The 57,671-nt window shown below is 62.0% G+C and carries 50 protein-coding genes and 1 pseudogene (2 of these 51 only partly in view); 32 read left to right on the top strand and 19 right to left on the bottom strand.

Annotated elements, in window-relative coordinates; translation table 11 throughout:
• From wag31 to HMPREF1219_RS04555, 5 genes are all read left to right on the top strand, one after another.
• Positions 1–292: the final stretch of a DivIVA-like cell division protein Wag31 gene (wag31, locus tag HMPREF1219_RS04575; RefSeq protein ID WP_016459338.1), read on the top strand. Its footprint begins 611 nt before the window's first position; only the last 292 of its 903 coding nucleotides appear in the window; its start codon lies off the left edge, out of view; its stop codon occupies positions 290–292.
• A gap of 449 nt (positions 293–741) precedes the next feature.
• Complete coding sequence (gene ileS / locus HMPREF1219_RS04570) at positions 742–3,918, top strand: isoleucine--tRNA ligase (protein WP_016459337.1); 3,177 nt, start codon at positions 742–744, stop codon at positions 3,916–3,918.
• A gap of 252 nt (positions 3,919–4,170) precedes the next feature.
• Positions 4,171–4,998, top strand: coding sequence for an EamA family transporter (locus HMPREF1219_RS04565; RefSeq protein ID WP_016459336.1), 828 nt, complete (start codon positions 4,171–4,173; stop codon positions 4,996–4,998).
• A gap of 35 nt (positions 4,999–5,033) precedes the next feature.
• Positions 5,034–6,431 carry an amino acid permease gene (locus HMPREF1219_RS04560; protein ID WP_016459335.1) on the top strand — a complete coding sequence of 466 codons (1,398 nt, stop codon included), beginning with the start codon at positions 5,034–5,036 and terminating at the stop codon, positions 6,429–6,431.
• Between the two features lie 136 nt (positions 6,432–6,567).
• Positions 6,568–7,935: a DNA polymerase IV gene (locus tag HMPREF1219_RS04555; RefSeq protein ID WP_016459334.1), complete on the top strand. Its 1,368-nt coding sequence runs from the start codon at positions 6,568–6,570 to the stop codon at positions 7,933–7,935.
• Between the two features lie 207 nt (positions 7,936–8,142).
• On the opposite strand, the gene HMPREF1219_RS04550 is transcribed toward HMPREF1219_RS04555, so the two are convergent.
• On the bottom strand, positions 8,143–9,081 hold the full coding sequence (locus HMPREF1219_RS04550) for an asparaginase (protein ID WP_016459333.1): 939 nt from the start codon (positions 9,079–9,081) through the stop codon (positions 8,143–8,145).
• Positions 9,082–9,563: 482 nt separating this feature from the next.
• Here HMPREF1219_RS04550 and HMPREF1219_RS04545 point away from each other — a divergent pair, with 482 nt between their 5' ends.
• Positions 9,564–10,190: a WKL family lipoprotein gene (locus HMPREF1219_RS04545; protein ID WP_425387087.1), complete on the top strand. Its 627-nt coding sequence runs from the start codon at positions 9,564–9,566 to the stop codon at positions 10,188–10,190.
• 109 nt (positions 10,191–10,299) lie between these two features.
• On the opposite strand, the gene HMPREF1219_RS04540 is transcribed toward HMPREF1219_RS04545, so the two are convergent.
• Together HMPREF1219_RS04540 and HMPREF1219_RS04535 are read right to left on the bottom strand one after the other, a co-directional pair.
• Complete coding sequence (locus tag HMPREF1219_RS04540) at positions 10,300–11,967, bottom strand: ABC-F family ATP-binding cassette domain-containing protein (protein WP_016459331.1); 1,668 nt, start codon at positions 11,965–11,967, stop codon at positions 10,300–10,302.
• Positions 11,968–12,387: 420 nt separating this feature from the next.
• Complete coding sequence (locus tag HMPREF1219_RS04535) at positions 12,388–13,341, bottom strand: hypothetical protein (protein ID WP_245554391.1); 954 nt, start codon at positions 13,339–13,341, stop codon at positions 12,388–12,390.
• A gap of 247 nt (positions 13,342–13,588) precedes the next feature.
• On the opposite strand from HMPREF1219_RS04535, the gene lspA reads away from it, so the two are divergent.
• Genes lspA through HMPREF1219_RS04520 form a run of 3 tightly spaced genes read left to right on the top strand, consistent with a single transcriptional unit; the run spans position 13,589 to position 15,535 of the window.
• Positions 13,589–14,095: a signal peptidase II gene (gene lspA / locus HMPREF1219_RS04530; RefSeq protein WP_016459329.1), complete on the top strand. Its 507-nt coding sequence runs from the start codon at positions 13,589–13,591 to the stop codon at positions 14,093–14,095.
• Positions 14,092–15,012: an RluA family pseudouridine synthase gene (locus HMPREF1219_RS04525; protein WP_016459328.1), complete on the top strand. Its 921-nt coding sequence runs from the start codon at positions 14,092–14,094 to the stop codon at positions 15,010–15,012. The genes lspA and HMPREF1219_RS04525 overlap by 4 nt, the downstream gene beginning before the upstream one ends.
• Positions 14,984–15,535, top strand: coding sequence for a hypothetical protein (locus HMPREF1219_RS04520; protein WP_016459327.1), 552 nt, complete (start codon positions 14,984–14,986; stop codon positions 15,533–15,535). The genes HMPREF1219_RS04525 and HMPREF1219_RS04520 overlap by 29 nt, the downstream gene beginning before the upstream one ends.
• 113 nt (positions 15,536–15,648) lie before the next feature.
• Here the strand turns inward: HMPREF1219_RS04520 and rarD are convergent, their stop codons facing one another.
• The gene (rarD, locus tag HMPREF1219_RS04515) at positions 15,649–16,548 is read right to left on the bottom strand and encodes an EamA family transporter RarD (protein WP_016459326.1); all 900 of its coding nucleotides are present in this window, start codon (positions 16,546–16,548) and stop codon (positions 15,649–15,651) included.
• 196 nt (positions 16,549–16,744) lie between these two features.
• Here rarD and dnaE point away from each other — a divergent pair, with 196 nt between their 5' ends.
• Together dnaE and HMPREF1219_RS04505 are read left to right on the top strand one after the other, a co-directional pair.
• Positions 16,745–20,311 carry a DNA polymerase III subunit alpha gene (gene dnaE / locus HMPREF1219_RS04510; protein WP_211212630.1) on the top strand — a complete coding sequence of 1,189 codons (3,567 nt, stop codon included), beginning with the start codon at positions 16,745–16,747 and terminating at the stop codon, positions 20,309–20,311.
• Between the two features lie 307 nt (positions 20,312–20,618).
• Positions 20,619–21,818 (top strand): cobalamin-independent methionine synthase II family protein, encoded by a 1,200-nt coding sequence (locus HMPREF1219_RS04505; protein ID WP_016459324.1) that lies wholly within the window; start codon positions 20,619–20,621, stop codon positions 21,816–21,818.
• A 61-nt stretch (positions 21,819–21,879) separates the two neighbouring features.
• Here the strand turns inward: HMPREF1219_RS04505 and HMPREF1219_RS04500 are convergent, their stop codons facing one another.
• The 3 genes from HMPREF1219_RS04500 to HMPREF1219_RS04490 all read right to left on the bottom strand — a co-directional run bounded on the left by HMPREF1219_RS04500 (position 21,880) and on the right by HMPREF1219_RS04490 (position 25,083).
• Positions 21,880–22,191, bottom strand: coding sequence for a hypothetical protein (locus tag HMPREF1219_RS04500; RefSeq protein ID WP_051120480.1), 312 nt, complete (start codon positions 22,189–22,191; stop codon positions 21,880–21,882).
• Between the two features lie 19 nt (positions 22,192–22,210).
• A complete protein-coding gene (locus HMPREF1219_RS04495; RefSeq protein ID WP_016459322.1) occupies positions 22,211–22,684 on the bottom strand; it encodes a hypothetical protein in 474 nt (157 codons plus the stop codon).
• A gap of 545 nt (positions 22,685–23,229) precedes the next feature.
• Complete coding sequence (locus tag HMPREF1219_RS04490) at positions 23,230–25,083, bottom strand: choice-of-anchor I family protein (protein ID WP_016459321.1); 1,854 nt, start codon at positions 25,081–25,083, stop codon at positions 23,230–23,232.
• 209 nt (positions 25,084–25,292) lie between these two features.
• Between HMPREF1219_RS04490 and ilvA the strand changes: the two genes are divergently transcribed.
• Positions 25,293–26,576, top strand: a complete 1,284-nt coding sequence (gene ilvA, locus HMPREF1219_RS04485; protein WP_040426908.1) for a threonine ammonia-lyase IlvA — start codon at positions 25,293–25,295, stop codon at positions 26,574–26,576.
• A 7-nt stretch (positions 26,577–26,583) separates the two neighbouring features.
• Here the strand turns inward: ilvA and HMPREF1219_RS04480 are convergent, their stop codons facing one another.
• Positions 26,584–26,916 (bottom strand): MGMT family protein, encoded by a 333-nt coding sequence (locus HMPREF1219_RS04480; protein WP_016459319.1) that lies wholly within the window; start codon positions 26,914–26,916, stop codon positions 26,584–26,586.
• Positions 26,900–28,648, bottom strand: coding sequence for a malto-oligosyltrehalose trehalohydrolase (gene treZ / locus HMPREF1219_RS04475; RefSeq protein ID WP_040426906.1), 1,749 nt, complete (start codon positions 28,646–28,648; stop codon positions 26,900–26,902). The genes HMPREF1219_RS04480 and treZ overlap by 17 nt, the downstream gene beginning before the upstream one ends.
• 58 nt (positions 28,649–28,706) lie before the next feature.
• On the opposite strand from treZ, the gene HMPREF1219_RS04470 reads away from it, so the two are divergent.
• The 3 genes from HMPREF1219_RS04470 to HMPREF1219_RS04460 are packed head-to-tail and all read left to right on the top strand — an operon-like array spanning position 28,707 to position 30,019.
• Positions 28,707–29,357 carry a YigZ family protein gene (locus HMPREF1219_RS04470; RefSeq protein ID WP_016459317.1) on the top strand — a complete coding sequence of 217 codons (651 nt, stop codon included), beginning with the start codon at positions 28,707–28,709 and terminating at the stop codon, positions 29,355–29,357.
• A gap of 21 nt (positions 29,358–29,378) precedes the next feature.
• Positions 29,379–29,612, top strand: a complete 234-nt coding sequence (locus HMPREF1219_RS04465) for a hypothetical protein (protein WP_016459316.1) — start codon at positions 29,379–29,381, stop codon at positions 29,610–29,612.
• An 8-nt stretch (positions 29,613–29,620) separates the two neighbouring features.
• Positions 29,621–30,019, top strand: a complete 399-nt coding sequence (locus HMPREF1219_RS04460; RefSeq protein WP_016459315.1) for an RNA-binding S4 domain-containing protein — start codon at positions 29,621–29,623, stop codon at positions 30,017–30,019.
• 123 nt (positions 30,020–30,142) lie between these two features.
• Here the strand turns inward: HMPREF1219_RS04460 and HMPREF1219_RS13360 are convergent, their stop codons facing one another.
• The 7 genes from HMPREF1219_RS13360 to HMPREF1219_RS04425 form a co-directional block, all read right to left on the bottom strand.
• Positions 30,143–30,277 (bottom strand): hypothetical protein, encoded by a 135-nt coding sequence (locus HMPREF1219_RS13360; RefSeq protein WP_016459314.1) that lies wholly within the window; start codon positions 30,275–30,277, stop codon positions 30,143–30,145.
• A gap of 58 nt (positions 30,278–30,335) precedes the next feature.
• Positions 30,336–31,346, bottom strand: coding sequence for a GTP pyrophosphokinase (locus HMPREF1219_RS04450; RefSeq protein WP_016459313.1), 1,011 nt, complete (start codon positions 31,344–31,346; stop codon positions 30,336–30,338).
• Positions 31,339–33,843 (bottom strand): malto-oligosyltrehalose synthase, encoded by a 2,505-nt coding sequence (gene treY, locus HMPREF1219_RS04445; RefSeq protein WP_016459312.1) that lies wholly within the window; start codon positions 33,841–33,843, stop codon positions 31,339–31,341. The genes HMPREF1219_RS04450 and treY overlap by 8 nt, the downstream gene beginning before the upstream one ends.
• A gap of 84 nt (positions 33,844–33,927) precedes the next feature.
• Complete coding sequence (locus tag HMPREF1219_RS04440) at positions 33,928–34,533, bottom strand: hypothetical protein (protein WP_040426902.1); 606 nt, start codon at positions 34,531–34,533, stop codon at positions 33,928–33,930.
• 240 nt (positions 34,534–34,773) lie between these two features.
• Positions 34,774–36,105, bottom strand: a complete 1,332-nt coding sequence (locus HMPREF1219_RS04435) for a 3'-5' exonuclease (protein WP_016459310.1) — start codon at positions 36,103–36,105, stop codon at positions 34,774–34,776.
• 167 nt (positions 36,106–36,272) lie between these two features.
• Entirely contained in the window at positions 36,273–38,528 is a 2,256-nt protein-coding gene (gene glgX, locus HMPREF1219_RS04430) for a glycogen debranching protein GlgX (RefSeq protein ID WP_016459309.1), read from the bottom strand.
• 312 nt (positions 38,529–38,840) lie between these two features.
• The gene (locus HMPREF1219_RS04425) at positions 38,841–39,443 is read right to left on the bottom strand and encodes a TetR/AcrR family transcriptional regulator C-terminal domain-containing protein (protein ID WP_016459308.1); all 603 of its coding nucleotides are present in this window, start codon (positions 39,441–39,443) and stop codon (positions 38,841–38,843) included.
• Between the two features lie 397 nt (positions 39,444–39,840).
• On the opposite strand from HMPREF1219_RS04425, the gene HMPREF1219_RS04420 reads away from it, so the two are divergent.
• From HMPREF1219_RS04420 to pyk, 17 genes and pseudogenes are all read left to right on the top strand, one after another.
• Positions 39,841–40,491 (top strand): Rv0361 family membrane protein, encoded by a 651-nt coding sequence (locus HMPREF1219_RS04420; RefSeq protein WP_016459307.1) that lies wholly within the window; start codon positions 39,841–39,843, stop codon positions 40,489–40,491.
• A gap of 18 nt (positions 40,492–40,509) precedes the next feature.
• Positions 40,510–41,025, top strand: a complete 516-nt coding sequence (locus HMPREF1219_RS04415) for a hypothetical protein (protein WP_016459306.1) — start codon at positions 40,510–40,512, stop codon at positions 41,023–41,025.
• A 238-nt stretch (positions 41,026–41,263) separates the two neighbouring features.
• Positions 41,264–42,568 carry a histidinol dehydrogenase gene (gene hisD, locus HMPREF1219_RS04410; RefSeq protein WP_016459305.1) on the top strand — a complete coding sequence of 435 codons (1,305 nt, stop codon included), beginning with the start codon at positions 41,264–41,266 and terminating at the stop codon, positions 42,566–42,568.
• The gene (locus HMPREF1219_RS04405; RefSeq protein WP_016459304.1) at positions 42,568–43,638 is read left to right on the top strand and encodes a histidinol-phosphate transaminase; all 1,071 of its coding nucleotides are present in this window, start codon (positions 42,568–42,570) and stop codon (positions 43,636–43,638) included. The genes hisD and HMPREF1219_RS04405 overlap by 1 nt, the downstream gene beginning before the upstream one ends.
• Positions 43,631–44,281, top strand: coding sequence for an imidazoleglycerol-phosphate dehydratase HisB (gene hisB, locus HMPREF1219_RS04400; RefSeq protein WP_016459303.1), 651 nt, complete (start codon positions 43,631–43,633; stop codon positions 44,279–44,281). Before HMPREF1219_RS04405 ends, hisB begins: the two co-directional genes overlap by 8 nt.
• A 3-nt stretch (positions 44,282–44,284) precedes the next feature.
• The gene (locus tag HMPREF1219_RS12765; RefSeq protein ID WP_016459302.1) at positions 44,285–44,446 is read left to right on the top strand and encodes a hypothetical protein; all 162 of its coding nucleotides are present in this window, start codon (positions 44,285–44,287) and stop codon (positions 44,444–44,446) included.
• Positions 44,447–44,553: 107 nt separating this feature from the next.
• Positions 44,554–45,747, top strand: a complete 1,194-nt coding sequence (locus HMPREF1219_RS04395; protein ID WP_016459301.1) for an HNH endonuclease signature motif containing protein — start codon at positions 44,554–44,556, stop codon at positions 45,745–45,747.
• A gap of 126 nt (positions 45,748–45,873) precedes the next feature.
• On the top strand, positions 45,874–47,187 hold the full coding sequence (locus tag HMPREF1219_RS04390; RefSeq protein WP_040426900.1) for an MFS transporter: 1,314 nt from the start codon (positions 45,874–45,876) through the stop codon (positions 47,185–47,187).
• A gap of 12 nt (positions 47,188–47,199) precedes the next feature.
• A complete protein-coding gene (hisH, locus tag HMPREF1219_RS04385) occupies positions 47,200–47,832 on the top strand; it encodes an imidazole glycerol phosphate synthase subunit HisH (RefSeq protein WP_016459299.1) in 633 nt (210 codons plus the stop codon).
• 14 nt (positions 47,833–47,846) lie between these two features.
• Entirely contained in the window at positions 47,847–48,581 is a 735-nt protein-coding gene (priA, locus tag HMPREF1219_RS04380; RefSeq protein WP_016459298.1) for a bifunctional 1-(5-phosphoribosyl)-5-((5-phosphoribosylamino)methylideneamino)imidazole-4-carboxamide isomerase/phosphoribosylanthranilate isomerase PriA, read from the top strand.
• Positions 48,582–48,586: 5 nt separating this feature from the next.
• Positions 48,587–49,414, top strand: coding sequence for an inositol monophosphatase family protein (locus HMPREF1219_RS04375; RefSeq protein ID WP_016459297.1), 828 nt, complete (start codon positions 48,587–48,589; stop codon positions 49,412–49,414).
• Positions 49,415–49,418: 4 nt separating this feature from the next.
• Positions 49,419–50,168, top strand: a pseudogene (gene hisF, locus HMPREF1219_RS04370) (imidazole glycerol phosphate synthase subunit HisF); the annotation flags it as partial.
• Positions 50,151–50,516: a phosphoribosyl-AMP cyclohydrolase gene (gene hisI / locus HMPREF1219_RS13195; protein ID WP_425387091.1), complete on the top strand. Its 366-nt coding sequence runs from the start codon at positions 50,151–50,153 to the stop codon at positions 50,514–50,516. The pseudogene hisF and the gene hisI, both read left to right, overlap by 18 nt.
• Before the next feature lie 6 nt (positions 50,517–50,522).
• Positions 50,523–51,164, top strand: coding sequence for a TIGR02234 family membrane protein (locus tag HMPREF1219_RS04365; RefSeq protein WP_016459295.1), 642 nt, complete (start codon positions 50,523–50,525; stop codon positions 51,162–51,164).
• Positions 51,165–51,284: 120 nt separating this feature from the next.
• Entirely contained in the window at positions 51,285–52,094 is an 810-nt protein-coding gene (locus tag HMPREF1219_RS04360; protein ID WP_016459294.1) for an indole-3-glycerol phosphate synthase TrpC, read from the top strand.
• A 46-nt stretch (positions 52,095–52,140) separates the two neighbouring features.
• The gene (lgt, locus tag HMPREF1219_RS04355; RefSeq protein WP_016459293.1) at positions 52,141–53,016 is read left to right on the top strand and encodes a prolipoprotein diacylglyceryl transferase; all 876 of its coding nucleotides are present in this window, start codon (positions 52,141–52,143) and stop codon (positions 53,014–53,016) included.
• Positions 53,017–53,149: 133 nt separating this feature from the next.
• Positions 53,150–54,568: a pyruvate kinase gene (pyk, locus tag HMPREF1219_RS04350; protein WP_051120479.1), complete on the top strand. Its 1,419-nt coding sequence runs from the start codon at positions 53,150–53,152 to the stop codon at positions 54,566–54,568.
• A 54-nt stretch (positions 54,569–54,622) separates the two neighbouring features.
• Here the strand turns inward: pyk and HMPREF1219_RS04345 are convergent, their stop codons facing one another.
• The 3 genes from HMPREF1219_RS04345 to HMPREF1219_RS04335 all read right to left on the bottom strand — a co-directional run.
• Positions 54,623–54,838, bottom strand: a complete 216-nt coding sequence (locus HMPREF1219_RS04345) for a hypothetical protein (protein WP_156823203.1) — start codon at positions 54,836–54,838, stop codon at positions 54,623–54,625.
• Positions 54,839–55,176: 338 nt separating this feature from the next.
• The gene (locus tag HMPREF1219_RS04340; protein WP_016459290.1) at positions 55,177–56,394 is read right to left on the bottom strand and encodes an amidohydrolase; all 1,218 of its coding nucleotides are present in this window, start codon (positions 56,392–56,394) and stop codon (positions 55,177–55,179) included.
• 6 nt (positions 56,395–56,400) lie between these two features.
• Positions 56,401–57,671 carry the 3' portion of a DUF4921 family protein gene (locus tag HMPREF1219_RS04335; RefSeq protein ID WP_016459289.1) on the bottom strand. It continues 52 nt past the right edge of the window, so the window shows 1,271 of its 1,323 coding nt (coding positions 53–1,323); its start codon lies off the right edge, out of view — the gene reads right to left on this strand; its stop codon occupies positions 56,401–56,403.

The raw sequence follows: 57,671 nt of genomic DNA, 5'->3' as shown, positions 1-57,671 counted from the left end.
GGCGGAGGAGAAGGCCGAGCGTCTCATCGCAGATGCAAACACCAAGTCCCAGCAGCAGTTGCAGCAGGCCCAAGACAAGGCAAACGCCCTGCAGGCGGATGCCGAGCGCAAGCACACCGAGATCATGGCCACCGTCAAGAGCCAGCAGGCCGCCTTGGAGAACCGTATCGAGGAGCTGCGCACCTTCGAGCGCGAGTACCGTACACGCCTCAAGACCCTGCTGGAGTCCCAGCTGGAAGAGCTGAACAGCCGCGGTTCCTCCGCTCCGCGTAACCCGCAGGGCACCAAGTAACCCGGACCCCCGTCGCGGTCGTGGATGCGCGAGCTACGGGGCATCTGCCCGGTAGCTCTGCTCGCATTCAAGCATCCCGGTGGCAGGTTGTGCCCACGCAGTCACTGCGGTTAACCAGGTAGATTGGTTCCGCCGCAGTGGGCGTAGCAGTACATGAGATATCCCTTCCCGTATAGCGGGAGGGGATATTTTGCTATGTGGAACGGCATCGGTGGTATAGTTCTTTGCAAGGCTATGACCCGGCTATCACCGGCGAGCTCCCGGAAGAACAGCGTCGCGGCTGCACACCGCAGCGTGGCGCCTAGTAGAACCGGGCGGATATCAGATCGCCGATACAGATCCTTAAAAACTCGAGCGGAAGTGCTAGGCGCTTCAAGCAGGGTGGTACCGCGCAACTCTTGCGTCCCTGCGTTAACAAAAAATGAGAAGTTTTTAAGGAGTGATCCACTATGACGGCGAAAAGCAACGTAGGTAATGTTTACCCGCGCGTCGACCTGTCCGGCGGCACGAGCAATTTCCCCACGATGGAAGAAAACGTGCTGGAGTACTGGGATAAGGACGACACTTTTCAGGCTAGTCTCAAGCAACGCGAAGACTCTCCCGAGTACGTCTTCTACGATGGCCCGCCTTTTGCAAACGGCCTTCCTCACTACGGACACCTCCTCACCGGCTACGTCAAGGACATCGTTCCCCGCTTCGAGACGATGAAGGGCAAGCTCGTCCGCCGCGTCTTCGGCTGGGATTGCCACGGCCTGCCGGCGGAGCTGGAGGCGGAAAAGCAGCTTGGCATCAAGGACAAGGGTGAGATCGAAGATATGGGCCTCGCCGCCTTTAACAAGTACTGCGCCGAGTCCGTGCTCCGCTACACCGAGGAGTGGAAAGATTACGTCACCCGCCAGGCACGCTGGGTGGACTTTGATAATGGCTACAAAACGATGGACCTCCCGTTCATGGAGTCCGTCATGTGGGCATTCAAGACGCTGTACGATAAGGGCCTCATCTACCAGGGCTTCCGCGTCCTGCCGTACTCGTGGGCTGAGCACACGCCGCTGTCCAACCAGGAGACCCGCTTGGACGATGCCTACAAGGATCGCCAGGATCCCACGCTGACCGTGACGTTTCCCATCACCGGTGCGGACGAAGGCAGCGCCGGCGAGAAGGTCCTCTCGAGGCTTTCCGAGGTCTCCTTCCTCGCCTGGACGACCACGCCTTGGACCCTGCCGTCCAACCTGGCTCTCGCGGTGAACCCGTCCGTGAAGTACGTCGTCGTCACGGTGGGCGAGGATGGCCTCAAGGAGTTCGCCGGCCGCAAGTTCCTGCTTGCCGAGGCGCTCGTGGGCGAGTACAAGAAGGAGCTCGGTTCCGCCGAGGTAGTTGATAGCTTTGAGGGGCGCGAGCTGGAGGGCCTGACCTACGAGCCGCTCTTCGATTTCTTCCTCGATACCCAAAACTCCTTCCACGTGCTGCTCGCCGATTACGTCACCACCGACGACGGCACCGGTGTCGTCCACCAGGCTCCCGCCTTTGGTGAAGACGATATGAACACGTGCAAGGAATACGGCGTGGGGCTCGTCATCCCCGTGGACGAGGACGGCAAGTTCACCTCCCAGGTTCCTCCCTACGAGGGCCAGCTCATCTTTGATGCCAACAAGAACATCATCAAGGATCTGAAGAAGGCCATGCGCGTGGTGCGTCACCAGACCATCGTGCACAGCTACCCGCACTCGTGGCGTTCCGGCGAGCCGCTCATCTACATGGCGCTGCCGTCCTGGTTCGTCTCCGTTACCAAGTTCCGTGACTGGATGGTGGAGCTCAACCACAACGAGGTGGAGTGGATCCCGGCGCACATCCGCGACGGCCAGTTTGGCAAGTGGCTGGAAGGTGCCCGCGATTGGAACATCTCCCGCAACCGCTACTGGGGTTCCCCGATCCCGGTGTGGGTCTCCGATAATGACGAGTACCCGCGTGTGGATGTTTACGGCTCCCTCGACGAGCTGGAGCGTGACTTCGGCGTGCGCCCGACGAGCCTGCACCGCCCGTACATTGACGAGCTCACCCGCCCGAACCCGGATGACCCGACGGGTAAATCCACCATGCGACGAGTGCCGGAGGTACTGGACTGCTGGTTCGAATCCGGTTCCATGCCGTTCGCGCAGAAGCACTATCCGTTTGAGAACCAGGAGTGGTTCGAGACCCACTCGCCGGCGGACTTCATTGTAGAGTACTCGGGCCAGTCCCGTGGCTGGTTCTACCTGCTGCACGTGCTGTCCACGGCGCTGTTTGATCGCCCCGCGTACAAGCGCGTGGTGGCACACGGCATCGTGTTGGGCAATGACGGCCTGAAGATGAGTAAATCCAAGGGAAACTACCCCAACGTGAAGGAAGTGTTCGACCGTGACGGCTCGGACGCCATGCGCTGGTTCCTCATGAGCTCACCGATTCTGCGCGGCGGAAACCTCATCGTCACCGAGGAAGGCATCCGCGAAGGCGTGCGTCAGGCGATGCTGCCGATGTGGAACGCCTACAGCTTCCTCCGCCTGTACTCCTCCAGGCCGGCTACGTGGTCGGTGGATTCCACCGACGTACTTGACAGGTTCATCCTGGCCAAGACGCACGATCTGGTGAACGATGTGGACGCTGCGCTGTCCGCCAGCGACATCTCCACTGCCTGTGACGAGGTGCGCGTGTTCTGCGACGTGCTCACGAACTGGTACGTGCGTCGTTCCCGTGACCGCTTCTGGGCGGGCGACGACGAGTACCCGGAGGCCTTCAACACCCTCTACACGGTGCTGGAGACCCTGTGCCGAGTGACGGCTCCGCTGCTCCCTATGACCACCGAGGTGATCTGGCGCGGCCTGACGGGCGAGCGCTCGGTCCACCTCACCGATTACCCGGTTGCCGCGGACTTCCCAGCCGACCCGAAGCTTGTTGCCACGATGGACCTTGTGCGCAACGTGTGCTCCTCGGCATCCTCCATCCGGAAGGCCGCGCAACTGCGCAACCGCCTGCCGCTTAACAAGCTCACGGTTGCTGTCCCGGAGGCCGATAGCCTGGAGGAGTTTGCGCCGGTTATTCGCGATGAGGTAAACGTGAAGAACGTCGAGCTCACCACCGATGTGGATGCGGTTGGCTCATTCAAGGTCAACGTGATCCCCAAGGTTGCAGCACCACGCCTGGGCAAGGACTTCCAGGCCACGCTCGTGGCGGTGAAGAAGGGCGACTACGAACGCGACGGCGATACCGTCAAGGCCGCCGGCCAGGTTCTCCAGCCCGGCGAGTACGAGGAAGTACTCGTTGCTGCCGACCCAGACTGCACTGCACGCATCAGCGGGCACAGTGGCCTCGTGGTTCTGGATAAGAACGTGACTGAGGAGCTAGAGGCTGAGGGCTGGGCCGCCGACGTCATCCGTGGCCTGCAGGATGCCCGTAAGGCCAAGGACTTCGAGGTTTCCGATCGCATCACGGTCCGCCTCCAGGTCCCCGCTGAGAAGCAGGAGTGGGCCGAGCGGTTCGCCGACCACATCGCCGAGGAAGTTCTCGCCACCGACTTCGCCTTCACACAGGAGAAGGGTGATCACGAGATCATCGACGGTGTAACCGCAACGCTGACGAGGAACGAGAAGTAGGCGCGGGCGAAAAGAAGATAACCGCCTAAGACTCAAGGGCTGACGATGACGTGTGTTGTCGTCAGCCCTTGACTTCTTGGTGTGGCGACATCTCAAAACCGACGAGGCTGGTCGCACAGCACGCACCGGGATTTCCTGTGCCACCAGCGGAGGTGCGTGGAATCCGCACATCCCGGGTCACCTTTGCCATGTGCGTTGATCTGCTCTAGCCTCGCGAATTGCGGGAAAGGGGGGAGCTTTAGGATAGTGAGAATGCAGAAACTTTATATCCCGCTGCTGATGATTCTCTCGGGAACCTCCAATTACCTGGGGGCAGCGCTCGCAGTGAACCTGTTTGGAATTGAAAACCCGTGGATTGTGGCGTGGATGAGGGTTGGGGCGGCAGGAATCATCATCGCTCTCGCGTTGCAGCCTTCCCTGACGCAGTGGCTGAGCTGGCAGGCGCTCATCTACGGAGTGGTCACGCTGGGTATGAACACTTCTTTCTATGAAGCGATCCAAACCATCCCGCTGGGCATGGCTGTGGCAATCGAATTCATCGGTCCGATCTGTGTCGCCGCGTGGGGGAGCAGGACGGTGCGGGATTGGATAGCTTTGTGTGCTGCTGCCACCGGTGTCGTGGTTCTCAGTGGAACCCAGTGGGGGGCGAACTTCACTGGCATTCTGTGGATCCTGGCTTCTGCGTTTTTGTGGGCTATGTACATTCTCGTGTCTAACCGGCTCGCTTCGAGCGATTCCACGTTCCACACGATGGGGGTGGGGTTGACCTATGCTTCGCTGCTTGTCATCCCGCTTGTTGCATGGCGGTGGGAGCCTATTCCTGCTACTGGGCCAAGCGTGTGGCTCCTTATAGCGATGGCGATAGGGCTCGGCCTGCTCAGTGCCGTCATCCCATTTGTGCTGGATCTCATCATGCTGAAATCGGCATCGCCGGATTATTACGCGGTGCTGCTCGCCCTTCTGCCCGTGACCGCCGCGGTGATCGGCATGATTGCCCTGGGGCAGATTCCCAGCGCGGTGGAAGTGCTCGGTATCCTGCTCATCGTCATCGCCGTCACCCTCCGTAAACAGACCGCTTAGTTCACTTTCTAGACCAAGCGGTATATAGTGAGTTTGTGGACGAAATCTCGACAAAAGAAACCGAAGGTTACAAAAAGGACCTCAAGCCGCGCCACATCCAGATGATCGCGCTGGGTGGCGCTCTGGGGACGGGGCTCTTCCTCGGCGCCGGTGGCAGGCTGGCCGTTGGCGGACCCGGGCTTGCACTTGTGTATGTGGTGTGCGGGCTCATCGGCTACCTCATGCTCCGCAGCCTGGGGGAGATGGTGGTACACCGCCCCACCTCGGGTTCTTTTGCGTCCTACTCCCGCGAGTTCCTCGGCGAGCGGGCCGCCTTCGTAGCCGGATGGATCTACTTCCTCGCATGGGTGACGGTGGGCACCACGGACCTGACGGCCGTGGCCATCTACCTCAAGTTCTGGCCACTGTTCCACGACGTTCCGCAGTGGGTACTCGTCGCCTGCGCCCTGGTCGTGGTCCTCTCCGTCAACCTGCTCGGCGTCAAGGTGTTCGGTGAGGCGGAGTACTGGTTCGCCGCGGTCAAGGTTAGTGCGCTCGTCATCTTCCTTGTCGTGGGTGTTGTTCTCCTCGTCACCGGCCACGCGCCCGGCGGCACCGTGAGCGCCACATCGGTGGCGGATTGGTTCCCGCACGGGGTGATGCCACTGGTCATCCTCACGCAAGGCGTGGTGTTTGCCTACGCCGGCATCGACATGATCGGCATCACCGCCGGGGAGACTGCCGACCCGGAGCACCAGATTCCGAAGGCCATCAATACTACGGTGTTCCGCATCGTGTTCTTCTACGTTGGCTCGATTCTGCTTCTCGGCTTCCTTCTCCCGTACACCGCCTACAGCGCCGGAGAATCACCCTTTGTCACCTTCATGAATTCCATCGGCGTTCCCTACGCGGGCGACATCATGAACCTCGTTGTTCTCACCGCGGCCCTGTCCAGCGTCAACGCCGGCCTGTACGCCACGAGCCGCATCCTGCGGCCACTCGCGCTGTCCGGCTCCGCACCCGGTTACCTGGGCAAACTCTCTGAGCATGGGGTTCCTAAGAATGGCATCCTCACCACGGCCACGCTCATGGTTGTGGGGATCGTGGCCAACTACTTCGTCCCGGAGCTTGCCTTCGAGGTGTTCCTCAACCTGGGGGCGATCGGAATCCTCGGTATGTGGGCCATGATTTGCCTGTCTCACCTAGGCTTTGTCCGCTCGGGTGCCCCGCGCCCTGCCTACCGCTCCTCTCCGCTTTTCGACGTCCTCGTACTCGCTTTCCTGTTCGGTGTCTTCATCCTTATGGCCTTTGACAAGCCGGTGGGCACCGCCACCGTCGTTGTCACCCTTGTGGGGCTCATCCCGGCGTTTGCGATCGGCTGGTATTTCGTCTCCAAGCACCAAAGAGAAAAGACAGTGGCCGTCCCAGATGTGGAGAAGGTTCCCGCTTCCTAATTACGTGCCGGTGCCCGCGTGTGGCACCAGAAGCGAGAAAGGCGCGATTGATGCGGAACTGCCCCACTGGCGGCTGCACCCCGTGCAGCTGGCAGCAGCACGGGGTGCAGGTGGCGTAGCACGTTAAGATGATCACATGCAGCGCTGGGTTCTTCACATCGACATGGACGCGTTCTTCGCCTCCTGTGAACAACTCACGCGCCCTACTCTGAGGGGCAAACCCGTGCTCGTTGGGGGAGTCAACGGCAGGGGAGTGGTCGCAGGCGCATCCTACGAAGCACGGGCCTTCGGCGCGCATTCCGCGATGCCCATGCACCAGGCTCGAGCCCTCGTGGGCTACACAGCGATCTCCGTCACCCCGCGCAAGGTGGTGTACTCGGCGGTTAGCCGGCGGGTAATGGAGCTGCTCCAGCGGGAGGCAGGGATTATCGAGCAGCTCTCGGTGGACGAGGCCTTTATGGAGCCCGCTGAGCTCCACGGAGCGTCCGTGGACGAGGTGAAAGCGTGGGCGAACCAGCTGCGGGAGAAAATCCGCACGGAAATTGGTATCCCTTCATCCGTGGGGGCGGGTGCCGGCAAACAGTACGCGAAAATCGGCTCGGGGTTGGCCAAGCCCGACGGCACGTTTGTCATCTCTAGGGGGGAACAGGAGGCGATCCTGGGGCACCTTCCCGTGCGCAAGCTGTGGGGTGTGGGCCCGGTTGCGGAGGCGAAACTGCGTGGCCTCGGCATCACCACCATCAGTGAGCTCGCCGCGATGAGCAGGAAAGAGGTGGAGGTCACCCTGGGCAAGGCGGTGGGGGCTACCCTGTGGGAACTTGCCCGGGGAATCGATGATCGTGTCGTCGCCCCGCGCGCGGTGGCCAAGCAGGTATCGGCGGAGCAAACGTATCCCCGCGATCTCATCACGGTGGACGAGGTGGATGACGCGGTCCGGCGCAATGCCGAGGATGCCCACGCCCGTTTGCTTAAGGACGGACGGGGTGCGCGAACGGTGACCGTAAAGCTTAAGATGGCGGATTTCCATATCGAATCCCGCAGTTACACGCTGCCGTACGCCACAGACGAGTTCGACACGTTGTTTGCAGCTGCCATGAGGATCACCCGCTACCCCTCGGAGTTGGGGGCGATCCGCCTGGTTGGGGTGAGCTTCTCGGGGCTGGAGGAGGCGCTGCAAGATGTCCTCTTTCCGGAGCTTGACCAGGAGATCAACCGTGAGGAGGTGGTGACCGAGTACGACGCTGGCGTGGATTTCCCGGAGGTCACCGTCAACGCCGAGGGTGAGGCGGTGGTGTCCCGCTGGCGGGCGACGCAGGATGTTTCGCACCCCGATTATGGACACGGCTGGGTGCAGGGAACCGGGGGCGGAATCGTCACCGTGCGGTTTGAAACTCGTACCACCGGCCCTGGTCGGATCCACACTTTTGATGTCGATGACGAGCAACTACAGCCCGCCGATCCACTCGATAGCTTGGATTGGGACGATCTCGGCAGCGCCGACTAGCCCCCACGACGGCCCCGGCGTTTTCCACGGCCCAACGCTATTTGGCGGGCCCCGACGTTTTCCACAGCCGGGTCGTATTTCGACGGCCCCCCGACGTTTTCTACGGCCCGTCGTATTTCGACGGGCCCCGGTTGATCGTGAGGCTCCCCCCCTCCATTCGTCCCTCGTCCATTCCTGGACGAGGGACGGCCTCACGTTAGGGTTCTCCTAGAAAAATGTTGCGGGGTTCCTGCCGGAAGCAATCGCGGCGGCGAGAAGGATGCGCGACTGGCCGGCGCGGAAGTAGCGAGACCCCAGTGCGCCCTTATCGAGGAGGGTTTTGCCACCGCCGACACCGCCGTAGGTGCCGGAAATCTCGCCACGGGGAACGCGGGTGGAGATGACCACAGGGATGCCCTTCTCCAGGGCGTCGCCAAGCCCCTCAGCGAACTCCGTGCCCACGTTTCCGTTGCCCATCGCCTCCACCACGATGCCCTGGCAACCGCAAGCTAGGACGCTATCGATGAGGTCGCGGGGCGCGCCGGGGTAGGCGTAGAGGACATCCACGCGAACATCGCCAAGCTTGACGGGCTCCACTGGATCGGCCCGCTCGGGCTCCTCGGGTGCGTTGGTGCCAAACGCCAGCTCGTCGGAGGTGTGGAACTTGAGCGCGCCACGGGCAGGAAGCACCGCGTGCCCGAACACAATGAGCGTGCCGATGTCGCGCGCGGAGGGCTCGCCCGCAGTGAGCACTGCCTCCAGGAGGTTCTGGGGGCCGTCCCCGTCGGGGTCATCGAACGGGTGCTGAGCGCCGGTGAACACGACGGGGCGGGGATCCCGCACCAGCGTGTCCACGGCGATAGCTGATTCCTCCATCGAGTCAGTGCCGTGAGTAACAACGATGCCGTCAACATTGTCGTCCTCAAAGACTTCCCGGACCCGCTCGACAATCCGGTCCAGGTCCTGCATCGTCAGCGATGAGGAATCCAGTTGGTCGAGGTGGTTGGGGGTGACGGTGATCCCGGACCCCTCCAGCTGGGGCTTGATCCGCTCGATGAGGTCTTCGCCGGAGACCGTCGGGATGAGCCCACCTTCGCAATGGGTGCAAGCGATTGTTCCACCTGTGGTGATAATGACAATCTGACGTGGGGAAACAGCTTCAGTCATACTATTTACTCTAACATCGCGAGGCTGCCCAGATTCGCTGTTTTACAGGCTGAGTGGAGTTCTGGGCTACGCGGAGGAGTAGTCCCGCCGGGTGGAGGCACCGGGGGAGTCGCGGTGCGCGCGTGGCGTACGGGGCTTGACGCCCTTCATTCATAGCTTTGACTTGGAACAGATAGTTGTGAATAATGGCACCCACGCACGTACCCAGACCCAACGTGGAACAGTGTGCTACTTTGCGCGAGGTAGGAACCACGAATGCTAGTAACGAGCGCGTTGTAACCGTATATAGACCGTATAACGGTGCACTAAGGTGAAACGATGCGGCCGCAGTGGTAATGCTATTTTGACGATGGCGGGACTGTTTATTACGTTTTTGTTACGACACTGACCCGTGTACGATGTAAACGACTGTGGCCTGAGGGTTCAAAGTGGCCAACGAGAAAGCCGAGATGGTGGCTGAAACCACCAGTAAAAGGAGAAACGTGAAAAGCTCGAAGATTGCACTCGCAGCGATGGCTGTAAGCCTGTCCGTTTTTGTCAGTGCCTGTGGCGGTAACTCTGAGGAATCAACCTCGTCGTCCGCATCTGCCTCTGCAGAGGCAACGACGTCGTCTGAGGCAGCCCCCACCACCGCAGCGCTGCCCACCGTCGCCGATCTCAACGCCGTGATCGCAACTGCCACCGATCCGGCTGCCACCGTGGAGCAGAAGATCCTCACCGTTCAGGGTGGCGAGACCGCACCTGAGCTGTTCGAGACGATGACCCAGTCCAAGGCTGAGTCCGGCGCCAACTTCACCGTCGTGGAGCCCGTCCTCCCGGGATACACCCCGGATTCGGTGCTCGCCACCGTCAACTTCACCCTTCCGGATATGGCCCCGCAGACCGCGGAGAACGTCGAGTTCGTATTCGAGGATGGGCACTGGAAGCTCTCCCAGCAGTGGGCGTGCACGCTCATCCAGAACACCGTCCAGCCTGAGCAGGTCCCGCCGATGTGCCTCGGCGGAGACGCAGCTGCAGTTCCGGCACCCGCCGAAGGTGCTGACCCTGCTGCGCCTGCACCCGCAGAAGCCCCTGCAGCAGATCCCGCAGATCAGGGAGCTGCGCAGTAATAGAATTCGGTGCTCGTAGCGGCATCGGATAAAGGGAAGAAAGAATCGTCGCAGGCCCAGGGCCTGCGACGATTTTCCTTTAGCCGAGCTGTGCTCAGCACACGGCTTGTTAGCTCTGCTCCTTTAGCTCCTGCACACCCGTCTCATGGTCCATGAGGAATTTTCTTCCCACCCACCGATCGCGCAGCCACCGGTCGTGGCTCGCGACAATGACGATACCTGGGAAGCTGGCGATCGCCCGCTCCAGATCTTCCGCGAGGGTTAAGGAAATGTGGTTCGTCGGTTCGTCGAGAAGCACAATGTCAGGAGGGCTGGCCAGCGTGATACCGATAGCAACGCGGCGGCGCTGGCCCAACGACAGCGCCCGCATCGGCAGGGCCGCGACATCGGGAGTCAACAGCCCCATTTCCTCCAGGCTGGGGGAACCTGCGGGCGTCGCCTGGTCAAAGGTGGCCGCCGCTGTAAGAGAGAGATCCTCCCATCGGGAGTCCTGCGCCAAGTAGCCCACGGAGAGGCCCTCGGCAATCGTCATGAACCCCTCGGTAAACGGGACCGTCCCCGCGATGACACCGAGCAGGGTGGACTTGCCCGCACCGTTGTCCCCCTGGATGAGGATGTGGTCACGATCAAGCACATCGAGGTCCACCGCGGGCATACGATCCTCCACGGCAATTTCGAACAAGCTGATGGAGGGATCAGAGGAGCGGGTGAGAGTGACAGAATCGGTCCGGCCGGTGGCGAAGGTGAGTGGCTTCGGCGGGGCGGGGAGAGCATTTCTATCCAGCTCTTCCAGGCGGTTACGCGCGCTACGGATCCGGGTGCCCGCAGTCTTCGCCGCACGATCGGCGTAGAACTTGGCTGCCATGCGGGTTTCGGACTTGTTCTCCGTGGAATGGAAGATGTCCTCCTCCGTTTTTTCCAGCTTGTTTTCCAGCATGGCGCGCTCGTTTTCCTGCGCGTTGTACAGCGACTGCCAGCGCGTCCGAGTCTTGTCGCGCTCCTCAAGGTAATCCGAGAAGCTGCCGGTGAAAAACGTCGCCTGCCGCGTCGATTCTCCCCGTCCGCCCTCGGGGGCGAGCCCCGGGTCGAGATCGATGATGCACGTGGCGGCGTTGTCAAGGAAATACCTGTTGTGGCTCGAGGTGATGACCGGGCCACGGTAGTTGTTCAGCTCCTCGATGATGAAATCGGTGGCTTGGTCATCGAGGTGGTTGGTGGGCTCGTCGATGAGCAGGCAGTCAGCGGGGCTGACAAGCAACATGGCGAGGGCGAGGCGGCGGCGCTGGCCACCGGAAATCTCCGCGATGGTGGAGTGGCGGTCCAATCCCTCCACACCAAGGCCGGTGAGAACCTGCTCGATGCGAGAATCGAGGGTCCACAGCTGGAATGCATCGGCCCTGGCGAGTGCGTCGTCGTAGGCGCTGGATAGGCTCACCAGGTTGGGTGCCTCCGCCAGGCGCGCTGACAACTCGATGATGTCCGTCTCGATCGCTTGGACTTCTCCGACAGCGTGATCGATGAGGTCCTGCACGGTGTTGTCGGGGCGCAGGCTGACCTCTTGGGGAAGGTACCGGGTGCGCTCCGGGAGGTGTAGGGTTCCAGAATCCGGGGTGAGCTGGCCCGCTAGTAGCGACAGAGTGGTTGACTTGCCCGAACCGTTTTCCCCGATGAGACCCGCGACCTGGCCCGCGCCAACGGTGAAGGTAACATCCGTGAGGACCCGCGCGCCACCGGGGTAGGAGAAGCTCAGGCCATCGGCCTTGATGTACTTTTTCATCTCATCCTCACAGCATTAAGTGACGGTTGTGGTGAAACCGTCCGGTGGCGTGGATCCCAGATATCGGGCTCCACGGTGGCCAGCACAGCAAGCATGATCCCTGGTGACACACGAATCACACCACTGCAACTGGGTAACTTTTCTATTTACCATTCTATTTCTCCCGGTGAGTAAAAACCTAACGGTCGCTGTGTAGCGAACAATTGCCGCGTGGTGTACATCCGCCGTGTGGCTAACATTCGCTGCGGGGCGAATCGCCACACGGAGGAAAGGGATGCCTGGCAGACATCGATGGCTAAGTCCCCGGTGCGCGCGGGGCCACAAGTCCGTCGTGCCCCGGCGCGAGTCCACACCAGAGGCTTGCCGTGCCGGATAAGGGGCGCGAGGAGAGCGCGGGTGCCAGGCCGGGGAGATTCGAGACTAGGAAAAGTCGGTTTTTTGGAAGGTGTCTTGGACGACGGCGTACTCGCTGGACTTATTGCCGTACACGGTGCGGGTGGTCAGCGTCGATTGTCCGGCGGTGGGATAGGGCTTTTCTAGGTCAATGGTGATGGTGGAGGAGCTGGAGGTCTCAGCGGATTGGACATCGACCGTCTCACCGGAATCCAAAGTCAGGGCCCCGATCGTGGGGTGCTGGGAAACTGTTGCATTTACTACAACGGTGGAGCCCTCATGGCTGACCAGCGTGTACGAGGTGACCTGGGCGGTATTTGATTCACCAATCACCGGCATCTCCACGGTCCAGGTGGCTCCCGGCGCGATGGGGTCGTCGGGGAAGATGACCAGCTGGCCGACGAGGGCGGAAACGTAGCCCTCGAGGAGTGCGTCGACTTCGTCGGTGGAATTATCCGGCTGGGTGTAGCTGATTGCGGTGACGCGGCCGGTTCCCGTGGCTTCCCACGTTGCGGCGATGCCGTTGGCGGGGGAGACATCGACGGTGTCTTCTACATGGACCGCCGACGGGTCTGTACGTGCGAGGTCGGTGAGGGTCATGGTGACGCTGCGGGAGGCGCCTGCCTCGTCGTCGGAAAGCTGCGTCGTGGTGAGCTCGGCGGTGCCTGTCAGCGGCGCTCCCGCGACGTCGGCCGGGGGTTCGGGGGAGACCTGCGCTGCTGGGACAGCGGTTTGGGAGAAGCCAAGACTGACGTTGAAGTGTGCGGTTTGTGTGGCATCGAGGTCCTGGTAGGCCACGGGCCGACGTTCTCCTTCCCCGAAGGAAGTCACCGTGACCCTGGGGGCTTCGATGGATGCTTTCACGCTCGTGTGGTTTGTCTCTGAGGCGGGGGCATCGTCGCCGCTGCTTGCGCAACCGGAAAGGACGAGTGCGGAGGTGAGACACGTTGCTGCTAGAACTGCGCGGGCTGAAAGTTTCACATCTACCAACATAGTGGACCGGGGCATTGCGACGGGCCCACGGTACCGACGGCCACTATGGTCCCGACGCTCACGACGGTCACGCTCACGACGGTGGTTGGGCTTTTCGACGGTCACGACGGTCACGACGGTCACGCTGGGCGACTAGCTGGGCGGAGAGTGGACCGTTGAACCGTTCAAAGTAGGAAGGAAAGCCCTCGGCCCGCGTTATTGGCAATTCTCCCCCTAGATAGGCGAGAATGAATAGGTGGCTACACTCACGAGAAGATATGGAAGGTTAGTTCTAGCAATAACACTCATCGTTGCCGTCGTCGATCAGGCAGTGAAAACACTGGTCCTCGCAAACATGAGCCCAGGGGAAAAGGTACCCATCATCGGGGATTGGTTCCGGTTCCTCCTCACTTTCAACTCCGGCGCAGCATTCTCCATGGGAGAAAACTCCACGTGGGTGTTCACCACCATCCAGCTTGTCTTCATCGTGGCGGTATTTACCTACTTCCTGCCACGGCTAGGTAGCCGGTGGACGGCGGTTGGCGTAGCGCTTATCGCCGGGGGTGCGCTGGGCAATGTCATCGACAGGCTGTTCCGCGCACCGGGATTCTTCGTTGGCCACGTGGTGGATTTCATCTCCGTGGGCAACTTCGCCATCTTCAACGTCGCGGATTCCGCGATCACCGTCGGAGTGGTGGTGTTCATCATCGGTGTTGTGCTTGAAGAAAACAGCAAGTCAACGGCCGAGGAGCCGGTCAAATGACAGTGCGAAGGTTGCCCATCCCCGAGGGAATCGGCGGACTTAGGGCTGATCAAGGGCTGTCCAAATTGTTGGGGCTGTCCCGCTCAGCCGTGGCGGAGATCATCGCGCAGGACGGCGTGCGACAAGACGACCGAGTGGTGAGCAAATCCACACGCCTGGCACCCGGAACATGGGTGGACGTACAACTACCCGGCCCGAAGCAGCCACTCCTCCCGCAGGCGGAAGAAGTAGTGGGAATGAAGATCCTCCACGTCGATTCGGATGTCGTTGTGGTGGACAAGCCAGTCGGCGTGGCAGCACACCCCACCGTCGGATGGGAAGGAAAAACTGTCCTCGGAGGGCTTGCAGCCGCCGGAATCGATGTCACTACCTCCGGCCCGCCGGAGCGCAAAGGAATCGTCCACAGGCTCGACGTGGGAACCAGTGGAGTCATGGTTGTCGCCCGCTCAGAGCGCGCCTACACGCTGCTGAAAAAGGCATTTCGGGAACGCACCGTAGACAAAACTTACCACGCCGTAGTGCAGGGTCACCCAGATCCGCTGGAGGGGACCATCGAGGCACCCATTGGTAGGCATCCGAAGAAAAGCTACAAATTCACCGTCATTGAGGGCGGAAAAATGGCCGTCACCCACTACGAAACACTCGAGGCATTCCGCGAAGCATCCCTCCTTAAAGTGCACCTGGAAACCGGCCGCACGCACCAGATTCGTGTGCACTTTTCCTCCCTGCACCACCCGTGTGTGGGAGATCCGATGTACGGTTGCGACCCGAAACTAGCCAAACGATTGGGCCTCAAACGTCAGTGGTTGCACGCCGTGAGTTTGGGGTTTGACCACCCCAACGGGCGGCACCTGGTCATCTCGTCCGATTACCCCGAGGATCTGTCTCATGCGCTGGATATTTTGCGGCAAAACTAGTGGGCCCAGCTTGGCGCGCCGGGTGAAAGCCGGAGTGGTTGGCGGGGCGATGTGTCTTGCCGGGCTTTCCGGCTGCGGGCAGTTCGACTCAGCGCCCGAGTTTCGCCCCTACGAGGATCAGCTGGGGCCGGACTCGGGTGAGTCGATCGATTCCTATGTCGCGCGCACCCCGTTCACTGCTCCAGAGGCGCCCACGTGGGCGATGGTCACCTTTACGCAGCCGCTGCCCTTTGCCGAGGCTGCGCGGTTTGCTCAGTCGTATGCGCCGGAGCGCGTCAACCAGTTGGTGTTTCCTGACCGAGCACCGGGAACCGTTCCAGAGCCGAGCGACTACGCTTCCCGTGAGAAACTGTTCGAGCTCTACGGTAGGCTTGCAGGGGCCGAGGCAGTAAGTGGCCTCGTGGTTCGCGCAGACCCTGTGGCGTTGACCGGGATGAATGAGGATTCCCGTGTGTTCCATGTGGAGGCCTTGCCTCCCGATGCTACGTGGGGGTTCATCGGCGTGCGTCCCGTTCGCTTGTAAGGGTCCCGATCGGCTACGAACGGGCCCGATCGGTGAGGAACGGGGGAGAGCTGTGGGAGGCTGGATGGAGACGTCGACAAGCTAGTCGTTGGGCACGCGTTGAGTAAGCGACGCTAGGACGCGCCGTCGGACGCAGTGGGAACTGTGGAGGGCTCGTGGGAGTGACGGGAACGGGCGAGCTTGGACTCGCTGACGAGGTACAAGACGATTGCATCCCAGATGATAACGAACCCCGCCCAGCGCACGGGCGAAATCTCCTCGTGCTTGACAAACAGGGCCCAGAAAAACTGCATCGTGGGGGAGATGAACTGCAGCATCCCCATGGTGGACAGGCTCACCCGCTGCACGGCTGTGCCGAAGAGAAGGAGGGGTACCCCCGTGACGATGCCCGCGGTGGCTAGGAGGAGAGCGTGGCCCGTGCCCTGAGAAGCAAACGTGCCGGAGCCGGTGACCTCGAGGTAAATGATGAACGCGAGGGCAAAGGGGGTGAGGACCGCGGTCTCAGCGGTGACGGATGCCACCGAAGAGATGGTCACCTTCTTCTTCACTGCCCCGTACACCGCGAAGGTGACGGCCACCCCGATTCCCAGGTATGGGAGCTGCCCACCGGCCACCGTGATAAGAATGACGGCACCGGTGGCGATCGCCACTGCGGCCTTCTTCAACCCGGAGAGCTTCTCCCCAAAGAACAGCATCCCAAAGGCAACGTTGACGAGGGGATTGATGAAGTACCCCAGTGCTGCCTCGGCTACGTGGCCGCTGTTGATGGCATAGACGTAGACGAGCCAGTTACTCGCCACCACAACGCCAGCGATGGCGATGATGCCCCATTGCCTGGCGCTTAAGGCGAGGAGTTCCCGGTGTGCCTTGGTGGCCACGCAGATGATCCCCATGAGCAGAGCCGTCCACACGATCCGGTGGGCGATGATCTCCACCGCGCCCGCAGGCTCGAGGAGCGGAAAATAGGCGGGGAGAAGACCCCACATGAAATAACACAGGGCACCTAAGAGCATGGAATTAGAATAATCGGGAGGATTCTCCCGCGCGTTCCTCAGTACCAGGGAGGAAGTAGTACGTTCTTGTGGTTCGGGCGGATGTCGGTCTGGTGAGTAAGTGGTCGCTCGATGGGTAGAAATGTAGGCACAGCGGGTGCGGTGCCGTGCACGCTGGGCCGGTGGGCTTAGGTGCGCCCCGGCTGTACAATAGGCCATCATGAGTAACTCCTCCTTCGTACACCTGCATAACCACACGGAATACTCAATGCTCGACGGCATGGCGAAGGTGGATATGCTTGCTGACGAGGTCAAACGGCAGGGCATGCCGGCGGTGGGGATGACCGACCACGGCAACATGTTCGGCTCTGACGCGTTCTATCGCAAGATGACCTCCGAGGGGATCAAGCCTATCATTGGCATCGAAACATACATGGCGCCGGACAGCCGCTTTAACAAGAAGCGCGTGCTGTGGGGCGAGCCGCACCAGAAGAAGGACGATGTCTCCGCCTCGGGCGCGTACCTGCACCAGACGATGATCGCCGAAAACGTCACCGGGCTGAAGAACCTCTTCTACCTGTCCTCCATGGCCTCGTACGAGGGCCAGCTGGGCAAGTGGCCCCGCATGGATGCAGAGCTCATCGCCGAACGCCACGAGGGCATCATCGCCACCACCGGCTGCCCCTCGGGCGACGTGCAAACCCGCCTGCGGTTGGGTCAGTTCGACGAGGCACTTGCCGCCGCCGCCAAGTGGCAAGATATCTACGGCAAGGACAATTTCTTCCTTGAACTCATGGACCACGGGCTGGACATCGAACGGCGCGTGCGCGATCAGCTGCTGGAGATTGGCAAGCGCCTCAACCTGCCACCCCTAGTTACCAACGACTGCCACTACGTGCTCCAGTCCCAGGCCCACGATCACGAGGCCATGCTCTGCGTGCAGACCGGCAAGACGTTGCAGGACCCGGACCGCTTTAAGTTCGGTGGGGACGGCTACTACATCAAATCCGCCGCACAGATGCGCGACACGTGGGATTCCATGGTGCCCAAGGCGTGCGATAACACGCTGTGGATCGCCGAGCGAGTGGGGGATTACTCGGAAATCTGGGAGACCCACACCCACGACCGCATGCCGATCGCCGATGTTCCCGAGGGCGAAACCCCCACCTCGTGGCTCACCCACGAGGTGATGGAGGGGCTCAAGGCGCGCTTCAACGGCGGCGAGGTGCCGCAGGAGTACATTGACCGGGCGAAGTACGAGATCGACGTCATCGATTTCAAGGGCTACCCCTCGTACTTCCTCATCGTGGCCGAGCTCATCAAGCACGCCCGCTCGGTTGGGATCCGCGTGGGACCGGGCCGTGGTTCCGCCGCTGGTTCGCTTGTCGCGTACGCCATGACCATCACCAACATTGATCCGATGGAACACGGCCTGCTGTTTGAGAGGTTCTTGAACCCGGAGCGCCCGTCCGCCCCCGATATCGATATCGACTTCGACGATCGTCGTCGCTCCGAGATGATTACCTATGCCGCTGAGCGCTGGGGTGCAGACAAGATTGCCCAGGTGATCACCTTTGGCACGATCAAGACGAAGCAGGCGCTCAAGGATTCCGCGCGCGTGCAGTTCGGTCAGCCCGGCTACCAGATCGCCGATCGTGTGACCAAGCTGCTTCCCCCGGCTATTATGGGCAAGGACATTTCGCTGAAGGGTATCGTCGATCCGAACGATAAGCGGTACAACGAGGCTGGCGAGGTCCGCCAGCTCGTTGAGACGGACCCGGATGTGCGTAAGATTTTTGAAACCGCCCGTGGCCTGGAGGGTGTGGTGCGGCAGGCGGGCGTGCACGCCTGTGCCGTGATTATGGCCTGCGTTCCGCTCATGGATCACATCCCGATGTGGAAGCGCGCCCAGGACGGCGCAATCATCACAGGTTGGCCGTACCCCGCGTGCGAGGCCATCGGCCTGTTGAAGATGGACTTCCTGGGGCTGCGCAACCTCACGGTGTTGGGTGACGCACTGGAGAACATCAAGGATAACCGTGGCGAGACCGTCGTGCTTGAGGATCTCACCTACGATGCCCCCGAGGTGTACCAGCTGCTGGGGCGCGGCGATACGCTCGGCGTGTTTCAGCTCGATGGCGGCGGAATGCGCGAGCTTCTGCGCCGTATGAAGCCGACGTGCTTCGACGATATTGTGGCCGCCTTGGCCCTGTACCGACCGGGCCCGATGGGCATGAACGCGCACCTGGATTACGCCGACCGCAAGAACGGCAGAAAGCCCATCGAGCCGATCCACCCGGAGCTCGCCGAGCCACTGGAAGAAATCCTCCGCGATACCTACGGCCTCATCGTGTACCAGGAGCAGATCATGAAGATCTCGCAAAAGGTGGCCAACTACACGGCCGGCGAGGCAGATTACTTCCGTAAGGCGATGGGTAAGAAGAAGCCGGAGGTGCTTAAGCAGCAGTACGCGAAGTTCTCCGGTGGCATGAAAGATAACGGGTATTCGCAGGCCGCCATCGACGCATTGTGGGGTGTCATCGAGCCGTTTGCTTCCTACGCGTTCAACAAGTCGCACGCCGCGGGCTACTCCGTGGTGAGCTACTGGACTGCCTACATGAAGACTTTCTACGCGCAGGAGTACATGGCCGCGTTGCTCACCTCCGTGGGCGATAACAAGGACAAGTCCGCTATCTACCTGGCCGATTGCCGCCACCTGGGAATTAAGGTGTTGCCGCCGGATGTCAACGCCAGCCGTCTCAACTTCCAGGCTGTCGATGACGATGTCCGCTTCGGTCTCGGTGCCGTGCGCAACGTGGGTGCCGACGTGGTGGAGTCGATCGTCAAGACGCGGAAGGAGAAGGGGCGTTTCACCAGCTTCTCCGATTACCTGGACAAGATCGAGACCGTTCCCTGCAACAAGCGTGTGACGGAGTCGCTCATTAAGGCGGGCGCGTTCGACTCGCTCGGCCACCCGCGCAAGGGCCTGGCCCTCGTATTTGAGGATGCGGTTGATTCGGTCATCTCCACCAAGAAGGCCGCCGATAAGGGGCAGTTTGACCTGTTTGCGGGCTTCGGTGGGGGCGGCGATGCGGCGCAGGAGGCAAACGTCTTTGACGTGCAAATCCCCGATGAGGAGTGGGACCGCAAGCACAAGCTCGCCCTCGAGCGGGAGATGCTCGGCCTGTACGTCTCCGGCCACCCGTTGGATGGCTACGAGGAGGCGCTGGCCTCGCAGACGGACACTGAGCTCACAGACATTGTCGGCGGCGAAATGAAGCACGGTAAAGAGGTGAAGATCGGCGGCATCATCTCAACGGTGGACCGGCGCGTGTCCAAGCGTGACGGCTCGCCGTGGGCGATTGTCACCATCGAGGATCACAACGGCGCATCGGTGGACCTGCTCGTGTTTAACAAGCTGTACGCGATCGTGGCCCAGTACCTGGCGGAGGACAACATCATCCTGGCCAAGGCCCACATTTCCATCCGCGATGAGCGCGTGAGCGTGTTCTGCGACGATCTGAAGATCGCCGAGCTGGGGCTTGGCTCCGGCAGCGGTGTGCCGCTTCGGCTCACCATGACCACGGAGGAGTGCACGCTGGATAATATCCACCGGTTGAAGGACGTTTTGGTAAATAACCCTGGCCAAACGGACGTGTACTTGAAGCTGGTCAGTGGCGAGGAGTCCACGCTCATGGTCCTCGACGAGCACCTGCGCGTTGAACGTTCCGCCAACCTCATGGGTGACCTCAAGGCGACGATGGGCGCGGGCATTCTGGGCTAGTGCTTCGGCCCTCACCACCGCTGGAGGTGGGGGAGGGATGTCGCACAGGTGGTGTCGGTGCCCCTCTCGTTTCCTCGGTGCGTGGCTTGCCGACGCTTCGTTCCTCCGTTTCCTCGGTTCGTACGGTCTGCTCGGTGCGGTCCAGCGGTATCGGGAACACTCTGGTTACCCCCGTATTTCACCCCCGCACGAAGCGTAAAAGCACTAGACAAAGCGGTTTGTTTGCGGTGAAAAGTGAAGATTCTGGCTTTTTGTGCTCACGGAACTAATATAGACCATGCTGTCTATCACGTAAGGATGAAAACACATGGTTAACAAGATTCTCACCACACACGTTGGCTCTCTACCCCGCACCCCAGAGCTCCTGGAGGCAAACCTCAAGCGCGACGAGATCGGCGAGGACGCCTTCCGTGAAATTCTCACCAACTCCGTCAACGAGGTGGTTAAGCGCCAGGTTGACCTCGGTATCGACATTGTCAACGAGGGCGAGTACGGCCACGTGACCTCCGGCGCCGTCGACTACGGTGCCTGGTGGAACTACTCCTTCTCGCGTCTGGGTGGGCTCACCATCACGGACGAGGATCGCTGGGCGAACCAGGATAAGATCCGCTCCACCCCCGGCAATATCCAGCTGACGAGCTTCCAGGATCGTCGCGATCGTCAGCGCTTCCGCGAGGCTTACGAGGACCCGGAGGCCGGTGTGCTCGTCGGTCGCGCTTCGGTGGGCAATCCTAAGTTCACGGGCCCCATCACCTACATCGGCCAGGAGCAGACCGGGACGGACGTTAAGCTGCTGAAGAGCGCCATCGAGGCCGCCGGAGGTGACAAGGGTTTCGTCGCCGCGCTGTCTCCGGGGTCGGCTGCACGTCTGAAGAACGAGTTCTACTCGTCTGACGAAGAGGTCGTGTTTGCCTGCGCGGACGCCATGGCTCAGGAGTACAAGATCATCACCGATGCCGGCTTCACTGTCCAGTTCGATGCGCCAGACCTGGCTGAGTCTTGGGATCAGATCAACCCGGAGCCGTCGCTGGATGATTACAAAAAGTGGCTGCAGATCCGCATCGATGCTCTGAACCACGCCATCAAGGATCTGCCGCAAGAGCTCACTCGCCTCCACATCTGCTGGGGCTCCTGGCATGGACCGCACACAACGGACATCCCGTTCGCGGACATCATCGACCAGATCCTTGAGGTCAAGGCCGGCGGCTACTCCTTCGAGGGTGCATCGCCTCGCCACGCCCATGAGTGGCGCGTGTGGCAGGATCACACCCTGCCGGAGAACACGGTCATCTACCCGGGTGTCATCTCGCACTGCGTCAACGCAGTAGAGCATCCGCGCCTGGTAGCCGACCGCATCATCAAGTTCGCCGAGCTCGTCGGCCCGGAGAAGGTCATCGCATCCTCCGACTGTGGCCTTGGCGGCCGCATCAACGGCAAGATCGCCTGGGCCAAGCTTGAGTCTCTCGTGGAAGGCGCTGCGATCGCCTCCAGGGAGCTCTTTGGCTAGGAATTACCTCGTGCGGACGAAAGCGGGAACCGGAGCCTTCCGATTCCCGCTTTCTTATTATTTACAGGGCAATGACGACAGCGGCGATTAGGAGTATGGCCGCGATGACTGCAAAGCAGATGAGCCCTCGCTTTGAAGCGACCACGTAGTTTTCATCGCCTGTTTTCTTGGAAGATTGCCTAACGAACCCGAAGCAGACGGCGCTGAGGATCACGAACTCCACCGGCCAAACCCATCCGGGGTAGTCGAGCTTCGCCATAAAAATGGCCGATCCCGCGGTGATGAGGGCCCCGAGAGCTATGGAGTAGAGCCACATCGGCATCCTGAAACCGGTTGGCGTGGACAAAGTATCGGTTGCGACTGGTTTACCCATTTGAGTGTTCTTCTTTCTTCTAGTAACTGGCAGCGGTTACGCCTGCTCCGACCGCAGCTCCGCAGGCGAACCCGCCCGCGCCGCCGGTTGCCGCTCCAACTGGGGCGCAGACGAGCGCGTCGGCAGCGACATTGATTCCGAGCCCTACCCATTTATTTTCAATGCATCGATTGGCCACTCCGTCAGTGCTGCCGGCGTAAATGACTCCGTTTGCGAACTTGAGGGCCACCCCTTCAGGGAGGTCTGCCTTAATACTCCCGACGAGCTCGTCATTTGCATCGTAGGTGTTGATGAGATTTCCCTCGATGCGTACTGAATCACTTTTCAGCACATGAGGAACGATGACATTTTCAGAAACGTCAAAGGTGCGGGTTCCTTCGGCAGACTGAAACCAAAACGCAGGTTGATCAGATGCGGATGGAGCCTCGATGGTCTGGCTTTCCGCTTGCTGGACCTCTTCTGCATTAGCCAGGGATGAAATGCTGGCAGTCATGAGGGCTGCGAATGCAAATGCTACTGACTTTCGCAGGGGGGAATGTCATTTTTTTCCTTTCAATGAGATGGTCTTGGGAAAGCTTCAAGGAGACAGTTATGTGTTTATGTGTTGTTTTCCATTCGCTTCATCGCCGAAGATAACATGTGGTTGTCAGGCGATGTCAGCGCAAAGTCGATAATCGTTCAATCCGGTGGACGGTGAAGCGTCTTTTTGACGGTTAGCTGAAAATTTGTACCAGATTAATGGCGAGGTTGAAGAAATCCATTGTCTGGGATGATCCAAAATTGTGAGTTGAATTGGAACATGATGAAAATAAATTGTTCCTGTGCTTTTGATTCTAAAAGAAAATTGATGAATCAAGGCCAAGATGATGGCGTTCTTCATTTTTGGCAGGCGTGGTGTAAGAGGCGGGAGTCTGCTATGACAGACGTGATCTGCACTTTGGTATTTCATCTCACGTCGCCGCCAAAAGCTCAACGAAGATGGGTGGAACCGTGAATCGGTTGCCTCCTTGGAAATTTTGGTGTGATGTGCTTCTGACACTAGCCGAGGAGCTTCTGCAACTGGTCCCTCAGCGGGGCTAGCTGCGGGGCGAAGCCCACGAGGGCGGTGAGCACGGCGAGGAAGGTGGAGCACAGGCTGGCGAAGATGATGTCCAAGGTCTTCAGCCGTCCATCGTCGCTGGAAGTAGTCACATTACCGGGAACGGAGGTGCCGTCGTTCTTCGGGGTTACCTCGAAGAGGGTGGTCGTGCCGGAGACCTCGTTACCCACGGCGAGGAGGTTCTTCCCGTTGGGGGAGGTGGATGCGGGAATGAACGTGAGACCCTCTGGGCCCAGGTCGCCGGCTTCCTGCCACGCGGCGTTGTTGCCCTCCTGCGGATCGACGTTGAAATCGCGGTTGTTGAAGTAGGTGACAAACTGCGCGGCTGCTGGGTTCGTGATGTCGTACACCATGATGCCACCGATGCGCTCCAAGCCAATGAAAGCGTACGTCTTATCGCCGATCGTCCCCAGTGTCAGCCCCTCGGGTTCCGGGCCCTTGTCATCAGAGCGCCCGTCAAAGCTCGTCTCCGTGTGGTTTGAGTTGAAGTACTCGGGCACAGCATCCTTGAGAATCTCCTCAAACTGGGAATCGGAGTTGAATACCCGGTTGCCCGCGGTATCGACGATGGAGAACCCGCGTCCACCGAAGGTGTACAACTCCTCAAAGGCGGTTCCCTCCGCGTTGAGCCCCACGGACGTGGTGATCTTCAGCCTGCCCAGGTTGTGTTTCTTATGCAACTGCTTCGCACTGGTGACCGCCTCACCAGTCTCGGAATCAACGGCACCGGCGAAGTTGAAATCCTCCGCCAGCGGAGGAAGGCTGTCCTCTCCTAGTTCCTTCACACGGGCCTCCTCGGAGTAGCCCGTCCAATCCCTGCTATCGCCCTCGTTGGCTGTCACCAGGTACGTGGAGCCGTGTGCTGTATAGGCACCGATGGAATCGGGCAAAAGAAAGGCCTTGACTGGCCAGTTCGCGATGTTGATCTTGTCATCCTTATCGGATACGTCCATCCCCACGGTCCGGAGATTGACGGTGCCGAGGGGCGCGACATTCTCCACCGTCGCCGTGGCGATGTCAATGGTGGCGATGGCATTGTTTTCCTGCAAAGTGACGTACGCCTTGCTGTCCTTCGTCGCGATGTACTCGGGTTCGAGGTTCTGCGCCACGGTGCCGGGCTTGTCGGCGGGGCCGAACACGCGCACGCCTTCCGGAACGCTTTCACCGAAGGTCGCTGTTGCCACAGTAGCGGTGGTGGAAAGGGCACCGGATGCAAGCTCAGCAGGGACGGAGATGACGCTCACGGAGCCCTCCGGGTCGACGGAGTAGTCCTCGGCCGGCTCGCCCTCGTTGGCCACCACGGCGTACTTTCCGGTCTCGTCAAAGGTCACCATGTCCGGCGGCGCGCCCACGGGGAGACGCTGCAGGATCGTGCCGTCGCCGGCGGCATCAAAGAGAATGACCTCGCCCGGATCGGTTTTGGTGGCAGGCTCCACGGTGGCGATCGCCAGCCCGTCGCTGCGCACGGACACGGAGTTCACCGTCGTCCCCGCACCTGCATGCACGGTTCCCACCTCCGTGGGGGAAGTCGGATCGGAGATATCGAGAATCGTGACCGCGCCGCTTAAGGCGTTGACAACGAGCAACCTCTTCGATCCGGCATCGTAGGCGACGATCTCCGCCGACGACTTTTCAAACTCCCCGGTCTCGTGGGTGCCGATCGCCGTAAGCGTCAGGTCTCCTGTTCCAACGGACACTGGCTTATCGACGATCACCGCCGACGCAGGCGTGCCGGTCACCGTTCCAGCAACCACGAGAGACGTGGTCACAAGCCCCGCGACAAACTTCTTCATCCCATTCACAACCTTCCATACATATGTGTGCTTTGGAAAAGTGTCTCAACCCAAGGTGAGGAGAGTTTCGCGGAAGCGTAAACGCGAGGTTAATTCTTTGTGGTTGCCTATCCTCGCCGGCATGATCTAGGCGATGTTGGGCGCAACGTGCTTGCTGTTCGGCACCGCTGATGGGCGAGCGAAGCGTGCGCACCCTCTACAATTGCCACATGGCACAAGAACTGACGAATTGGACACCCGTAACCGCAGCCGAGATTCAACATGCGCAAGCGCGCATTTCTGCGGTCATCGCGCCCACGCCACTGCAGTACTGCCCGCGCCTGTCCGAGCAGGTAGGCGCAGAGGTGTACCTCAAACGCGAAGATCTCCAAGATGTACGCAGCTATAAGATCCGGGGCGCCTACAACTCCATCGTTCAGTTAAACGAGGAAGAACGAGCCGCCGGAATCGTCGCGGCCTCCGCAGGCAACCATGCCCAGGGCGTCGCCTACGCGTGCCGTAGCCTCGAGATCAAGGGCCGGATCTTCGTTCCTGCCCCCACCCCCAAACAGAAGCTCAACCGCATCAAGGTCCACGGTGGCGACTGGGTAGAGGTTGTCCTTACCGGAAAGAACTTTGACGAGGCCTCCGCCGCCGCCCACGAGTACGTGGAAGAGACCGGCGCCACCATGATCGAGCCGTTCAACGCCCGCAACACGGTCATCGGGCAGGGGACCGTAGCGGCGGAGATCGTCAGCCAGCTTTCCTCCCGCGGCAAGACCGCAGATTCCATCTTCGTCCCCGTCGGCGGTGGCGGTCTGCTCGGCGGCACGCTGAGCTACGTTGCGAGCATGTCACCGGAGACCCGCGTTATCGGTGTGGAGCCCCAGACCGCAGCCTCCATGCAGGCCGCGTTGAATAACGGTGGCCCAATCACGGTCCAGGGGATGGATCCCTTCGTTGACGGCGCGGCCGTGGCCCGGGTGGGCGAGGTGAACTACGCCATCGCCAAGGACAACTGGGACCGTCTTACCATGGTTGCCGCCAATGAGGGTGCGGTATGCACGGAGCTGCTTGAGCTGTACCAAAACGAGGGCATTATCGCTGAAACGGCCGGTGCACTCTCGGTGACTGGCATGGTGGAATTCGACTCGATTGTCCCCGGCAGCGCCAACGTGTGCATCATCTCTGGTGGCAACAACGATGTCCTTCGTTACTCGGAGATCGTAGAGCGTGACCTCGTGCACCGGGGGCTCAAGCATTACTTCCTGGTCAACTTCCCGCAGGAGCCGGGCCAGCTGCGTGGCTTTGTCAACGACGTGTTGGGGGAGGACGATGACATCGCCAGATTCGAGTACTTGAAGAAGAACAACCGCGACTTCGGTACCGCCTTGGTCGGCATCGAGTTGACCGACAGCAAGAACCTCGAGCCCCTGCTACGCCGGATGCGGGATTCCTCCCTGAAGATCCAGCACCTTGTGCCGGGGACACCGGAGTACGATTTCCTCTTCTAACGGTTACTTACCGTCCGCGTAGACATGGCTGCCACGCGTGGGCAGCCATGTCTACACGGACGGTGCCGGTACGTGAGTAGGCGATGTGCTCCTCGTCCCAGTGGGGCAGGGCCTCCTGCCACACGTGGATTGTGCCGTCGGAACGCACCACCCGCCACCACGGTGCGAACGCACCGAATTTTCCCATGATGGTTCCCACGTAGCGTGGCCCGCACCCGGCGGCGATTCCTACGTCCTTGTAGGAGGAAACTCGGCCGCAGGGAATGGAGCACGCGATCTCGACGATCCGGTCGGCCAGCTCCGAAAAGGGAGCTCCGTCACCGTTAGACCCGGCTGACATCGGTGAGAATAGCAAAGCTCCACGGTGGCAACTGCGTTCCCGCATCGCTCACGGCCGGCTCAGTTAAGGAGTATTCCAGGTTGCCTGTGAACGGGGCGGTGGCAGTGTCATCGGAGAGGTTAGCTACGAGGAACGCATCTTTGTAGCCAAACCCGATCCAGTTATCGGTGTGCTCCACCGTGAGCTGGTCGAGCCATGGACGGGTGAATTTCAGCTTTTTGCGGAGCTGGAAAAGCTTCTTGTACGCGCTAAGAATCCGCTCGTTATCGGCGGTGAAATTCCAATCCAGTTTGGCGCTTGCAAAGGTTTTTTCGTCAGCCGGATCCGGCATTGTCGCTACCGCTTCCTCTGAGAACCCCTGGTAGCGGAACTGGCGCTGACGGCCCTCGCGGGTGAGGCGGTTGAGATCCTCGTTGCAGTGCGAACAGAAGAAGGGGAACGGTGTCTGCGCACCGAATTCTTCGCCCATGAAGAGCATCGGTGTGTACGGAGTGCTGAGGACGATAGCAGCTTTCAACACGATTTTCTCCGCGCTCAAGTACTGTGACGGACGATCACCGGCCGGACGGTTGCCGGTCTGGTCGTGTGTAGTCGTGTACGCGAGGAACCGGAATGCGGGCGTTGCCGAGGTATCCAGCTGCCGTCCATGCGTGCGACCGCGGAACGAGGAGAAGGTGCCGTGATGGTAAAACACGTGCGCCACCGTTTGGGCTAGTGCGTCCACGCTGGCAAAGTCCTCGTAGTACGTGTGTGTTTCACCGCTCGTCAGAGCGTGCAGCGCGTGGTGCAGATCGTCCTCCCACTGCGCGTCGAGCCCGAACCCGCCGAGACCATTGCCACCGCGCGGTGCGACCAGTTTCGGATCGTTTTGGTCCGATTCGGCGATGAGCGTCTTCTGCAGCCCCGTTGTTGCTTCGATCTCCGTTGCGAGGATACTCAGCTCTTCGAGGATGTGGGTGGCGCTGGTGTCGACGATCGTCTGCACGGCATCGAGACGCAGGCCGTCGATGTGGAACTCGGTGAGCCACTGACGAGCCGCGTCGAGGACGTAACGCCGCACCTCGTCGGAGCCGGGCCCGCAGAAGTTCACCACGTCGCCCCAGTCGGTGGCACCACTCGTGGTGTACGGGCCGAACAGCGGGGTGAAGTTCCCCACCGGCCCGAAGTGGTTGTACACCACGTCGAGGATGACGGCGATGTTCTTGTTGTGGCAGGCGTTGACAAGGTGCTTGAGCCCCTCGGGGCCACCGTATCCCTCGTGCACGCAGTGCCAATCCACGCCGTCGTAGCCCCAGTTGTGGTTTCCTCCGAAGGGCTGTACGGGCATGATCTCAATCGTCGTCACGCCGAGTTCAAGCAGGTAATCCAGCTTCTCCTCCGCACCCTCAAAGGTGCCCTGCGGGGTAAACGTTCCCACGTGGAGCTCGTAGATCGACTGCCCCGGCAGAATCCGGCCGGTCCACTGATCGTCGGTCCACGTGAAGCCATCGGCGTATACCTGGGATAGCCCCAACGGACCGTCCGGTTGGCGGCGCGACCTCGGGTCCGGCAGCGGGTCCGTCCATTCGCCGGCGCGTAGCAGGCGGAACCCGTAGCGCTGCCCATCGGCCATTTCACGGTCTGAGCACCACCACCCGGTTCCGTTGCCATGCTTGCGCATGGGAAGGTCCTCACCGTCAAGGTGGAGGCGGACATCATCGGCATTCGGTGCCCAAACACTGAAATTAGTCATACATTTGAGGGTAAGGAACCCGTTCGGCGCTGTCAAAGACCTGTGTAGAGTAGTGGCCATGGATCCCGACGCCGAATACCTGCTCCCGCCTGCTGCTCACGAGGCCGTGGCCGAGCTTGAGATCAAGCGCTCCCGGTTCATCTCACACATCGCGCGTGTGCAGTCGGAGGACGAGGCGCGTCAGTTTGTCACCCGCATCAGGCAGCGCTACCCGGATGCTCGCCACCACTGCAGCGCCTACTACTACAACGTCGAGGGGGCCAACCCCGTCGAGCGGTCTTCCGACGACGGTGAGCCCTCCGGTACCGCGGGCAAGCCGATCCTCGATGTCCTCACGGGCTCGGGGCTGGAAGACATCGCCTGCGTGGTGGTGCGCTACTTCGGCGGAATCAAGCTGGGCACGGGTGGCCTCGTCCGCGCCTACTCGGATGCCACCACGGAGGCGCTCCGCCAGGTGGTGCCGGTGCGCAGGTCGCTGCGCATGCTCGCCACCATGCATTTCCGTCACACCGACGCGGGCAGGTACGAGGCCGATCTTCGCGCCCGTGGGTACGTGGTGACGGACGTGGCCTACGGCGCCGATGTGGCGCTCACCGTAGCTATCAAGCCCTCCGAGGAGGAAGCGCTTGGTGCCTACGTGCAGGCCTTAACAAAAGGTGCGGTGGCGCCGGAGTTCGACTCCACCATGTGGGTGGAGCTACCCGCGTAACTCCGTTTACAATAAGACGTTATGAACATGCAACGGTATCCCCAGAACCCCATCGAGCGCCGTAAACAGGCGGTGCGCAGGTACTCTAAGACCGGCGTCATCGGAGTAGGCGGTGGCGTTGTCGGCGGTCTAGTCCTGTCGCTTGTGGCGGAGGATTTCTCGTTCCTCATCGTTGGCCTTGTCATCGCCGTGGTGGTGGGCATCTACAGCTGGTCCAAAGTGAAGGGGATTGTCAACCACAAAGACAACTATTAGGGAGTTTCATGGGTGACGTTGCGCTAGGCCAGCCCGCGGAATCTGTCCGGATCGACCAGTATGTGTGGGCGGTGCGCCTGTATAAGACTCGGTCGGCCGCCTCCGATGCCTGCAAGGCGGGGCACGTGAAGGTGAACGGGGAGGCAGTCAAACCCGCCGACCAGGTGGTCGCCGGGGACCAGGTGCGCGCATGGGTAGCCCACCGCGAGCACATCATCGAGGTTGTCCAGCCGATCAAGAAGCGCGTAGGCGCGCAGGTGGCTCGAACCACCTACATCGACCACACACCGCCCCCGCCCCCAAAGGAAATCATGGCCTCCATGCCGAGGCGTGACAGGGGAGCAGGCCGGCCGACGAAGAAAGACCGTCGCGCTCTCGATCGCCTGCGTGGGAAAAACGGCTGGTAATGGTTCGGGCGCTCCGGCCTCAACTATGTTGGGGCGGATGCGCCACAAACGTGTGGTGTCGTATTCGTCAGGAAAGAGTGGATGAAAACGACACCCCACTAGTGGGGTCGGGGGCCGCGTGGCTTACTTGCTGGAGCCGGCGGTGCCCCAATCAGCGGGCGGGAAATCGATGCCGAGGGGGCGGAAGAAATCCGCGATGGCGAGAGCCCACACGTGGAGAAAATCAAGGAGCTGGGGGAATTCGGTCAGTGACGACATGAAAGTCCTTTCGTAATAATCGTGGTGAAGTCCAGCATAACGATCCCCACCCGTCGTCTCAACGGCGCTCGTCATCGGCCTGCTGTTTAGTCTGTAATTTTTTCAGCCGTCGCTGAAGACGGGCCGGGCGTCGCCCGGGGCGGTAGCCGGAATGCCCCGTGCGAGCGATGTGGGACGAACCGAAGCGCGCAAGCAGAAGGTCGTCGACAAGCCTGACCTGGCTAGGAACATACTGATACTGGAGCGCATCGAGAACCAGGGAAACATCGTCGGGGGATGTGATTGCCTCCAGATCGGCGACGGTGCGCACCCCATTCGCCGTGAGTATTTCTTCCAACCATGGGTACACCTCCGACTTGGAACGGGGGAACCGGTCACCCAACAGGAGGGTGAGGACGTGGGGCAGGTTGCCGTCCGTGAGCGGGACGTTGCCGGCGACCGGATGCGAATCAGCGCGCACGTGGGCGATCTGGTCGAATTGCTGGTCCGCGAGCTCAATGAGCCCGGCGGCGAGGGTGAATGAGCGATCAATCACCGGGTCGGCACCCGTTCCCGCTCCTTTGTAGCGGATATCGTGCTCGAACTCGGCCCACGCGTGCTGCAGGATCGTGCGCAGCTGCACCTCGAATACAAGCCCGGCGTATGCCTCAAGATCCTCGGTTTCCTCGGTGACCTGCACGATGAGGTGGTGGGAACCGTAACCAAAGCCGCCGGAAATCCTCGTCTCAGCGGCCTTGTCCACCGAACGCAACACGGTGAACATCTGCTCAAGAGTTTTGATCACGCGGGGGATCTCCGTGGAGTGGTACGTGATGATGCGGGCCCCCACAACGTCAGTAATTTGCTCCCACGGGTGCGGGTACAGCAGTGAACTGTCCTCATCACATTTGGCGGCCTTCGCCGCAAACGAGCGCCACGATTTGATGCGTGTATCCACACGATCGTAGGCGATACCGGCATCGGACACGCAGTCTTCCAGCGCGAAGCGGATATCGCTTTCCAGCGTGGGGTGCTCGCGCACGAACGTATCGTATTCCTGCTCGAGGCGCTCGAGGTTTGGTTTAGTCATCAGAGGAATTTCTCACAAGTAGTGCAGTAGGAAACACTGACAATAGACTCTCAACGTCGACAGTGCCAGTCACACTGCGCCCAGTGAGCACCTCCGTCCAAGAGCCCTCGGGCACCGTTAGGGCGGTATCGCCCCAACCACCGTCGGCCCACAGGTGGAACGGCTTGCGGGTGGCCACGGCGATAACATCAACGCGATCCGGGCGCGGGCCACGGCCCAACCCGATGAGGTAATCCTCCGCCTCGCCTTCGGCGAACACCGCCTGGTAATCGCTACCGACGAAGTCGCTGGAATAGTTCGATCGCACGTGGAGAGCTGCGGCAACCACTGCCTGCTTCGCATCGTCGTACCGGTCCAACAGGTGTGCGTACGGGTGGGGATCGCCGGTGAGCTGCGAACCGCTCGTCACTGAATCGCCGACGGTGAAACCTTCAGTATCCCCGCCCAACACACGCAGCGTCCGTTCCAGCGTCTCCTTCCTCGCCTCGTAATCAACAAACCGCCGGTTATCCGGGTCCACGAGGCTATCGCAGAAGTACTCTTCGCCCTGGTAAATATCGGGGATCCCCGGCGCGATGAGGTGCAGCATCTTGCGTCCGAGCCCGATGAGCGTGGCGGCATGGGCAAGTGGCGTGATGAACTGCGTGATGCGTTCATGGACGGGGCCGTGGAGGATCGCCTGCACCCATGCGCTAACGCGCTCTTCAAACTCCTGGTTCGGCTCGGTCCAGGTGGTGTGTATACCTGCCTCACGGATGGCCTTGGTGGTGTAATCGAGCATCCGGCGCTCGTACTCGTCGGTGATGACACCGTCGACAGGCCACGTGCCGAGGATGTTTTGCAGCAGGAAGTGCCCGGTGGCACCGTCCGGCGGCGGGGTGATGGAGGTGACCTCGTCGATGATCTCGGAAAACGCCCGCGGGCAATCCGCCAGCTCGATGATGCGTGCCCGCACGTCCTCGCCGCGTTTGGTGTCGTGGGTGGACAGGGTGGTCATCGTCTGCGGCCACAGGCGGGCCCGCTCCTGTTGGAGAAGGTGGAACTCGGCTGCGGACACACCGAACCTGCCGGGCGCTCCGCCCACCTCGTTGAGGGCCACCAGCCGTGAGGCGCGGTAGAACGTGGTGTCTTCCACCCCTTTGGCCATGACGGCGCCACACACCTGGGCGAAGCGGGTGAACGCCTCGCCGCCGGAGATGAGCGCCGCGACGATGAGGTCGAGCGCCGCGCGCCGGGAGGGGAACCGCCGCGACAGGTCGGCGGCGACGGTAGCCGTGACACGGGCGAGGGAGACGTAATCGGCGCGGTACACCGGCATGGAGGCGACGAGCTGCTCGATGGTGAGGACGAGCTGCGCGTCCGTGACCGCCGAGCCGGCGGTGGAGAAGTTATCGCGGCGGATCGCACGGGCTAGCCGGCGCACCTCGGCGGCGAGCTCCGAGTGCGCCACCTCGCGTTTGAGCATGTACTCGGTGGCACTGAGGGCTTCCTCGTCCCACGTAGAACCGGTGAACTTGAGAGCCAGCATGGACAGGGTGTCTTCCGCATCGCGGGCGACAAACAGACCGTCGAGCTCGCGAAGAGCATCGTAGCCCGTGGTGCCGTCGACGCGCAGGCGCGGGTCGAGCGCCTCGTCGACGGCGAGGATTTTCTCTATGACGAGCCACCGATTGGGGCCGACCACCTCTCGTAGGCGTGCGAGGTATCCAAACGGATCGGTGAGGCCGTCGGGGTGGTCGACCCGGACGCCGTCGATAAGATCGTCTGCCACTAGTTCCCGGATGACACGGTGAGAGTGCTCAAAAACCAGGGGATCCTCCTGCTTGAGCCCCGCCAGCGAGTTGACGGAGAAGAACCGGCGGTAGCTGATCACCCCATCGCGCCAGTACATGAGCTTGTAAGCCTGGCGGTCCAGAACCTCCGCCGGGGTGGCCTCCGATTCCGGATCGTACGTCCCCGGAGCGATGGGGAACAGCTGCTCAAAGTAGCGGAGAACGGGCTCCCCCTCGTAGGTGTCAAACGTGAGCTTGTCCTCGTCTCCCGGCTGCCCGAGGATCGGCAGCCCGAGCTTGCCGCCGGCGCCGTTATCCTCGTGCCAATCGATATCGAAGTAACCCTCGAAGTGCGAATCCTTGCCGTTTTTCAGAACATCCCACCACCAGGGGTTGCACTCCGCGTGGGCCACCCCCACGTGGTTGGGCACAATGTCAATGATGATTCCCAGCCCCCTATCCCGGGCGGCGTGAGACAGCGCGACAAAACCCTCCTTGCCACCGAGCTCGGGGTTGATCTCGGTGGGATCGATGACATCGTAGCCGTGGTTGGACTCGGGAACGGCGGTGAGGATGGGGGACAAGAAGAGGTGGCTCACGCCCAGATCTTTGAGGTAATCGAGAATGTCGATGGCATCGTAAAAATCGAACTTGAGGCCCTCAGGATCAGCCTTCGGCCCCCGGAGTTGGAGGCGGTAGGTCGCGGTAATTTGTGTGGAAACCATGGAGAACTGCGTCACCCTTTCTCTGACTCAGTTAATCAAGTCTAGTGACTTATCCTCTCGGGCGCGGGGAGAGTGTAATCTCCGTCACCCGTAGACCGCCTCAATTGTCGCCGGCGACAGGTAATCGATGGGGGTGCGCGTTTGACGCGGGAAGGCATTCTGCGGCGAGAGTTCGGTGGCCTGAGGATCCAGTGGGTACGGCCAGCCACCAGTGATGACAAACGGGGCGGGGGAAATCCGCCTGGTGGTGCGGCGGTAGATGGTGTTCGCGATGCGCGACACCGCCGGCAGCGCGGCGGTGGTGGTGGCGATGAGCGATCCGTCCGACGGGGCGAAAAAGACACGGTAGCGGTGCCCCAGCTGCTGGCCACAGAAATCCAGCAGCAGTTGCGCCGTCACGGGGTGCGCGAGCCAGCTCGTGGCGCACGTATCAAACGAGGTGACAAGCGCGGCTTCCGCACCGAGTGGGGCGTGTGGGAGGGGGACGGTGGAAAACGGCGAGCATTCGTCCGCCCTCGCCGCGTGGTGGAGGTTATCCGCGGCGTACTGCCAGGCGACGGTAACCGGTGCTGCAAGAGCGGTTTCGTCCGCGTGCGCAACAACCTCGCCTCCAAGCTCAAAGCCGACGCGAAAACCACCGGTGAGCGCTAACGACACCGGGTTAGACGGGTGCCCCGTTGACGTTGCCACCGGCGTTTTCGCCCACGGCGCTGTGCGCAACAGCGGAAACAATAATCGCGTTCGACGTGTGTGGTGTGGTGTGAGCATGCCCCCTCGCTTCTCGCCCCGCCGGCTGAAGCATCCCGCCACCCGGGTTGGCAGGACTCGGGCCCCACACGGAGGAGGGCCCGGGGAGCGGTGATGCGTCGGGGCTTCAATCATCACCGCCCCTAGAGAATTAGACGCATCGAGTGCCCCCATCGGTTCCATCTAAAACGGAGGTTCTTCATCCTCCGTGGCCTCAGGCTCGATACCCAACACGGTGAACAGCTTGTCCGCGGGCCAAATATCGATCTGTTGGCCCTGCTCCTGCAGCTGCTCCGCGCGCTTGTGCTTGGATGTTTTCTTCGCCCAGCTGCCCACGACTACGAGCGTGGTCTTCTTGGTCACGTTCTTGCCAATAATCCCGCCGAGATCGGCGATCTTCTGCCACAGCGTCCCCTTGTCCATCGGCTCGAAATCGCCGGTGAGGGTGACATGCTGGTGGTAGAGCAGGCCCTCGGGATTGGCATCCTCGTTGGGCTCCGGGATCGTCTCTGGGGTGGACACGGCCGACCACGCCGGGCGGCCACGCTTGCGGTACCGGCCGTTTCCGGGTGCCGGCTCCTGTTCCTCGGTTTCCCCGCCGCGGCGGTGGCGGATCTTCTGGACGGAGCGAATTCTACCCTTAGTGCCGATGTGGCCGAGCGTGAACCCGGATTGCTCGATGTACTCCTCAAACGATCCCTTGAAGCCATCGGTTCCGGCGAGTGAGGTGACGATCCGCGCGCACGCCTCCGCATCGTCTCCTGCGCAGTGGTGATGCTCCAGCGTGATGCCGAGGCCCTGGCAGACATCGGGAAGCCGGTGAGTGGTGAACCCGAGGCTCCTGGAGCGCGACAGCGCGAGGGTGCACCCAAACGGGTTGGTGGCGGCGGTCTCGTTGGAGGCAGCGCAGGCTCTCGACAGCGCCGTGAAATCGAACTGCGCGTTGTGAGACACCATGGGCAGCTCGCCGACGAACGATTTCACCAGCTCGTAGCGCTCGGCAAAAGGCGGCTCCTCTGCGACATCCTCGGGGTGGATGCCGTGGATCGCGATGTTGTCCTCGAGGAACTCCTCCAGGCCGGGGGGCGGTGCGCACCGCCACGTCTTGCTATCCGCCACGATGCCACCAAGGACCTTGGTCACACCGATTTCAATGATGGAGCCCCAGTCGGCGTTCGCCGTCTCCACATCGATGGCAACAAAGTCGAGACCGGGGATCGGGGTATCCGCCTGCAGTGGGGCCTCCCCTTGGCGGACGCGATCGATGTCAGCCACGAGCTGCTGCAGTGCCGCCTGCTGGGTGCGCTGGAAGCGGATGGTGGTTGGCTCGCCATCGCCGCGCTTAAGCGTGACGGAGCCGAGGCTAAACGGTGTTGGCTTCACCACCGTGTACTCGTTGATGGAAGAAATGGGGATGGTGACCTCTGGGGCGGTCAGGCTCGCCACGAGGGGAGAGTTGTAGATTGTCAGATCCGTGTCACTGATCGCCACCGTGGCGCCGTGTGCTGTGAGCACTGCCTGCCCTTCCGTTGAAACGCTTCCGTCCGCTGAAAAATCGGACGCTTGACCTCACTTTACCGGTCGCGGTTACGCTGCGCCGAAGCGCCTTCTTACCTGCGGTGTTACGGGTATAGACGAGGCCCGTGCCGGCGCTTGGCGGGCACGGGCCTTGGGAAATACGTCTAGGCCTCGGGCGCTTCGGCCGCTGCCTGGTCACCCTCGGCATCGCTTGCGGTGGGGGCCTCATAGCCCTGCACCTGACCGCCGCCCTTGGGGGCACCGGAGACCGGGGGCTCATTTTGCACGGCAACGATGGTGGACCGTGCGGCCACCGACACCTTCTCGCCCGCGCGGAGGATCCGCTCCTCCTCGGTTTCGCCTCGCGGCTGAGTGGTATCGATGATCACCTTCCAGCTGGCACCGTAGGTGGCAACCGGGAGGGTGAACTCCACGTCGGTGTGGGACGCGTTGAAGAACATGAGGAACGAATCGTCCTCCACCTTGGCGCCACGGGAATCCGGCTCGGCAATTTCCTGGCCGTTGAGGAACACCATGAGGGCCTTGCCAAAGTAGAAGTCCCAATCGGCTTGGTCCATGAGTTTGCCGTCGGTTGCGAGCCAGGCGATATCCCGGTGGGCGGATTCATCGCCCAGTGGGCCGCCGGCGAGGAACTGGCGACGGCGGAACACCGGGTGCTCCTTGCGGAGCTCAATGAGCCTCTTGGTGAACTGGAACAGATCCTGGTTCTCCTCGTACTTGCTCCAGTCAAGCCACGAGATCTCGTTGTCCTGGCAGTAGACGTTGTTGTTGCCGTTTTGGGTGCGGCCAAGCTCATCGCCGTGGCTAATCATGGGCGTGCCCTGGCTAATGAGGAGCGTGGTGAGGAAGTTGCGTCGCTGTTGCGCGCGCAGGGCGTTGATCTCGGGGTCATCGGTGGGGCCTTCCACGCCACAGTTCCAGCTCCGGTTGTGGCTTTCGCCATCGCGCCCACCTTCGCCGTTGGCCTCGTTGTGCTTCTCGTTGTATGAGACGAGGTCATTGAGCGTGAAGCCGTCGTGTGCCGTGACAAAGTTGATGGAGGCGGTGGGCCGGCGGTTGTTATTGGAGTACAGGTCGGAGGAACCAGTGAGGCGGGAGGCGAACTCGCCGAGGGTGGCCGGCTCACCGCGCCAGAAGTCCCGGACCGTGTCGCGGTACTTGCCGTTCCATTCCGTCCACAGTGGCGGGAAGTTACCCACCTGGTAACCGCCCTCACCGACATCCCAGGGCTCGGCGATGAGCTTCACCTGGGAGACAACCGGGTCCTGCTGGACCAGGTCGAAGAAGCTGGAGAGGCGATCGACATCGTGCAGCTCACGGGCGAGGGTAGAGGCGAGATCGAACCGGAAGCCGTCGACGTGCATTTCCGTCACCCAGTACCGCAGGCTGTCCATGATGAGCTGGAGGGAGTGCGGGTGGCGGACGTTGAGGGAGTTGCCGGTGCCCGTGTAGTCCATGTAGTGGCGCGGGTCGCCGTCGACAAGCCGGTAGTAGGCGGCGTTGTCAATGCCCCTAAACGCGATGGTCGGGCCCATATGGTTGCCCTCCGCCGTGTGGTTGTACACCACGTCAAGGATGATTTCGATGCCGGCCTCGTGGTAGGCGCGCACCATGCCCTTGAACTCGCTCACCGCGCCGCCGGGCTTGGTCGCAGCAGCATAGTCCTGCTGCGGTGCGAAGAAGCCGAGGGTGTTGTAGCCCCAGTAGTTGCGCAGACCGAGCTCGCGCAGCCGGTCGTCTTGGAAGAACTGGTGGATTGGCATCAGTTCGAGGGCGGTGATTCCCAGGTCTTGGAGGTAATCGATGATGACGGGGTGCGCCAGCCCCGCGTACGTGCCGCGAAGGTTCTCCGGAATGTCCGGGTGGGTCATCGTCAGCCCTTTGACGTGGCCCTCGTAGATCACCGTCTCGTGGTAGGGGGTCTTGGGTGACTTATCGTCACCCCAGTCGAAGAAGGGGTTGACCACCACAGATTTCATGGTGTGGCCGAGAGAATCCTCGGTGTTGCGGCCGTCTGGGTTCTCCGGATCGGTGATGTCGTAGGAAAACAGCGACGGATCGCCGTCGTACTCGCCGTCGAAAGCCCGGGAGTAGGGGTCAACGAGGAGCTTGGAGGGGTCGCAACGGTGACCGTTAGCCGGGTCATAGGGGCCGTGGACACGGTAGCCATAGCGCTGCCCGGGCTGGATGCCGGGGAGGTAGGCATGCCAAATATTGGCATCCACCTCGGTGAGCTCGACCCTCGTCTCGTTGTTTTCCTTGTCGAGCAAGCACAGCTCTACCTTGTCTGCAATATCGCTGAAAAGGGCGAAATTTGTTCCCGCACCGTCGTACGTCGAGCCAAGAGGGTACGACTGGCCGGGCCAGATTTCAATAGAAGTCTGATTTTCTTCACTCATGTTGACCCAGTTTATCGTTAAAAAACCAAGACTGTGAGTTGGCGGTGTGCTAACATCAGGCGTGTTGCAGGCAAAGTCAATGAGGCTATGGGGGTTAGGTTATGGCCTGCATGAAAGATTATTCCACGCCCCGAAACGGGCGCATGAGGGCGCAGAATGGTTCTGTGTGCGAAAACGTGCAGGTTGGCTAATATGTTGACGGGCAGAACAGGGGGGAAACGCTGCACACCTTTCCAGCGCCGTGTGCATAAATTCTTACCGTGCCGTGGTGTTTTGTCCACATTTACGCGCCGATTGTGTTAATGGACACAACTAGTCGCGGCGCGTCTCGATACCCGCCAGGATGAGCGCCAAGCCGGACTCGAAAAGTGCCGTCCCCTCGCTCTCGAAGTCCTCGTGCACTGGGGCTTTTGCTGCGTGCGCTTCCGCGGGTGTGGTGGCCTTCTGGCCATCGTCGCCACCGGGTTTCTTCGCTGGCCGCTGGGTGGCCAGGTCGTCCAGTTGGCGCTGGAACTGTTCGTACTGCACGTGCCCCAAAGTGAAGCTCAACAGTGTGGAGGCTTCCGGCTCCGTAAGGGATTCGTCGGGGGTGCGGATGAGCTCGATGAGTTCGTCGCGGACGAGCCCGGAATTGTTGGCTGCGGCCACCACTTCGGCACCATCGCGGAACTGGAGCATCGCCTGGCGCAGGGCACGGATCATGTCGGCCGTTGTTGCCTGTTCCGTGTCGACGTGGGTGATGATGGCGTGGCCAATGAGGGCGATGAGCTCCTGCTTGTTCTTCACGTGCCAGTAGATGGAACCTGGCGCAGAGTTGAGTTTTCCGGCGATCCTGCGGATGGTCATATCGGCCAGGCCGTAGGTATCCAGGATCTCAAGCCCGGCGGAAATAATTTTGTCTCTGTCCAAGTGCACGTTAGCCAATTGTAGTTGAAAGCCGAAAGAAAGATACAGAGGGTATCCGGCGGGGGCAACCGGCCGGAGAGCGCCGGTGAAGCCCGCTGACGGGCATCAATCGTGCTACACATAATAGAGGTGGGAGAAAATTTTCAGGCAGGTTAAAGTTGGCTGCGCTGGACCGTGGAACTACCTACAAGTGTGCACAGTTGTGTAACAAACCTGTGTGTGCGGTGATACTCTATGTGGCAGGTTTGATCATCTGCTACCGTGCGTTTCGTGCATACATCGTGAGTGTGCCGGGCAGGCAAGGCGGATTCCCTTCGGCGGGGGTTCGGTGCTGCTGTACGTATCGGTGCAGAACGATGAAAAGCAAAGTTATTACGTCTTACCACGTTAAGGAGACCTAACCGTCGTGAAAATTAGTGCAGGTTCGAGGAAGGTTATCGCTTTGACCACGGCTGTGGCCGTCGCGTTGAGCGCTAGCGCATGTAGCAAGAAGGACGATGAGGCGGCCGAGCAGGTGACGGAGACCAACGTGTCTACCCGCACCACCCAGGTGACGGAGTCGTCGGCGCCGTCCTCGAGCTCCGAGGCTCCGTCTCCCACAACCGACTCCAAGGCGCCGGCGACGCTCGCCCCCGAGGCTGAGTCCCAGCCGGAGCTCAACCCGCTGCCGCAGGTTCCCGCCCCTGAGGTGCTTGCTCCTGTGGAAGGCGAACCGGCCAGCGCCGAAGACGCTGAGGCCATTGCAAGCCTGGTCCAGTCCGTCACGTGGGCACCTACGCTGCGTGCTTTTATGAGTAACTTCATGGACAACACGTGTCGCCGTGTCATCGATCAGGCCGGTGGCGCCCAGGGCGTTGACCTCTCTCAGGTGCCGGAGATTCCGCTGGAGCAGATCCCGCAGTACCAGGAAACCCGTTCCACCGTGGATGCGGTGGAGGACATCACGGTCAACGGTGACGAGGCTTCGGCCTGGGTGACCACGACCTCCCAGGGCAACACGCAGTCCGGCACGATGAAGTTCCTCCGCGAGGACGGCCGCTGGAAGATGTGTAACTAGACGCTAAACTAGTGGGCCATGACAACCACGCGCATGGCCACTCGCCCCACCCCACGCCTGGTGCTCGGAGATTTGTCCGGCATCACCGCCGCGAGCCTCGTGTTATCCGGGCTCGTCGGTGTCGCGTGGGGTTTTTGCGCGCCACGGGCCACTGTTCGGACTCTCGGGGAGGGTTCGTTTATCCCGCCCGCCGATTACGGCGCGCATGATTTCCCGCTTTACATCGTCTACCTCCTCATCGTCATCATTGGCGGGGCAGTAATCGGATGGGCGGTCTCGCGGGTTTCCTCGACGCTGGTCGGTCAGCTTGTGGCGGTGGTCGTCGGTGTGGTCAGTGCCGTGACTGTGCTCGCGGCGGGCCACGTAGTGGCCTATCAGCTGTCCGACCGGGCCGCGCTCCTCGGCCCGGAGGGAGTGGAGGTGGCGGTGCGCAGTGCTGTCGACGTCGGCACGGCATTCCTGTGGGCCCCTCTAGCAGCAGCAACGGCATGGTTGTGGGGGATCAGCCGCGCTCCTTCAGAGCCTGAAGAATAGTCTTACATCTCAGAATCATTGTTTTGACATGCATTGATGGGCATAATGGGGAGGGTGGGGAAGTACTCCACGGTTGTTCCACGCACGGTGGCACAGTGACACAGTGGCACGGGCGTTGGCGCCCAGTTGCGCACTCCCGTTCTTCCGCGTCGCCCGGCCGCCACGAGGTGGCGCGAGGAATCCGCGCTGCGCCCGCGCGGGAACAACGTCTCACACCTGGCTCACGTAAGGAGTTGCCATGCTACGCACGATCGATATTTCACAGGGTTCGTATTCGGCCCGACAGCTGCGGGGGATCGTGCCGCGTGGCCATCAGTCCGTCGATTCCATGCTGGACACGGTGCGGCCCATCGTCGAAGACATCGCCCGCCGCGGCGCCGAGGCGGCGCTGGAGTATGGGGAGAAGTTCGACGGCATCCGCCCGCCGAGTCTGAAAGTTCCTCGTGAGGTGTGCGACAAGGCGGCGGCCGACCTTGCCCCCGACCTCCGCGCGGCGCTCAACACCGCCATTGGGCGGGTCCGTGCCGTCCACGAGGCGCAGCGCCCCGACGATGTGACGGTCACCCTCGCCCCCGGTGCGACGGTGACACAGAAGTTTGTTCCCATTTCCCGCGTCGGCCTCTACGTTCCCGGCGGTAAGGCGGTGTACCCTTCGTCGGTCATCATGAACGTGGTTCCGGCCCAGGCCGCCGGGGTGGAGCACCTCGTGGTGGCCTCGCCGCCGCAGAAGGATAACGGCGGCTACCCGCACCCCACGGTGCTTGCCGTGTGTTCCCTCCTCGGGGTGGACGAGGTGTGGGCCGTCGGTGGTGCGCAGGCGGTGGCTCTCCTCGCCTACGGTGACGAGGGGCTCGAGCCCGTCGACATGATCACCGGCCCCGGCAACATCTTCGTCACCGCCGCCAAGCGCCTCGTGCGTTCGGTGGTGGGCATCGACGCGGAGGCCGGTCCCACGGAGATCGCCGTGCTCGCCGACTCCACGGCCGACCCCACCCAGGTGGCCTACGACCTCATCTCCCAGGCCGAGCACGACGTCATGGCGGCTTCCGTGCTCATCACGGATTCGCCGGAGCTGGCCCGCGCGGTGGATGAGAAGGTGGAGGAGCTCTACACCGTCACCCTCAATCACGAGCGCGTGGCCGAGGCCCTCACCGGTGAGCAGTCCGCCATTGTGGTCACCGCCGATCTTGAGCAGTCCATCGCCACAGCCGACGCGTACGCCGCCGAACACCTTGAGGTGCACACCCGCGATGCGGCCGAGGTGGCCTCCCGGATCACCAACGCGGGAGCGGTCTTTGTTGGTCCCTACGCCCCGGTTCCTCTCGGGGACTACGCCGCCGGCTCCAACCACGTTCTGCCCACGTCCGGGTCTGCTCGCTACTCCTCTGGCTTGTCGACGTTAACTTTCCTCAAACACGTGGATGTCATCGACTACACCGCGGAGGCGATGGAAGAGATTGCCGACGATGTCATCCGCCTGTCGGTGGAGGAGAGGCTGCCCGCCCACGGCGAGGCGATCACGGCGAGGAGGGGCGACAACTAATGGAGCTTCCCATCCGCGACGACCTCAAGGGCCAATCGCCCTACGGTGCCCCGCAACTGAACACCCCCGTGCGCCTGAACACCAACGAGAACCCGTACCCGCCAAGCGACGAGCTCGCCAGCGAGATCGGCGAGGAGGTCACCCGCCTCGCGCACACCCTCAACCGTTACCCGGACCGCGACGCTGTCGCCCTGCGCACCGCGCTCGCCCAGTATGCCAGCCGGGCCACCGGGGTGGACCTCACCGTGGACAAGGTGTGGGCCGCCAACGGTTCCAACGAGGTGCTCCAGCAGCTCCTCTTGGCGTTCGGCGGGCCGGGGCGCAGCGCCATGGGGTTCACCCCCAGCTACTCCATGCACCCCATCCTGGCCAAGGGCACGTTCACCGAGTTCATCGAGGTGCCCCGCGACGAGAACTTCGATGTCGACCGAGACGCGGCGCTCGCCGCCATCGACGAGCGCCAACCCAACATCATCTTCATCACCACCCCCAATAACCCCACGGGTAACTCCACCCCGCTGGAGGTCATCCGCGACATTGTCGCCCACGCCCCGGGCATCGTCATCGTCGACGAGGCCTACGCCGAGTTCTCCTCGGCACCCTCGGCGGCAGTTCTTATTGGGGAATTTCCCTCCAAGCTCGTCGTCAGCCGCACCATGAGCAAGGCCTTCGACTTCGCCGGCGGCCGGCTCGGATATTTTCTGGCCCACCCCGCCTTCATCGAGGCCGTCCTCCTCGTGCGCCTGCCCTACCACCTGTCCACCCTCACCCAGGCGGCGGCGAGGGTCGCGCTTACGCACGCCGAGGAGACGCTGGGGAACGTCGACAAGCTCGTGAAAGACCGCAACCTTGTGGCGGCGAAGCTCACCGAGCTTGGCTACAGGGTCATCGATTCGGACTCCAACTTCCTCATGATCTCCCACCCGCGCGCCACGTGGCAGGCCTTCCTCGACGAGGACGTCCTCATCCGCGACAACGGCATCCCCGGCTTCCTGCGCGTCACCATCGGCACGAGTGAGGAAAATTCGAGGTTTCTCGCCGCCGCAGCTAAGGTAGTTGACCATGCCTGACATGTCCTACGCCAGCCGCGACCGCGCCGATGCCCAAACCTCCAAGGACCGCATCGCCCGCGTCGAACGCGCCACCAAGGAAACGACCATCGCCGTCGACATCAACCTCGACGGCACCGGCAAAGCCGACATCCAAACCGGCGTGCCGTTCTTCGACCACATGCTCCAGTCGTTTGCCAACCACTCGCTCATCGACCTCACCATCCACGCCTCCGGCGACACCGAGATCGACAGCCACCACACCGTGGAGGACACCGCCATCGTTCTCGGCCAGGCAATCAACGAGGCACTCGGCGATAAGCGCGGCATCGTCCGCTTCGGCTCCGCCACCATCCCCATGGACGAAACACTCGTCGAAGCAGTCGTCGACCTCTCCGGCCGCCCCTACTTCGTTATGCGCGGCGAGCCCGACCAGATCCTCACGTCTGTTATTGGGGGCCACTACGCCACCGTCATCAACAGGCACTTCTTCGAGACCCTCACCTTCCACGCCCGCATCAACCTCCACCTCATCTGCCACCACGGCCGCGACCCCCACCACATCACCGAGGCAGAATTCAAGGCCGTCGCCCGCGCCATCCGCGCCGCCGCAGCCAAAGATCCACGCGAAACCGGCATCCCCTCCAGCAAGGGGGCGCTGTAACCCGTGGGAGTCTGGTTCGTCTACTTCATGTTCCTCGTCGCCGGCCTCCTCGTCGGCGGCGCCTGGTCCATGTACAAAAACGGGTCCCTTAAGGGAACCATCGTCGTGGGGATTCTGGCGGCGGGGGCGCTGGCGCTCGCGTTCATGAGCTACTCCACCCAATAACAACTTATCCACAGCCCATCCCGGTGGATGGGCTGTGAGAGGGGAGTTATCCACAGGTTTACCGGTGTGGGATGACGCGGTGGCGTACCGGCGCTAGGGTGCGAAGCATGACAGCTTTGAGCACCTACGCCGACCTCACACGCGGCCTCGACTTCCTGCGGGAGGTGTACGAGGTCGACCTCCGCCACCCCAACTCCGTCGAGCTCGTCGCCGCGCAGGCGCAGGTGTTCGAATCCACCGCCTCGGCGTGGCTGACGTCAGCACGCTCGTGGTTCACCTCCAATAACGACGAAGCTCGGGCGCTTGCGGCCACGCTCCCGCTGGACTCATTGGTGGCGATCTCCCGCGCCGTGTACAAAGCAGAACCCGAGCTCCGGGAGGAGTTGCGCACGCAGCTGGCGCGCAGTGCGCAAGGGGAGAGCCCGGAGCGAGTACGGGCCGTCGCCAAGCAAAAACTGCAGGAAACCGTGACGGCCAAGCCCACCGCCACCATGACCATCTCCCACGAACCCGACGTCATGGGCATGAAACACGCGCACCTGAGGCTCCCCGAATCGCAAATGAATGAGCTCCAGGCCCGCGCGCTCGCCGTCACCCCCCTCAATAAGAACGTTCCGGTCTCCGTCAGGCTTGCCGACGGCCTGGTGACACTGCTCTCCGGCACGTCGCCCGACTACTCCAACCACTTCGACCGCACCCTTGTCCCCGCCTTCATCCTCACCGTCGACGACTCCACCTACGTTGGCGACGGCAAATTCGCCACCACCGACGGCCAGATACTCACCGCCGAAGACATCGCCAACTACAACCTCGGCCCCTACGGCTTCGTCAGCATCTACGACTCCGCCGGCCACATCGGCGCACACTACGAGCTTAAGAACCTCCGCTTCGCCTCCGCACAACTGCGCAACGCCATCAACATCGACCAAATCTTCTGCGCCCACCCCGGCTGCCACCAACTCGCCATCTACAGCCAATACCATCACACCCTCGCCTGGGTCGACGGCGGCGAAACCGACTCCGACACCATCATCGCGCTGTGTAAACCTCACAACGCCCAAAACGACGACCACAAATCCCGCAATAAGAACGGCTGGCACGGCAGACACCCCGACACCAAAAAAGCCGGCTACAACCCGCCACACAGCACCACCTGGAAATACAACGACCACCCCGCCACCTACTACAGCGGGCGCGCCCTCCACCTGCGACAACGGGAACGAGCCAGACGCAAAAAAGACACCGCCCGGCGACGACGGCGAAGCTACCGCACGTGGCTGCCCAACGACAAGCCCAGCTAACCCCCAATAAGAAGTGCCACACCCCTCCGAGAGGAGGGGCCCTTGGCATGTCCAAACTCGCCAATTAGAAGTCTGAGTGCTTGAATGTGGAACTGAGACAACCGTTGGAGATAGAAAGGCATCCTCTTGCCCAATAAGAACGATGGGATTGCAAGTGTGTGGCAGGCTCCAGGCTTCCTGGCAGCTCTCATTGCCATCGCAAGTGCGTTCGGTGGGTGGGCGATGCTCCTCCCCGTCGTTCCCTACGCTGTGCTTCGCGACGGTGGCTCCGCCTCCCTTGCCGGGGCAACAACCGGCGTCTTCATGGGGTTCACCGTCTGCACCCAAATGCTCACCCCCAAGCTCACACGTCGGTTCGGTTACACGCCCGTGCTCGTCGTCGCTGCGTTCTTATTGGGGGTGCCGGCACTCGGCCACATCGCAAGCGTCAAAGCCATTCCCGTTCTTACAGTGTGCGCAATAAGAGGCATTGGCTTTGGTGCGCTGTGTGTTGCAGAATCGGCCCTCATCGCAGAACTGGTGCCGGTTCGTTTCTTGGGCAAGGCAACCGCGCTGCTTGGAGTGTCGGTGGGACTTTCTCAGTGCATCCTCCTTCCCGCAGGCCTGACGGTGACCGAAGCGATTGGTACGACTCCGGTGTACATCGCAACTGCGCTGATCTCTCTCACCTCGGCGTTCATGTGCCTGAGGATTCCGAGGCTGCGGCCGCAACCTGCCACGCACAACAAGTCACGCTTTACAGAGGACGGTAGATACATTGCGCCGGTGTGGAAGCTCGTGTTGGTTCCCGCGCTGTGCATCTGCACGGCAGCGATTGCCTATGGCGCAATTTCCTCGTTCCTTCCCAACGCCGTCAAGGAGTCCATGCCGGAGCACGGAGCTCTTATTGGGGGAGCATTGCTCGCCGCCGTCGGCTTCGCCCAGATGATCTCCCGCTACTTCGCCGGGGTGGTGGCGGATAAGCGTGGCGTGCCCGGAACGACGATGATTCCCGCCCAATTCTTAGTTCTTATTGGGGTGGTGGTGCTTGCCGTCACCCTCTCCGGCGCCCTCCCCCGGCCGTGGCTGTTTGTGAGCGTGCTCGTGTACGGCCTGGGTTATGGCGCGATCCAGAATGAGTCGATGCTGGATATGTTTACGCGGTTGCCGCGGTCGAAGCTGTCGGAGGCGAGTGCCTTGTGGAATATGTCGTTTGATTCGGGCACGGGGTTGGGGAGCCTCTTATTGGGGTTTGTTGTTGCCTCGGCGGGTTATGTCGGCGCGTTTTCCACGGCGGCGGTTATTGTGTCGGTGGCGTTGACGTTGCGGATTGTGGACACGGTGATGGGTAATCACCGTATTGTGGAGTATGACAATACGGTGGCGACGGTCCGGCAGTTGGCGCGAGTTGGTAAGCGTGTGGCTGGTCGGGCACCGGTTTTTCGTCGCCGTCGTAAGTAAGAAGGAGCTGTTATGGTGAGGCCTGCTGTTGGCATTGTGGATTACGGCGCGGGGAATTTGTTTTCTGCTGCGCGTGCCTTGGAGGAGGTGGGCGCGAATGTGACGGTGACGACGCGCCCGGATTCGCTTGTCGACGGCGTCCTCATCCCCGGTGTCGGCGCCTTCGCCTCCGCCATGGAGGGCCTGAAGAAGATTTCGGCCCAGCGGATGGTGGAGGAGCGACTGGCCGGCGGCCGCCCGGTCATGGGGATCTGCCTGGGGCTCCAGGTGATGTTTGATAAGGGCGTGGAGAACGGCGTGACCACGGCGGGGCTCGGCCAGTGGCCGGGCGTGGTGGAGTCGCTGGGGGTGACGCCGCTGCCACACATGGGGTGGAACACGGTCGCTCACCCCAATAAGAGCCGCATGTTTGACGGCATTTCTTCTGAGGCGCGCTTCTATTTTGTTCATTCCTACGGGGTCCTGAAGGACCGCTTTGAGCGCACGCCTCCGCTGACGCCACCTCTTATTGGGTGGACGGAGCACTCGGGCCGGCGCTTCATCTCCGCCGTGGAGGACGGCCCGCTGTGGGCCACCCAGTTCCACCCGGAGAAGTCGGGCCGTGCGGGCCTTGCATTATTGCGCAATTGGGTCGCCTCCCTGTAGTAGAATCTGTGGCTATGCTCACTCTTTTTCCTGCTGTTGATATTCGTGGTGGCCAGTCGGTGCGTCTGTTTCAGGGGAAGGCGGGCAGCGAGAAAGTCTACGGCAGCCCGGTGGAGGTCGGCAGAGTTCTTATTGGGGCGGGGTGGCTGCATGTCGTCGACCTTGATGCTGCCTTTGGAGAGGGTGACAATCGTGCGGCGGTGCGTCAGATCGTCGACAAGCTGGGTGTGAACGTTGACGTGTCGGGGGGGTTGAGGGACTCCGAGGCCGTCGCCGCGGCGTTTGCCGCGGGTGCCTCCCGGGTGAGCGTCGGTACTGCGGCTCTGGAGCGCCCAGAGTGGGTCGGTGAGCTCGTCGACCGCTACGGCGACAAGGTTGCGGTGGACCTTGCTTGTTCGCTTGTCGACGGCGAGTGGCGCGTTTCCACCCACGGGTGGGTCAACGACGGTGGCGACCTGTGGGAGGTGCTCGAGCGGTTCGACCAGGTGGGCTGCAGGCGCTTCGTGGTCACCGACGTGTCCCGCGACGGGGCCATGTCCGGCCCCAACGTGGAGCTGCTGCGCGAGGTGGCCGCTGCTACCGACGCTACGATCACTGCGTCCGGCGGCGTATCCACCCTCGATGACCTGCGGACGCTCGCGCGCTACGAGGACGAGGGGATTGACGGTGCCATCGTAGGCAAGGCACTGGTGGAGGGGGCTTTCACCGTCGACGAGGCGCTGGAGGCGCTCGGCTACCCGAGGGCATAGTGGCCATGGATCTGCGTGCCATCGCCGCCGTCGCCGAGGACCTCGTCCGCTCCCAATGGGAGGTCTTTCGCGCCGGTCACGGGGTTGCCCTCGCCCGGCACAAACAAGACGGATCGCCGGTTACCGACACCGACGTGCGCATCGAACGCTTCCTCCACGCTCACCTGGCCGAGGCGACCGGGATCCCCGTGGTGGGGGAGGAATCGATCGGCTGCGTGGAGTCGCGCACACAGGAGATTGAGGAGTTGCACCGGGAGGTGGGGACACGTTCTTATTGGGTGGTCGACCCCATCGACGGCACCTCCAACTACCTGCGCGGAGACCCGTCGTGCGCGATACTGGCCGCCCTGTTCGTCAATGACACACCTCTTATTGGGGTGACGAGCCTGCCCGTGCGCTCCACGACGATCACCAGCGTTGCTGGCCAATCAATGACGGTGACGGTGGGTGCCAACCGGGTGGAGCTTCCAGCCGGTGGGTGGGGCACCCCCGGTGAGGGAGTAGGGCTTATCGATTCCCTCGTCCCCGGCTTCCGCGACGAGGTGACCCACATGGTGGACGCGCTTATTGCCGCCCCCAAGCCTCGCATGCGCATCAGCGGCTGCGTCGGCGCAAACCTCGGGCTCGTGGCCGTGGCGGGGGTGGGCACGACGGTGTCCATGAGCCCGCACGTGTGGGACAACGGGGCCGGAGTCTGCCACCTCACCACGAGGGGCGCCCACGTCACCGACTTGCACGGCAACCCGTGGACGGTGGGATCCGACGGGGTGATCGGCGGGGATCAAAAAACCGCAGGCGTGCTGAGCGCCTCACTACAACGGATTGGAAGGTAGAGCCATGAGTGTCGGAATTAGGGTCATCCCCTGCCTCGATGTCAAAGACGGGCGCGTGGTCAAGGGCGTGAACTTTCAAGGCCTGCGCGATGCCGGCGACCCCGTCGAACTGGCCGCCCGCTACTTCGAGGAGGGCGCGGACGAGCTCACCTTCCTCGACGTGTCCGCCACCCTCCAGGGGCGGGCCACAATGCGGGACGTTGTGAAGAAGGTCGCCGGAACCGTGTTCATCCCGCTCACCGTCGGCGGCGGAGTGCGCAGCGTGGAGGACTGCGCTGAGCTCCTGCGCTGCGGGGCGGACAAGGTGAGCATCAACTCGGCGGCGGTGAAAGACCCGTCGCTCATCGACGCGCTCGCCGAGCGCTTCGGGCGCCAGTGCGTGGTGCTCAGCCTCGATGCCCGCCGCACCAATAAGAACTCCTTCGAGATCACCACCCACGGCGGCACCCAGGGCACGGGCATCGATGCCATCGAGTGGGCACGCGATGCCGAACGCAGAGGCGCCGGAGAAATCCTCGTCAACTCGATGGACGCCGACGGCACGAAGAACGGCTTCGACCTCGAGCTCCTCCGCCTCATCAGGGAGGCCGTCGACGTGCCCATCATCGCCTCCGGCGGCGCAGGGGCAGCCGAGCACTTCCCGCCCGCGGCCGCCACCGGCGCGGACGCGGTGCTCGCTGCGAGCATCTTCCACTACGGGGAGGTTTCGATTGGGGCGGTGAAGAGGCAGCTGGGGTTGGCTGGCTTTCCCGTCAACCCAATAAGAACTCTTCCACAGGCCGTACGCGACAAGGTGCGGTTCAATGCCGACGGGCTGGTGCCTGCAGTTGTACAGGCCGATTCGGGTGAGGTGCTCATGCTCGCGTGGATGGACAGTGTCGCGCTGGCCGCGACGATTCAGACTCGGAAGGCGACCTACTGGTCGCGGTCCAGGCAGGAGTATTGGGTGAAAGGTGCAACCAGCGGGAACACCCAGGATGTTCTCGGTGTGTCTCTTGACTGCGACGGTGATACCGTTTTGCTGCGCGTGCACCAGCATGGAGCAGCCTGCCACACGGGGACGAGAACGTGCTTTGACGATTTCCCCGTGACGCTAGAGTAACTAACCATGAACACCCGATACGTTTGCCCGCTCGCTCTCGGAGCCGCCGGGGTGGCCTCGTGGCTCACCTCACGGCTCACCTGGATTACCGTGACCGTCAACGATGATAAGGCCGGCCAGTCACAGGAGACGTTGACGGGTGCCGCGTGGTCGACGCAGCTGCAGATCTCCTCATTTGTTCTTATTGGGTTGTTACTCGTGGGGCTCATCGTCAAGGCAACCGGCAGGCGCGTCGTCGGCGTCGTGGCGGCAATTGCGGGGGCCGCGCTCGCGTACCCGCCCATCATGGTGCTGACACAGGGGGCGGACGCGGAGCGTGTGCGGGACATCCTGCTGGCCGGCGCAGCGTCGGCGAAGGCTACCGATCCCGTGCGGATCAGTCAGTGGGCACAGGTGAGCGAACCGTCGACAAGCATTGTGGGGCCCGTACTGACGGTGACGTGTGCGGTGGTGGCCGTGGTCGCGGGAGTTCTGTTGGCCATGCGACCGGGGGTGGATGCACAGAAAACGGGCATGTTGGAATCGACGGGGACGCGCCGGGAGCAGCTGGAAAGTGACATCGAGGTGGCCCCGGATTCCGAGCGTGTCATGTGGGATGCGCTGGATGAAGGAATCGATTTAACAGGAAGAGACGAAGAACGGGGGTAGTGGTAAGGCGGGCCTTTAATTTCGTGTGGGTAGGGGCGCGGGCTAAAATTCATAAGCATGGCCACGGTAATCAGGGAGCAACTCATCGCGCGGTTACGCGTGCGGGTGGTGTGACCCCTCATGGCCACGTTATACGACAACATTCTTCAGGGCGTTATCGCTGATGTGGCCGCCCGCGAGGAAGTTGTGCCGTTTAAAGAAATCAAGCGCCTGTCCCGCAACGTCGCGCCGGCGAGGGACGCGCTGAGCGTGCTGCAGCAGCCGGGGTGCTGCGTCATCGCCGAAATTAAACGTGCCGATCCTGTGACCAATCTTGTCAGCTCCATTAGAGATACGGCGGCTTTTGCGAGGCTGTGCGAACAGTCCGGGGCGTGCATCATCGGCTGCCAGACGGAGGAACGTCGCTTTAACGGGGCGCTGGAGGACGTGCGCACGGTCAAAGAGACGGTGCGCGCCCCCGTGTGGTGCAAGTCGTTCATCGTCGATCCCTACCAGGTGCACGAGGCCCGCTACTACGGGGCGGATCTTGTAGCCCTGCAAGTGGCGGCGTTGGAGCAGGATCGTCTTGTGGCCCTTCTAGACCGGGTGCATTCTCTGGGGATGGAAGCGATCGTGGAGGTAGCCGACGAGGAGGAGGCCTCCCGCGGCATCCAGGCCGGCGCCCGTGTTATTGGGGTAGACGCCCGTGACATGCGCTCGCGCACCCTGGACCGGAAACGATTCGCCTCCATCGCGCCGGGGCTGCCCACCGACGTGGTGAAGGTGGCGCTGTCCGGCGTGACGTCGCCCGTGGACCTCATGCGGTACGCGGGGGCGGGCGCAGATGCCGTGGTCGTGGGGGAGGCGCTGTCGCGTTCGGCATCACCGGACAGGCTGTGCCGGTCGCTTGTGGCGGCTGGAATGCATCCGGCGTGCCCGACGGCCCGTTAGGGTACATTGTTGTGGGAAGAATATCTCACACGTGAAAGGTGTCGGTGTGTCCGAATCCATCCTTGCCACCATCCCCTCGCCCCCTCAGGGGGTGTGGTACCTGGGGCCACTTCCTATTCGTGCGTATGCCCTGTGCATAATTACGGGAATCGTGGTGGCCCTGTGGGTGAGCACCAAGCGCTACGTGGCCCGTGGCGGCGATGCTGACATCGTGATGGACGCGGCCGTCATCGCCGTGCCGGCAGGTCTTATTGGGGGGCGGCTGTACCACGTGGCAACGGACTACGATTTTTACTTCTGCTCCACCTGCAACCCGGTGGAGGCGTTGTACGTGTGGCACGGCGGGCTGGGCATCATGGGTGCCGTCATCGTTGGCGTGCTGGCCGTGTGGGTGATGATGCGGGTGCGTGGTCTCCCCATCGCGCCGCTGGCGGACGCTGTCGCGCCGGGCCTCGTGTTGGCGCAGGCGATTGGCCGCTTTGGCAATTACTTCAACCAGGAGCTGTACGGGCGCCCGACCGACCTGCCGTGGGGCCTGGAGCTGTACTACCGCGTCAACGAGGCAGGTGAGCTGGCGCCGATGACGGGCCATTCGACGGGGGAGATCATGGCGATTGTGCACCCGACGTTCCTCTATGAGGCGCTGTGGAACGTGGCCGTGTGCCTCTTCCTCATCTGGGCGGATCGCCGTTTCAACATGGGGCGCGGGCGCGTGTTTGGGTTGTACGTGGCGTCGTACATGTTCGGGCGGTTCTTCATGGAGCTCATGCGGGATGATCCGGCGACGCTTGTTTTCGGGCTTCGGATTAACCTCGTGACGTCAACGGTGTTCTTCCTTGTGGCGGTGCTGTTCCTCGTGGTCCGCAAGGGGCACAGGGAAACGCCGGCGGAGGTTGATCCGCGACCGTTAAAAACAAACTAATGACTTTTTGCGCCCGTTTGTGTTTGTTTGTGTGGATTTCTTCCTCGGGTCTGACCTGCGAAAAGTGGGGTTTCGCTGAGGGTGTGACCGATCTTATGTAGCCATTTTTGGTTTTTTGACCTACCCTTTAGGCGTGCAAAGAAGAACTAAGATCGTGTGTACGCTCGGTCCCGCTGTTGCCTCCAAGGAAGGCATCAAGGGACTTGTTGAAGCTGGTATGAACGTCGCCAGGCTGAACTTCTCCCATGGCGATTACGAGGATCATGTAAAGAACTACAACTGGACCCGTGAGGCGGGCGATGAGACGGGCCAGGCCGTCGGCATCCTTGCTGATCTGCAGGGGCCGAAGATCCGCCTCGGGCGCTTTATTGATGGCGCTACGGTGTGGAACGACGGCGAGATCGTCACCATCACAGTTGATGATGTGGAAGGCACGCACGACCGCGTGTCCACCACCTACAAGGGGCTGGCCAAGGACGCTCGCCCCGGCGATCGTTTGCTTGTCGACGACGGCAAGGTTGGCCTTGTCTGTAAAGAGGTCAAGGGCAACGACGTCATCTGCGAGGTTGTCGAGGGTGGCCCCGTCTCCAATAACAAGGGTGTGTCCCTGCCTGGGATGAGCATCTCTGTTCCGGCACTGAGTGAGAAGGACATCCGCGACTTGCGGTTCGCCCTCAAGCTCGGCGTGGACTTTATCGCCCTGTCCTTCGTACGTTCCCCCGCGGATGTCGACCTTGTTCACAAGGTCATGGACGAGGAAGGCCGTCGCGTTCCGGTGATTGCCAAGCTGGAGAAGCCGGAGGCCATCGAGGCCCTGGAGTCCATCATCTTGGCTTTCGACGCCGTCATGATCGCCCGTGGCGACCTCGGCGTGGAGGTGCCGCTGGAGACCGTGCCGCTCGTGCAGAAGCGCGCCATCCAGATCGCCCGCGAGAACGCCAAGCCCGTCATCGTGGCAACGCAGATGCTCGACTCCATGATCGAGAACTCCCGCCCGACCCGTGCTGAGGCATCCGACGTGGCTAACGCCGTGCTCGATGGTGCCGATGCCGTCATGCTGTCCGGCGAGGTGTCTGTGGGCAAGTACCCGCAGCTCACCGTCGCGACGATGGCCCGCATCGTGGAGAACGCTGAGCAGGGTGGTCAGGTGCCGCCGCTGTCCCACATTCCGCGCACCAAGCGTGGCGTGATCAGCTACTCGGCGCGCGATATCGCCGAGCGTCTCAACGCCAAGGCCCTCGTCGCCTTCACGAGCTCTGGCGACACCGCAAAGCGTGTGGCTCGTCTGCACTCGCCGCTGCCGCTGCTCGTGTTCACCCCGAACCCCGAGGTTCGTAGCCAGCTGGCTCTCACCTGGGGTTGCGAGACCTTCCTGTGCCCGAAGGTGGATTCCACCGACGAGATGCTCAGCGAGGTGAACAAGGCCCTCCTGGCCATGGAGGAGTACAACCGCGATGACATGATGGTTGTTGTGGCAGGTACCCCGCCCGGAGTTGCCGGCAACACCAACCTCATCCACGTTCACAGCCTCGGCGAAACCTCGCACGTGTAGTAAACGTTGTCATCCCTTAAGGGATGGTGCTCCCCGTCTAGCGGGGAGCATTTTTTATGGAGCTGCATACCAGCGGTAGGCCACCGGGGCGTAGCGCTGGAGCGTCACCAGGCTAAGAAGGACGAAGCCGATTCCACCCGTTGCGATGGAGCCAAGCACAACCATGGTGGCCAGGAAGGTAATTTCGTGCCTCAGGTCGACTCTGGCGTTTTGCCACTGGAGCCGGCTACGAACGGTCGCCATGTAGATTCCCGCGACGAGAAAAAGCACGAAAAAGAGGGCGTATGTAGCGAGGTGGAATGTGTCCTCATCGTGACGCGCGAGAGCTTGTGCATGTTGCCCGAGCGCCAAAGGCACAAGAAAGTATTCGGGACGGCGTGCCCAACTGTTCAAGAATCTCTTTATGGTGCCCAACGTTCCTCCTCTTCGGTTCCGTGACGCTTCCACGGTAGGTGAACGAATGCGCGACATTGACGCGCAGGCGTTGTTTTAAGTCAAATAACAGGAAAGTATTAGTTGTTTGTCGTGGCAATAGAGATGGGCCCGGCAGCGTTCTTGCATGCACGAAGGGCCTGACCACGGGGTCAGGCCCTGAAGCTTTCGCGCGGTTATTTTGCCAGGTAGGACAGCGGTGCGAGCGCCGCGGCCTGCCACGCCGCGGTGAGCGTGGGCTGGGGGTCGGGCAGGAAGTCGGGCTGGTGGTTGCTGGGGGCAGCAGCCGGGTCGGCATCCCACACCTCCTGCGGGGTCATGCCGAGGGTCCAGTACACGTAGGGTGCGCCGAAGTGGCGGGGGATCTCGCTGAAATCGTCGGAGGCCGTCCACGGGGTGGCATCCTGGGACCGCTGGCCAAAGGCCGCGTCGAAAACGGGGCGGATCGTGTCAAACACCTCGGGGGAGTTGTCCGTGAGCTCCCCGTGGGCGGAGTAGACGATCTCCGGCTCGGCGGGGCAGGCGGAGGCTTCGCACTCGGCCTTTACCACCCGCTCGATGGAGCGGTAGCAGCGGTCGCGCACCTCCTCGTCGTAGAAGCGCGTGTTGAGCACGAGCTCCGCTGTCTCCGGGACGATGTTGTTGCGGGTGCCGGCGCGCAGCTTGCCCACCGTGATGACGGCGAAGTCGCCGGGGTACACCTCACGGCCGACGATGCACTGCAGGCGGAGGATGATGTGCGCGGCAACGATCGTGGGGTCCACGCCGAGGTGCGGCATGGAGCCGTGGGAGCTGCGGCCGTGGATGGTGATGGTGAGCGTGTCGCACGCCGCGGCCGCAGGGCCGGCGGTGGTGAACACGGTGCCGGCGGGGCCGGGGAGGATGTGCTGACCGAAACAAACGTCGGGGCGGGGGATGAGCTCACCCAGTCCGTCGGCAAGCATCATGGAGGCACCTTGGGTGACCTCCTCGGCGGGCTGGAACAGGGCGATGAACGTGCCGGACCAGGAGGGGCGGACGGCGTCGAGAAGCTTACAGGCACCGAGGAGGGCGGTGGTGTGAACATCGTGGCCGCAGGCGTGCATGCACCCCTCGTTGAGGGAGGCGTAGTCGGCGCCGGTCGCCTCCGTGACGGGGAGGCCGTCGAAATCGGCGCGCATGAGGGCCGTGGGGCCCTCGCCGTTGCGGAAGATGGCGACGATGCCGTGCCCACCGATCCCGGTTTTTACCTCGCAATCAAAATCGTGGAGCACCCGTTGAATATAAGCGGCGGTGTGCTCCTCCTCGAGGGAAAGCTCGGGGTGCTGGTGCATCCATTTGTAGTGCGTCCACAGCCACTCGTAGCTGGGGGCCGCGGGGGAATCGATGAGCTGGGCGATGGTGGAAGGGGTCATGGGATCCTATTTCAGGGTCGAGTTGTACTTGAGGCTGTTGCGCTCCATGGTGCATTCCGTGGCGATCCGGATGTTCTTATTGATGGCGCCTTCGTCGCGCAGGCGGTAGAACTCGGGCACCATGCGGTCGCGCACGTCCCATGGGGAGCGGGTGTTGATGTAGATCTTCGTCCCGCCCTCGAAGCCGGCGAGGGTGGACACGCGCCACTTGATCATGACACGCCACGGCATCGGCACATCGAGGTCGATGGGCTGGTGGTACCACTCCTCGTTGCATGGCACGTCGGTGCCGGTGGCGGCGTGGCAAGCGTGGATGAGATCGCTCATGTCATTGATCTCCTCGGCCGTGTGCTCCCACGGGAAGCAGGCGGCGGACTTGGAGAAGATTTCGAGGGTGGGGTAGCGGTGGCCGAAGCCTGCGAAGCACACGGCGTGATCGTTCTCGGCGATGACGAGGTTGCGGTAACCGGCGTAGTCCACGGCCCACTCGTTGTACATGTTGGGGTTGGAGCGCAGGGTTTGAATCTCCTGGTCGGCCTGCACGCCGCGCTCGTCCACGGCGACGAGCTGCTTGTGCAGGTGGTCGAAGGAGGCACCGGCGGGCTTCAGCCAGTTTTGGAAGGCGACCACGTAGCAGGCGTACCGGTTGCGCTCGTACAGGTCGTGGATGCCGTCGATGGTGAAGTGGATGAAGGCGCGGTGCTCGTCCTCGGTGAGCGTGCCGGAGGAGGCGAGCTGGTTGTCGTGGGTGGCGCCGTCGGTGAAGTGGCGCCTGCCGATGATCACGTCGTGCCCGCCGCCGAAGTATCCCTTGGCCCGCTCGCGCAGCTCTTCCTCGGGCACGTCCGGGTTGAGTCCGGCGGCCTTGAGGCGGGTGCGCACGATGTTAAACACGTGCTCCTTGCCCGCGGGCTCGGACATGTAGCGTTCCATCCGCTCGAGCAGATCGGGGTCCATGGTGAACCCGTAGTTCTTCTCCCAGTAGTCGTAGGTGACGATCTCGAACAGGTTGGGCACGCGGCGGAACTCGGCGGTGGTGTTCGTGAGCTCGCTGTGCTGCAGCCCCTTGAGAATCTCCCAACCACCATCGGTGCGCACCATGCGGGATTTCTCCGGCGGGGTGGCCGTGAGGTTGCCGGAGCAAAACGCGCAGCTGTGGGTGTGCGCGTCGGCGCCCAGCGGCAGGGGGTTGGTGTTGGGGGAGGTAAGCGGCCTGTTGCCGCGGCCCGGCACGGTCCATACCTCGGTGCCGGAGAAGGGGTTGACCTGTTTTATCG

The organism is Corynebacterium pyruviciproducens ATCC BAA-1742 (assembly GCF_000411375.1).
GTDB lineage: Bacteria > Actinomycetota > Actinomycetes > Mycobacteriales > Mycobacteriaceae > Corynebacterium > Corynebacterium pyruviciproducens.
The sequence above is the reverse complement of the archived record's forward strand: the minus strand, read 5'-3'. Positions and strand labels throughout refer to the sequence as shown.

Coding starts and splice junctions, on each gene's coding strand:
- ileS (WP_016459337.1), top strand. CDS start 742: ATGACGGCGAAAAGCAACGTAGGTAATGTTTACCCGCGCGTCGACCTG.
- HMPREF1219_RS04565 (WP_016459336.1), top strand. CDS start 4,171: ATGCAGAAACTTTATATCCCGCTGCTGATGATTCTCTCGGGAACCTCC.
- HMPREF1219_RS04555 (WP_016459334.1), top strand. CDS start 6,568: ATGCAGCGCTGGGTTCTTCACATCGACATGGACGCGTTCTTCGCCTCC.
- HMPREF1219_RS04550 (WP_016459333.1), bottom strand. CDS start 9,081: ATGACTGAAGCTGTTTCCCCACGTCAGATTGTCATTATCACCACAGGT.
- HMPREF1219_RS04540 (WP_016459331.1), bottom strand. CDS start 11,967: ATGAAAAAGTACATCAAGGCCGATGGCCTGAGCTTCTCCTACCCCGGT.
- HMPREF1219_RS04525 (WP_016459328.1), top strand. CDS start 14,092: ATGACAGTGCGAAGGTTGCCCATCCCCGAGGGAATCGGCGGACTTAGG.
- HMPREF1219_RS04520 (WP_016459327.1), top strand. CDS start 14,984: ATGCGCTGGATATTTTGCGGCAAAACTAGTGGGCCCAGCTTGGCGCGC.
- rarD (WP_016459326.1), bottom strand. CDS start 16,548: ATGCTCTTAGGTGCCCTGTGTTATTTCATGTGGGGTCTTCTCCCCGCC.
- HMPREF1219_RS04505 (WP_016459324.1), top strand. CDS start 20,619: ATGGTTAACAAGATTCTCACCACACACGTTGGCTCTCTACCCCGCACC.
- HMPREF1219_RS04500 (WP_051120480.1), bottom strand. CDS start 22,191: ATGGGTAAACCAGTCGCAACCGATACTTTGTCCACGCCAACCGGTTTC.
- HMPREF1219_RS04495 (WP_016459322.1), bottom strand. CDS start 22,684: ATGACTGCCAGCATTTCATCCCTGGCTAATGCAGAAGAGGTCCAGCAA.
- HMPREF1219_RS04490 (WP_016459321.1), bottom strand. CDS start 25,083: ATGAAGAAGTTTGTCGCGGGGCTTGTGACCACGTCTCTCGTGGTTGCT.
- ilvA (WP_040426908.1), top strand. CDS start 25,293: ATGGCACAAGAACTGACGAATTGGACACCCGTAACCGCAGCCGAGATT.
- HMPREF1219_RS04480 (WP_016459319.1), bottom strand. CDS start 26,916: ATGTCAGCCGGGTCTAACGGTGACGGAGCTCCCTTTTCGGAGCTGGCC.
- treZ (WP_040426906.1), bottom strand. CDS start 28,648: ATGACTAATTTCAGTGTTTGGGCACCGAATGCCGATGATGTCCGCCTC.
- HMPREF1219_RS04470 (WP_016459317.1), top strand. CDS start 28,707: ATGGATCCCGACGCCGAATACCTGCTCCCGCCTGCTGCTCACGAGGCC.
- HMPREF1219_RS04465 (WP_016459316.1), top strand. CDS start 29,379: ATGAACATGCAACGGTATCCCCAGAACCCCATCGAGCGCCGTAAACAG.
- HMPREF1219_RS04460 (WP_016459315.1), top strand. CDS start 29,621: ATGGGTGACGTTGCGCTAGGCCAGCCCGCGGAATCTGTCCGGATCGAC.
- HMPREF1219_RS13360 (WP_016459314.1), bottom strand. CDS start 30,277: ATGTCGTCACTGACCGAATTCCCCCAGCTCCTTGATTTTCTCCACGTG.
- HMPREF1219_RS04450 (WP_016459313.1), bottom strand. CDS start 31,346: ATGACTAAACCAAACCTCGAGCGCCTCGAGCAGGAATACGATACGTTC.
- treY (WP_016459312.1), bottom strand. CDS start 33,843: ATGGTTTCCACACAAATTACCGCGACCTACCGCCTCCAACTCCGGGGG.
- glgX (WP_016459309.1), bottom strand. CDS start 38,528: ATGAGTGAAGAAAATCAGACTTCTATTGAAATCTGGCCCGGCCAGTCG.
- HMPREF1219_RS04415 (WP_016459306.1), top strand. CDS start 40,510: ATGACAACCACGCGCATGGCCACTCGCCCCACCCCACGCCTGGTGCTC.
- hisD (WP_016459305.1), top strand. CDS start 41,264: ATGCTACGCACGATCGATATTTCACAGGGTTCGTATTCGGCCCGACAG.
- HMPREF1219_RS04405 (WP_016459304.1), top strand. CDS start 42,568: ATGGAGCTTCCCATCCGCGACGACCTCAAGGGCCAATCGCCCTACGGT.
- hisB (WP_016459303.1), top strand. CDS start 43,631: ATGCCTGACATGTCCTACGCCAGCCGCGACCGCGCCGATGCCCAAACC.
- HMPREF1219_RS04395 (WP_016459301.1), top strand. CDS start 44,554: ATGACAGCTTTGAGCACCTACGCCGACCTCACACGCGGCCTCGACTTC.
- hisH (WP_016459299.1), top strand. CDS start 47,200: ATGGTGAGGCCTGCTGTTGGCATTGTGGATTACGGCGCGGGGAATTTG.
- priA (WP_016459298.1), top strand. CDS start 47,847: ATGCTCACTCTTTTTCCTGCTGTTGATATTCGTGGTGGCCAGTCGGTG.
- HMPREF1219_RS04375 (WP_016459297.1), top strand. CDS start 48,587: ATGGATCTGCGTGCCATCGCCGCCGTCGCCGAGGACCTCGTCCGCTCC.
- HMPREF1219_RS04365 (WP_016459295.1), top strand. CDS start 50,523: ATGAACACCCGATACGTTTGCCCGCTCGCTCTCGGAGCCGCCGGGGTG.
- HMPREF1219_RS04360 (WP_016459294.1), top strand. CDS start 51,285: ATGGCCACGTTATACGACAACATTCTTCAGGGCGTTATCGCTGATGTG.
- HMPREF1219_RS04340 (WP_016459290.1), bottom strand. CDS start 56,394: ATGACCCCTTCCACCATCGCCCAGCTCATCGATTCCCCCGCGGCCCCC.